The sequence below is a fragment of the Paenibacillus sp. Root444D2 genome, assembly GCF_001426375.1.
Lineage (GTDB): Bacteria > Bacillota > Bacilli > Paenibacillales > NBRC-103111 > Paenibacillus_E.
In genome coordinates, this window is record NZ_LMEO01000045.1 from 1,176,656 (window position 1) to 1,234,326 (window position 57,671).

A 57,671-nucleotide genomic window follows, 5' to 3' on the forward strand; every position below is an offset into this window, starting at 1 on the left:
TCACTAAGTTTAGGCATTTTGTCGGAATTAACAATGGTGCCATCTGGAGCTAGAACCTGTAAAGGCTCAACCTTCTCTGTGGTCACTTCATAATTCGCTTGGCTGACAAGTGGCTTACTCATACCATTTCACCTCTTATATGATTTTGATGCCTGCTAGCTTCACTTCTGTTATAGTATTATTATAAACCTGTTTTTGTGAATTGTACACCAGCATCCCTGTGGTATATGACCTTTTTTCAACAGAGTGAATAGTACAGTTCCCGAAAATATATAATACAGTTAACACAAAATTTACAACTGCTATAATACACATTACCCTCTAAACGACAAGCTTACACTTGCTACATGAAATTAGGTCTAAGAGAAAGTTAAAGGAGCACAACCATGTCGGATGACTCTCGCTTTTATAAAAGAACGATTGTGAAAGATGAACTCACCTCTGTCCTTCTCGGAGAAAATCGCACCCTGCGCATTTATCTCCCTCCCGGATACAACGAACTGCTCTCCTATCCGGTCATTTATTGCCAAGATGGTGAGCAATTCTTTAATTTCGGCCGAATTGCGACTACGATCACACGCTGTATTCTAGATGAAGGCTTAGAGCCCGCCATTGTTGTCGGTGTGGATGTGAATAATAGTAACCGCACTTCGGAATATGCGCCTGAGGGTGAACGCCATGATGTGTACTGCCGTTTTTTCGCAGAGGAACTCCTCCCTTATGTAGAAAGCCGATATCCGATTCGATCCGAACGGAACGAACGCATTGTGGCGGGTGATTCCCTTGGTGGGACCGTGTCCTTGCATCTCGCCTTAGATTATCCTAGCCTTTTTTGCCGTGTTATATCCTTATCGGGCGCATTTTTCGACATTACCAGAGAACGTATCAAGGCAGAGGACGACTTATCGTGGCTGGAGCTGTATATGTTAATTGGCTTGGATGAGACAGATGTAAAAACGGAACGAGGTACTTTTGATTTCGTAAGAGAAAACCGTCTAGCCAAAGCTGAGATGGAAAATAAAAATGTTACCCTTCACTATATCGAGAAGCCTGGGAAACATTTATGGGGATTTTGGCAAGGAGAGTTGGACGCGGCCCTACATTATTTTCTAGCATGATAACGCTAAAAAAAGCGGTCCACTTTCCGTCTCCTGACGCAAGTTGGGCCGCATTTATTTATACTTTAATCGCATAACGCTGCTTCAAAAGCTCCATCATTTCCTGTATCTGATCTTCACTCGGATAGCCCGGGATATCCCTAGGACTCTGTACTTTCACTCCTTTTGTGGCCATCACCTGTACCAAATTGTCTGTGAAACGCGTTGCACTTAACTCTATATGTAAACACTCCGATAAACTCGCCATACTTCCTGGCGCCACTGCCGGATAGTCGTTTGGTGATGCAGAACCCGCCGCGCGCTCGTAAAAGCTTCTTGCCAAAGATGCTTTTGCTTCACCCAAACCTTCCACGATAATGAATGCTTGAACCGATAAGGCATGCTGTTGTCTGCGCTGTGCAATGCCGCAAAACTTACGTCCACCAACACTTAGATCGAATTCCCCCGGACAAAATGAACCCATCACTTCACCCTGATCGATACGGTTGGTTATTGTACTCATGACATCTCTTATCAAAGCTACCATTAAATCGAAATCCTTGCGATGCTCCATGTCACCCGCACTTTTCGGTAACAACAGGGATACATTCACGACGCCCAAATCGAGAGGCACTGCTGCACCTCCAGAGTTTCTTACAGCCGTATCAAAGCCTTGACTTAGCAGCCAATCGTTAGCCTCGGCCGCATTTGGTAGGCGACTATCTCTCAGTCCCATCACAAAGGCTCGTGGGTGCCTCCATACGTGCAGAATCGGCGGTGCTGTTTTACCTATTGCTCGACATAAAAGTTCTTCCAGAGCAAAAGCATATAAAATCGGTTGCGCTGCAGTTTCACCGGATCGATCATGAATAACCAATGAAGAGGGTAGTTCTAAAGTCGTCATTTGCATAATCTCCTGAGCCTACGATTTGTATCCATGTACAGAATTGTAAGCGATACAAGCCTTTGCTGCAATAAAGAGCATGTACAGAAAGAGAAACATTTTTCCTGAAAAATGGATATACAGCAAGTTTCCGTCAGAACTTGTCAAAAAACATCAAAATTTTGGAAAGAAATCAAAGGAATTTTAAGTTTTCTGTCGAAATAAAAATAAACCCAAATTTTTAATTAAGTAGGCGAGATTCTTGAATGTAATTGATGACTTACTACTCAATATACTAGCATTAACACTCCCCATCTTGCTTTGTCATATTTTAGTGTTGGATCGACCCGGTCCCTTCCACTTTAATGTTTCAAATCGAGCATTTATTGGGCTCATTTGTTCATTAGCAGCCATATTCAGCATGTCTCATCCCTTTTTCACAACAACAGGCAACAATTTTGATCTGCGCACAATCCCTATACTGATTGCTTTCCTTTATGGCGGCATACGTTCAGGACTGGTAGTCTCCGCAATTATTCTAGCCTATAGCTACTATGTCGACGGTTCTGATTTTTTATGGATTGTTACGCTGTCCGCTCTGCTTGTACCCTTCATCTTAGCTTTCATTGCACTTAGTAATTGGAAGCACCTTACCCCCAAAGTGATGTTTCCAAGTCTTCTTGCTTTTATTAGCGCTCTAGCAACCTTCTGTATGACGATGCTTTATCGCATAGTTTCGAATGTACCTGTGGATAGAAGCTTTCTACTATATGGCTTAATATTCTGTATGGTTCAAATGCTGACGATGTGGATGTTAACCTATTTAATTGTTCGTATCAGTGAAAATGTAGCGATGCGCCAAGAAGTCCAGCGTTCCGAAAAGCTAAATGTGTTAAGCGAATTAGCTGCTTCTGTCGCCCATGAAATTCGCAACCCCATGACAGTTGCCCGCGGCTTTATGCAAATACTTAGCCAGTCTGAAGTGACAGAAGAGAAGAAACGCATCTATACGACCATGGTTATTGAAGAAATCGACCGAGCACAAAGCATTATAACGGATTACTTATCCTTCGCTAAACCGCAAGCCGAGAAGCTTGAAAAGGTGGATGTGTCCACCTTATCTCTCAAATTAAGCAATCTCATAAATCCTTACGCTTCAATGCGCGGTGTAGAAATTCTTATCGATATGGAGTCTTCTCTTGTGGTAAATGCCAACAGCGAGAAAATGATACAATGCTTAGTTAATTTAACGAAAAACGGCATCGAGGCAATGCCCAGCGGAGGTACTCTGCAAATAACAGGCTTCAAGAAAAACGCTAAGGTTATTTTACAAATTAAAGATAACGGTGTTGGCATGACTCCAGAGCAGGTGAACCGTCTCGGAACACCCTTTTATTCTACGAAAAATAAAGGCACCGGTCTTGGCATGATGGTCTCCTATAGAATCATCAAAACATTTGGCGGACTCATTGAAGTAACAAGCCAGCCAGACCAGGGAACCTGCTTCACGATTTCATTACCTACCGTCTGAATCACTTGCCAAAATATCCATAATCCCTTTGAACAACGGAATGGACTTATTGCTCTCGGTTGGATCCATGTTCTTAATAACAACAGAAACGGCATATTTCGGTGAATCAACAGGTCCATAACCAATAAACCACTGATTCACCTTTTCTTGCTTTCCGGTCTCAATTTGTGCCGTACCGGATTTCCCAGCCAGCTTCCATTTGGCATCCTTTAAGCCTTGTCCTGTTCCTTCGGTTACCACTTCCCTCATCCAGTTTACTAATGTACGACTGGTTGCTGCTGAAACCCGCCCCGCCTCAGAATCTAATAATTGAATTGGAAATTTCTCCATCACACGATCCGTCTGATAACGAATTTCTTGTACTACTCTTGGTGAATAGCCCTTTCCACCATGCAGCAAGGTAACGACCATATTAGACGCCTGCAAAGGGGTCATCCTGACATCTCTTTGGCCAATGGCCGTTTGCATCAGCACTCCCTCATCGTTATGCGGGGTATGGGCTCCAAATAGCTGTCCTTGCTCCTCCGTATCCAATTGATGGAGGATTTGTTCGCTATCCGTCTTCCCCGTCCAGCCCACTTCATCCAATACACCAAGCTTATGTGCATAGCTTTCCAACTCAGCAGGTGTCAACCGCTGCATTACTCTGGCAAAGACAATATTGCAGGATTGCGCATAGCCCTGCTCTAAAGTTAATGGCCCATGTCCGTCTCTTCTCCAGCACGTAAAGCCATATTTCCCAAGAGCGCCTTCACAATTGAAAGTTTCTTTGGGATCAACGATTCCTTTATCCAATGCGGCTGCGGCTACAACTGTTTTGAAAATCGAGCCAGGCGCTGTAGCCTTGAGCGCATAATTGCTCCAGTTATTGCTAGCCAGATCGACTTCTGTCTGATCAAAGTTAGGTCTGCTCGCCATCGCGACGATATCACCTTGTGCCACTTCCTGAACAACAGCTGCACCTTCACGAATATTTAGCTTATCCATTAGGTTTTCAATTCGTTGCTGCACGCTTAAATCCAGTGTTGTCACTAATTTGACTGGATAGAAGGTATTATCAGGTGCAATCATTCGGGCGTCTAGGCCAGCTAGCGGTCTTTTTCCTGCGTCTGTAAAATAAGAGATTGACGTCTCACCAATGCCTCGAAGCCACAGATCGAACGTTTTCTCCAGTCCTGCACCTCCGATTTTCGAGGTTAGCGCAACCTTTCCTTTCTCCAGATCAGCACCGTAGATACTCATCACTCTATCCGGATTTTGCCCAATAAACCCGATCAATTGGCGAGCTGTCATGCCTGACGGATAGCGATCTTCCATCTTCACGACTTTCAAAAAGGGCAAGCCGAGGGCATTAATTTGCTCCTCCTGTTGATCGCTTAACATGACTGGTTTTCCCCCCTCAGCAGTGCGCCACACTTGCGGCTCTTTCAAATCACGAGAGAATGCAAGCCATTGAACCGTATTCGTCCTCAAAATGCTAGCGAGCTGGTTTATTTGCTGAGGATTACCTTGATAGTAGCTATTAATAGGAAACGCCACTAGAGCTTTAATGATTTTCCCCGTCATCGGCTTTAAATCACGGTCTAAGATTTCTCCACGGCCGCTTTCCAGCACAAGGGCCCGCTGCCTTTGTACGACTGAGTTTTTGACCAAATTAACCCCTCGTGAGGAGTAACTTTCCGTCGTGGCAATTTGTATCCAAAAAAGCTTGCCAACGATCCCTATAAACAAGAGTAAGATCGTGAGCAGAACAAGAAAGATTCGGCGTTTCTCTAAAGACGATAATGGTTTAATCCTCATGCTCCTGACTCCTTCTAACTAACGATAACTGCTGTTGCTTTCAGTATCGTCATTCCTGCTCATGGTCAAACTGCCCGCTCCACGTTAATGCTCAATAAAAAAATCCACCCTCCTAAATGGAGAGTGGACAACGTATTCTATGATACTTATACTTCGAATTTGGATAAAGTGTCGTTAAGCGATTTGGACAACTGATCCAGCTTGTCCGATAGTTTGACTAAACCGTCGCTGATGCTAAGCTGTTCTGAGCTCAAAGATGCAACTTCTTCCGATGTAGCTAGAGATTCCTCCGCTACCGCGCTTACATTCGTCATTGCATCGGAAAGTACAACTTGTGATTGCTCCAATGTGGAGATCGAATCACTTACCGTGCTTAGTTGCGTAATGAATCCACCCATGTGGTTCGTTACTTGTTTGAAGATGGTGTCGGCTTCTTTAACAGCTAATATTTGTTCTTGGAAAATTGGTGTAGCCGTCGAAAGCACTTTCACCGTCTCATCGATTTCTTTCGTGATGGTTTCTGTAATTTGACCTACGACATCAATAGATTGTCTGGATTGATCCGCTAGTTTTCGAATCTCATCTGCAACCACCATGAAGCCTTTACCAGCTGCACCGGCGCGTGCGGCCTCAATTGTCGCATTCAAAGACAAAATATTCGTTTGCTTCGTCATATTATTCAGAACATCCAGGATCTTACGAATCGAACGAGTACTGTCTTTCAAATTATCGACTTTATCAACCATCGAGCGGATCATTTCCTCCGTCAGGTTCGTTTTCGAAATAAGTTCAGTCATATACTTCGTTCCTTGCTCGCTGGAGCTTTGAACATCAGCAGCAGCTGTTCCCATCTCGAGGTTCGCTTCGATGACCTGCTTCATTTGCTCGCCAATATGATAAGTCAACTCATTGCCTCTCTCAGACTCCGTCGCCAATCCTCCAGCACCATTGGAAATCTCATCCGTCGCCACTGCAATTTCTCTTGCAGCTGTAGCCGTTACCTTAGAGGAATTCGTTAATTCTTGTGCTGTTTCGAAAACAGCTTGGGCAGAAGTACTTGTTTGTTGAACCAAGGTTGTAATCTGCTGCATCATCAAATCAAAGCTGGCACCTAGTTGTCCAATTTCATCTTGCGTTTTGTAGTTCGCACGCACGGTAAGCTTTCCTTTAGCACCTTGCTGCATCAAATTACGAAGATTAATCAGAGGACGTCCGATCATTCTAGCTACGAATAATCCGATTAGTACAGCAGCAATAGCCGCGAACAAGGCGATTAGAAGTGTATAATTGAAGATTTTCTTAGCATCCTTCACAAGTGAGCTCACAGGTATATCGCCAACTAGATTCCAGCCGGATACAGCTGATTTATAATAAGCAACCAAGTGATCGTCTTTTGTTGTAAAAGAACCGTGTTCTTCATCTAACTGTTCTTTCGTTAATTTGACGGCAGAATCTTTTTCTAATTCCGAGATTTCTTTATTAGCTATGTATTTATTTTCTGCATTCGTAATGACAACCTTACTATCATCACCTAATGACATTCCAGTTAGCTCTTTTGTTAGAAGATCTGTATTAAGCTCAATCAGAAGAATGGCTGATGTGGAATTCGTAAGTGTATTTCTCATCACACGACCAATGGCAAATGTATTGGACGAGCTGCTGGAATACCCTTTGACCCTACTATCTAACCAAGTCACTTTTCCACCGTTCTCAACAATCTTCTTAAACCAATCATTAGTGCTTGAATTGTCGCTAAATGCAGTTCCTCCAGAACCGGTAATGACAATCAGTTTACCATCAGGTTTGTAAAGATGAAGCGTTTTAATTGCTTTGTTCGAGAAAGTCACCACATTCAATTTCTCTGTCAATTGACGAGTAACGTCAAGAGCTTCGTAAGAGGATGGATCTAAGGTAGGAATTGACCCAAGCAAATCCTGCAGTTCCTTGTTAAGCATAATTTGCAGAGATACTTCATCAAAAGTTTGATAAAGGAAATCTAATTTTTGCCCCGCCTGCGTTACGGTTTGAAGACTGGATTCAGACACTTTATTCTTAATCACATTTTTCGATACCGAGTAAGAAATCAGACCCACAGTGATGACGAAAAAAAGAATGCTTACAAAAAACATTAAAAACAGCTTCATACCTACGGATTTTACGGGGTTTTCTACCTTGACTTGTTTCATTTCTTTAAAAGCAATCGAACCCATTTGTTTAGATTTCTTGCTTGCCACGCCAACAATACGCCCCCATGGAACATTACGAATTGCTTGAACTACTTTGTCTAAAATACTTTGAAGTTTCTCTTTCATTTTGTTCACCGCCATTAGTTTCTACTTCCTACGAATACCATACTTTTGAACTAGAATGTAAAGGGTTCACTTTACGTTTTTTAATAATTTCGACATAGTTTACCATTATCCTTCAAAATCCGATCTAAAATAATAAAAAAGAAACTTCCTCCAATATAACTGAGTCTGGAGGAAGTTTCCATGGTACTATTTTCCTGTTTTCTTTCGCATCATATCCCATTTTTTTACAGGTTTGTCCGTTTGTAATTTAACCAATTGAAGCGGATGTCTAGCTGCATCTAATTCTTGGCCATCTTCATTGCGTATAATGCCAACCTTTTGCTTAAAATGCGTACCATCCGGCCCGAAAAATTCAATTTCTTGGCCAGGCTTGAAATGATTTCTTTGTTGTATGAGCGCCGTGCCCGATTCAGCATCATACCCCATAACTAGACCAACAAAATCAAATCCAACGACTTTATCTTCTGGCTCAAAAATATGATCCTCATGCCCAGGCGCCTCATAGAAGAAGCCGGAGTTCAAAGGTCGGTTTGCCGCTTTATATATTTCATCCTGCCATACAGGGTTGACCTCGAAATGCTCCGGATCGGCAAAGTAAGCATCAATCGCTTGGCGGTAAGCATTAACAACCGTAGCCACATAATGAATGCTCTTCATTCTGCCCTCAATCTTGAAGCTGTCTACGCCAGATTCGATCATCTCCGCAATATGTTCCATCATGCTCAGATCCTTCGAACCCATCGTGAAAGCATCATCCTCCTCGCCAAACATAGGCAAATCTGTCGCCAAAGGCGCGGAAAGAGGTTGATCCTTGGCAAATAAATCGTACTTCCAACGACATGATTGCGAGCAGCCGCCACGATTGGAATCTCGGTCTGTGAAATGATTAGAAAGCACGCATCTGCCCGAGTACGAGCTGCACATAGCCCCATGTATGAAGGCTTCAATCTCTACATCGACATGAGCTTTAATCTCATCGATTTCTTCCATGCTGACTTCGCGGGCTAGAACAACTCGCTCAATACCCTGGTCTTTCCAAAACTTCACGGTTTGCCAGTTCATCACAGATTGCTGTGTGCTCACATGAACTTCCAGCTTAGGAGCTACTCTTCTGCATGTCTCCATAATAATTGGATCAGCTGCAATAATAGCAGAAATCCCAACCTCTTGAAGTCCTCTCAAATAATCATCAAGGCCTTCTATATCCTCATTATGAGCGTAAATATTCGTTGCTACGAATACTTTTGCCCCATATTGATTGGCAAACTCTACGGCTTCGCGCATTTCCTCCAGTGAAAAGTTATCCGCGTTTGATCGGAGACCATACTTCTGACCACCGATGTAAACCGCATCCGCTCCGTAATGAATCGCAAATTTTAGCTTCTCTAAATTGCCTGCCGGAGCCAGTAATTCCGGCTTGTTAAGCCTAATACGCTTTCCTCTAGCTCGGGCTTCTATGGCTGTCGTCATCACGATAACGCACCTTCTTTCATCTATCAATATACCTGTTCTTTGTAGAAAAACCCATATGACAATTCACGTTCAGGATCTTGCAGCTTAACGATCGCATCCAACCATTCCTGTTGAAAGCTATATCCCTCAGGATCAGCGGCATAAGCATCGATTACAGCCCGATAGCTTCTCACAACTGTTTCGTTATACAGTGCAGATTTCAAAAGACCTTCGATTTTCAAGCTATCTATTTGACCGTCTATAAGCTCGGGTAAATTTTCCAACATACATATATCTTCGGAACTCATGATGTGCGTGCCATTACTATCTTCGTATACAGGGTAACGCTGATCACGTCGTTCATGTTCAATGAGGAAAAGCCCCCGCTCCAAGGAACGATCCTGATTAGCTGCATCTTTTCCTTGGTGCTCGATATAATTCTTCACTAGCTCACGCTTAGAGTGATAAATATTGGTGATGCCATGTACTTGTACTTCAACAGCCAACTCGGCATGCTCTTTAAAAGCCAAAACCTGCTCCATATTCAGTTCTCTAGCCAGGACCACACGGGTAGCTCCTTGCTTAGCCCAATAGTTCGCAGTCGCGTAATTAGTTGAGGTCATCTCTGCATTCCAGTGCAGCGCTAGCGGCTTAGGTAAGCTACGGGCAGTCATAAGTACCGCGGGATCACCGAAAATGACAGCATCCACACCGTATTCCTGTAATTTAGCTAAATAATCAAACAGCCCTTCAAGGGCATTATTGTCGAAAATATTGTTTACAGCAACATATACTTTAGCCTTCTGTTCATGTGCCCAGGACACAGCTTCCTGCATCTCATCCAGTTTCACTTCTCCCGGCAGACGCATGCCGTAGCGCGCTTCGCCAATAATAACCGCATCTGCGCCTGCTTCGATCAATCTTTTCAGTTCTGCCACATTGCTGCAGCTTACTACTAACTCTGGTTTTTTCAATTGCTTACCCTACCTTCTGTCAGCTTCCTATCATAAGTTCGTACTACTAATTCGCAGCCTTCTTACTTTCTGCAATATTCTTCTTATGCTCTTCAAAAGTTTCTGCGAATAAATGCCCTTTGGTCCCATCCTTCTTTGTTACGTAAAATAAATACTTCGTCTCTTCCGGATAAATAGCAGCTTTCATCGAGGCTAAGCTCGGACTCGCGATCGGTCCCGGCGGTAAACCTGTGTTTAGATACGTATTATAAGGACTTTGTATTTGTAGATCCTTCTCCAGCAATCTTTCTTTGGACTTATCGAATAAATATTGCACGGTTGCATCAATTTGCAGGGGCATATTCTTCTTCAACCGGTTCTGGATAACGCCGGAAACAAGTGCACGCTCTTCGTTTACAACCACTTCACGTTCAATTAAAGAGGCAATCGTCAACATCTGGTGTACGTTAAGTCCGCGCTCCTTCAGCTTGTCCTTCCAGTCTGGTGGAAGTGTCGCCAGCTTCTTATCCAGCTGCTGCAGTGTTCGCTCAATGAAATCTTGTTCCGTGGAGTCCTTCTTAAACTCATACGTTTCTGGGAACAGATACCCTTCGAGACGGTGCTTGATGCTTTTATTATCAGGAATCGTTGCGATCGTATCCCCCTTCAACCCAGCTGGAGCATCCGCCATCTGTAGAAAAACTTCCTTTTTCCAAGGAGTCTGCTCACCTAATTTCGCTGCAATCTGATCAATGGTATAGCCCTCAGGGATCGTAATACGAATGACTTCTTCCTTCACGGTCTCCCCTTTATTCAGCTTATCAATCATTTCTTCGAATGTCATGCCCGGTTTCATACTGTACTCGCCTGCTTGAAGTCTGGAGCCCTGTTTCTTCACCTTTAAATAATACGTAAAAACCGAAGAATTTTTAATAAGTCCCTTCATTTCAAGCTCCTTAGCGATTTGCAAAGAACCAGCGCCTTGCGGGATTGAAACCCTTACTTCTTGCTCTGTAGCAGCTACAGGCTGAAGAGCACTCGCGATATACAATCCGATGCCGCCTGCAGTTCCAATGATAATGAGAAGCAATAATCCAATGACAAGAAGGATGAGCTTAAGCTTACTTCGTCTAGGCTTATTCTGTTCATTCTCTTGTTCAAGCATGTTGTTCACAAAAATCCTCCTAAGAGTTTTGCTTTAGCAAAACTGACTTCGTAAGCATTGGCTTTAGAGTTTTCGTAAGAAAACTGACTTCGTAAGCATTTGTATACCCCAAAGCAAACAAAAACGAGCGGATGCGCTCCGCTCGGTTGTATGCTTCTTACAATTCATCCTGTTCTGGAAATACCATCTCGTCATAGAGCTCTGAAACGGTTTCCCATTCCTCGTCATCCTCGATGGTTTCCAATTCATACTGTCCGTCGCTATCTGTCGTCACTCGGAAAACAGCAACCTCGTCTTCCTTCTTGAGTTCATCGGATTGCAGAACAGCATACGTATAATTTCCATAAACGAATTCTTTAAGAAGATGATACACCGTTGATTCATTTTGCTCATCAAACAAAATAATATCATCCCCGTAAGTTTTGCGCAATACGTCAGAAGGCGTCGTACTCATGCTTCTTCTTCCTCATCGAATTCTGCCATTAAAGTATTGAATGTTTCTTCAACAATATCCCATTCTTCTTCATCATCGATGGTGAACAGCTTTAAATCCTCGCCGTCATCATCCTCTTCATAGCGAAATGCGTACACTTCATCGGATTCTTCATCTCCGCCGTCTGTAGGCACTACCATCATGTACTTCTTGTCAGAACCGTCCACTTCGAATTTCATGATAACCTCGAACTCTTCTTCGTTGCCTTCATCGTCCGGGATGTAAATGATTTCTGGTTGTTCTTCATGCAATTCTTCTTTGGACATATTCGTTCACCTCTTCATATTGGCATCCATGTACCCTTGCAGAATGAGCTGTGCGGCCATTTTATCAATAACCAACTTGCGTTTCTTCCGACTCACATCAGCTTCTAGCAGTGTGCGTGTCGCAGCTACGGTCGTTAACCGCTCATCCCACAAGTGTACAGGTACACTTAGTTTTTGCTCTAATTCTTGCGAAAATGCGATTGCAAGCTCGCCGCGTGGCCCTATTGTATTGTTCATATTCTTGGGTAAGCCTACAATGATTTGAGTAACACCATACTCTTTGACAATGGCCTCCAGCCGAGCGATGTCTTCCCCAGGCTTACGACGATGTATGACTTCAAGCCCTTGAGCCGTCCAACCAAGCTCGTCGCTCATCGCTACACCAATCGTCTTGTCCCCATAATCCAAGCCTATCCATCTCATGCCGGTTCTCTTTTCCTTCTATTTGTGTTGACCCAGATAAGCACGAACTAATTCTTCAATGAGTTCGTCCCGTTCCCGTTTACGAATGAGGCTCCGAGCATTGTTATGCCGTGGAATATAGGCAGGATCTCCGGAAAGCAAGTATCCGACAATCTGATTGATCGGATTATACCCTTTTTCCTGAAGAGCATCGTACACCGCTAATAACACGTCTTTGGGCGATGTCTCTATTTCTTCTGCCTTTACGTTAAACTTCATCGTTTTATCCATGGAACTCATCAGGAGCACCTCACTTTCCTTGTGATACCATTTGTGAAATATTTGAAAATCAATCCATGTATACTGGTTATATTCTCTATGGGTTTAAAAATTCCTGTCCCACAGAAAAATAATTATGAAAATTGGGAAAGAAGTCCTTCAACTCCGGACAATGCAGCTTGCAATTTGGAGGCATCCTTACCGCCTGCTTGCGCCATATCCGGGCGACCGCCTCCGCTACCGCCAACAGCCTGTGCCACTTCTTTAATGATTTTGCCGGCGTGGAAGCCTTTAGCCACAAGATCAGGCGTGACAGCAGCTACCAAATTGACTTTGTCATCAGCAACTGCGCCGAGTACGATAACAGCGGAACCTAGCTTCGTCTTCATCTCATCCACAATATTACGAAGTGAATCCATATCCGCCGCATTGACTTGTGCAGCCAGCACCGAAACTCCTGCTATTTGCTTCACTTGGTCTGTAAGAGAACCCGCTTCGATCCGCCCAAGTTTGCTCCGCAGCGACTCGTTTTCACGCGTCAGTTCCTTCACTTGTTGAAGTGTAGCTTCCACTCGTTTCGGTACATCTTGAACATTTGATTTGAGCAAGCCTGCGGATTCTTTCAGTAAATGTAATTGCTGGTCAAGGTATTCATACGCACTGCGGCCAGACACGGCTTCGATCCGACGAACACCTGAACCGATACCGGACTCGCTAACGATTTTGAATAAGCCAATTTGACCCGTATTCTGAACATGGCAGCCGCCGCACAGCTCTAAGCTGTAATCGCCAACTTGCACAACGCGAACGATATCACCGTACTTCTCACCGAATAAAGCCATTGCTCCCATTGCCTTTGCGTCAGCGATTGCTTTGAGTGAAATATCCACATTCGTGTTGTTCCAAATCTGACGGTTCACACGCTGCTCAACATCCTGCAGCTCTTCGCTGCTAATGCTTCCGAAATGCGAGAAGTCAAACCGCAAACGGTCAGGTTCAACCAAAGACCCCGCTTGGTTAACATGCGTTCCAAGTACTTCCTTAAGCGCTTTGTGCAGCAAATGTGTAGCTGTGTGGTTCTTAATAATGTCTCCACGTTCCGCAGCAGCAACAATAGCTTCTACCGAATCACCTTTGCGAAGAACACCCGACACAACTAGAACTTTGTGAACGTGCTGTCCATGTGGCGCTTTGATAACATCTTCAACCTTCAATGACACTTGGTTACTTCGAATTATACCATAGTCACTTACCTGACCACCGCTTTCAGCGTAGAAAGGAGTCCGATCCAATACGACCTGACAAGTCTCACCAACCCCGACAATGTCAACGAGTTCATTCTCATGAACGATCGCCACGATACTAGCAGTAACTACCAATTCATTATAACCAACAAATTCGCTTTTAATCGTCAATTCAGACAGCGGTCCGCCTTGCACCTTCATGCCGCCTTCTTTATGACTGGCCGCTCTAGCACGGTCACGTTGTTCCTGCATGGAAGCATCAAATCCGGCACGGTCAACCGTTAAACCCTTCTCAGAAGCAAAATCTTCGGTTAAATCGAATGGGAAGCCATACGTATCATACAGCTTAAAAGCATCCGGTCCGCTAATCTGATTCGTACCCGCTTGACGAGTCTTTTCTACCATCTCAGCCAGAATGATCAAGCCGTCGCTTAACGTTTCATGGAAACGCTCCTCTTCGGTTCGGATCACCTTCTCGATAAATTCTCGTTTATCTACAACTTCCGTGTAGTAAACGCCCATTATTTCTCCAACGGTTGGTACGAGCTTATGCAGGAACGGCTTATCAAGTCCAAGCACTTTTCCGTACCGTACTGCGCGGCGCAGCAATCGGCGGATAACATAACCGCGTCCTTCATTAGAAGGCAGAACGCCATCACCAACTGAGAAAGCAACAGTACGGATATGGTCAGCGATGACTTTGAGTGCAACATCGTGTTCTTCGTTCACATGGTATTTCACACCTGTAAGCTCACATGTTTTATCAATAATCGGCTTGAACAAATCCGTGTCAAAGTTTGAGTCCACATCTTGCAAAATCGAAGCAAACCGTTCTAATCCTGCTCCAGTATCAATATTTTTGTTAGGAAGCGGTGTATAGCTGCCGTCCTTATTATGGTTGAATTGCGTAAACACGAGGTTCCAAACTTCTAGGAAACGCTCATTCTCTCCGCCTGGCCAGCATTCCGGATCTGCCAAATCACCGTATTTATCACCGCGATCATAGAAAATCTCTGTACAAGGACCACACGGACCCTCACCGATATCCCAGAAATTGTCTTCTTTGAGCTTATAAATACGCTCTTCGGGAATACCAATTTGTTTGTTCCAAATTTCAAAAGCTTCTTCATCATCTTCATGTACAGTGACAGAAATACGATTCGGATCAAAGCCGATCCACTGCGGATCCGTCAAAAACTCCCAAGCCCAAGGAATGACTTCTTTTTTAAAGTAGTCTCCGATCGAGAAATTCCCCAGCATCTCAAAGAACGTATGATGTCGGCGTGTTTTACCTACATTCTCAATATCGTTGGTACGAATACATTTTTGAGCATTTGTAATTCGCGGATTTTCGGGAATTTCGCGTCCATCTAAATACGGCTTTAAAGGAGCAATCCCTGCATTAATCCACAAGAGTGAGGGGTCATTATGTGGGACGAGTGATGAACTTGGCTCTATCTTATGCCCTTTACTTGCAAAGAACTGTAACCACTTGGAACGAATTTCACTTGCTTTCATCTTTTTCAAGCCTCCATATTTATCAATTGTTCGAAAAACAAACAAAAAACGCCCCTGTAACATACAGGGACGAATAATCGCGGTACCACCCTGGTTATTGTGTTCGGCCAACCCTCGCTTATAGCAAGAGGAAACAAACGCAATCTCCTTGTGCGGATCTGTAACGGGTCCAACCGGTGGAGTTCATCCACACTCCGAAACGAGCTTTGGGCCATCCTAACACCGAAAGGTTCTCTCAGCCACTACTCGCAGTATCACTGCTCTAGCGGAACCTTCTCTCTGACGATGGACTATGGCTTACTTAAGTTTCATCAACGCTTTGAATTCAGATATAGATAAGGCAAATTATAACTATATGCTAGTACCCTGTCAATATTCATGAGCAGCTTTCGGCTTGAATTCCATTCCATGTAACGAATATTAGTGGAACCAAACCTTTAGGGGAATCGTATGTAACGTAAGTTCGTCTCTTTTAGTTGATTCTCGGAGGTGTTTCAATTGGATTTCTCAACCCTCATCCTACTTGGGTTAATCGTACCCATCTTTGTATTAGTTATTTACATCATGACCAAGACGCTCATCAAAAAGGAAATACCCGATAGCCGTTACAATCCTTTTGACTATATAACAGGTCAAACTCGCGTAGAATTTCAAGAACAAAAAGAACAAAAAGAAGAGAAGGACGACCAAGGCGACGACAAGGATAAAAATTTAAAAATCATAGTTGACAATCATTCTCATTGAAAGTATACTGATTTTAATGATAATGATTTTCATTATCGAACCAAGACATATGGTAAGAATTCGTATACTTATTCCGTAGCCCATTCGTTGGTTTACGCATGGCCACACCTTTCATATCCTCAACCCTCGTACAGAACCCCTCTGAACCATGATCCCGCAAGTCATGGCTCAGAGGGGTTCTGTGCGTCCACTTATAATGAAACCTCATGTCGTGGGCTTATGAACATAGTGAAGGAAAACATGTTGAATGATAACCTTCATGACGGCAAAGAAGGGTACAGCCAATATTAACCCCACAATACCCGCGACTTCCCCACCTACAAGTAATGCGAAAATGATAAACAACGGATGCATGTGCAGCGTTCTTCCTACCACCTGAGGAGAGATGACGTTGCCTTCGAGAATTTGTACAGCTAAATTAACGAGTGCGACAAATAACAACATTTTCAAAGAGATTGTTGAAGCCATAATGATTGCAGGCGCTGCTCCAAAAAAAGGCCCCAAGTAAGGAATAATATTAAACACCGCCACAACGCTAGCGAGCAGCAAGGCGTATGGCATGCCAATAAGCCAATACCCTAAATAGGCAAGAACTCCTATAATCACGCAAACTAACAGTTGGCCCCGGATATAATTGCCAAGAGCAGTGTCAATATCAATGAGCAATTTAATTGTTCTCTTACGATGCTCACGCGGCACAATAGCGAGGGCTGTTTTCTCAATAATTTGAAAATCCTTTAAGATATAGAAAGCAACGAACGGTACGATAAAAGCGATGAACAACGTATTGATGGTATTTCCAATCTGATTCATGTAGTTCGAGATAGCCATGGAAATGCTATTTTCCAGCTTCGTAAGTGAATGATTAAATCCATTGCGCACACTGTCGGGCAGCAGTTGGTTTTGATTAAACCCGTCCACAATCGACTGCGCACGCATAGCCATTTGCGGCATATGCTCATTGAGTTCCGCAATTTGGGACACAAACATCGGTGTCATATTCATGATAATAACGGTCAGAGAGGAGAGAAAGACACTATAAATAAGCAGAACAGCAATGGTTCTTGGCACTTTCCGTTGATTAAGAATATTCACGATCGGGTTTAAAATGTACGAAATAATCACAGCTATAAAAAATGGCGTTAAAATGGCTTTGATAAAGGTAAATACACTAAACATTATAGGCTTTATTTGCAGCAGCATATACAAGCTGGCCAGGATAAGTAGGAGGTAAACCAGCCCGACAAACCATTTATTTTTCGAAAAACGTTCCATTCTCTTCACCTCTGTTAATCCTTATAAACATATGCTCATACAGTATATGTACAACTCGTCCAAATTAACCCGTTAAATCATGAGCTAAACAAGAAAAAAACGCTACTCCTTAAGCGCCGCTGCGCTCAAAAAATAACGTTTTGTAACGTGTATTAACGATTAATTGGCATGTTCGTGGACTTGAGGAATTTCTTCCTCAAAAAATAAATCATCCAGAGAACTCAACGTACCATCTTCCTCTACTTGATATACGGACATTTTCTCTCCGTTAACACTGAGTTCGATAAAACAACCCCAGCAGTAGAATTGATGGGAACCGATTTTTCCAATATCTTTGGAATTACAGTTTGGACAACGCATAATGCTCACCCTATTCTTCTTTGGATACGAAGAGTTCTTCTACTTCCTGAGCGCAATGTACAGGCACTATGATGGCATCTTCCCCTTTGGTTGCCGCTGCCGGCATAGGAAGCCATCTACGCCCTTCCTTTAAATCAGAAATAAACCCTTCGGACAATTCATAACCTACTATTTGTTTACCCCAATTCTGGTTTAAATAAACATCTTCTACCACGCCTAATTTGTGCCCTCCCACCGTAATGACGGGAAGACCTTTAATTTTGCGGCTTCCTTCAAGAAAAGCATGGCACTCTTCCACATGCTCAAACTCGCGAATGACACTTTCGTTCGGTATGGTAATGGCATCCTCTCCGGCAGCAACGATTCCCTCCCACGGTATGTAACGTAAGGAGGAGAACCAATTCTTCACTTCGAGCATGATACCTCGTATGTTCCAATCAGGGCCTATCAACAAATCTTTAACTTGACCTATTTGTTTACCGGAATCTACCGTTAGAACGGGAAGTCCGATCAAATCATGCGCTTTGCGCAAGTTTTATTCCTCCTAGAACCACCCGGTACTATGTAGTACGCAACCGTTTGACAATGGTTGCAATTTTCTGGGCAGCTGTTTCGATTTGTTCTTTAGAATTCCCCATTCCAAAGCTAAATCGAACCGCGGAGGCTGTAACATTTTCTGGGAGCTTCATGGCTTGTAATACGTGCGATACTTCAAGTGAACCTGATGTGCATGCAGAACCGCTTGCGGCAGCCACTTCTTCTAAATCAAGATTCATAAGAAGTGTTTCTGTTGAGATACCTGGAAAGCTGATGTTCAGAATATGCGGGATACACTGTTCCTTGTGGCCATTAATTGTGAAGCTGTCAAAGCCTAATTGCTGTTCAAGAATGCTTATCATAAGCCCGCGAAGCTCTATGACTTTGGATTGCATGCTGTCCATCATCGGGAGAATAACTTCCACAGCTTTGGCAAAGCCTGCAATTGCCGCTACATTCTCCGTACCTGCGCGGCGCTTTCTCTCCTGAGAGCCTCCATAGACGTGAGGCGTCAACCTCGTATTCTTCGATACAAATAATGCGCCTGCACCTTTGGGTCCGTATATCTTATGAGCCGAGAAACTCATTAAATCAACAGGAAGTTCACTAACATTCAGCGGCAACTTACCTAAAGCTTGCACCGCATCTACATGAAAAGGAATTTGCCGACTCCGCGCCAGATGACCTACTTGCTCGATCGGTTGAATCGTACCCACTTCATTATTCACATACATCATGGAAATAAGAGCTGTGTCAGGACGAATAGCCGCTTCCACATCTTCTATTTGAATAAGACCGGTCGGACCTACTGGAAGGTAGGTCACCTCGTATCCGAGGCTCTCCAATCGCTCACAGGGATGCAAAACAGCATGATGTTCGATCTCCGTCGTAATAATGTGCTTCTTGCCATCCTTGTTTGCATTCATGATCCCAAAGATTGCCATGTTATTGCTTTCGGTTCCTCCGCTTGTAAAAATAAGCTCAGCAGGTAAACAGCCTAACGATTTCGCCATAGCGTCACGAAACCGATTCAGTGCTGTTCTAGTTGCTCTGCCGAAGCTATGTGTACTCGAAGGATTCCCAAAAAGGGCTGTAAAAAATGGAAGCATTGCTTCCATAACTTCAGGATGCACGGGAGTAGTGGCTGCATGATCAAGATAAATGGGATTCATAGGACACCCTTAAATGTAAAACATGTAGTTGTCGTTCTTGCCTTGGTCTTCGAAAGAAATCAAGTTCGCAAGTGTCGTAGAATCTAACACATCCGCAATGCTATCTCGAATACGAATCCACAGATCACGCTTAGCCGGATCATCTTCCTCGGTAAAATCGACAGGACTAATGGGCCCTTCTAATACACGAATAACCTCGCCTGCTGTTACTAGTTCAGCGGATTTCGAGAGAATATATCCACCGTAAGCACCTCGAATACTTTTGACCAATCCTGCATTGCGAAGCGGAGCTACAAGTTGTTCCAGATAATGCTCAGAAAGCTGATGCTTTTCGGCAATACTTTTGAGTGAAGTCGGTCCTTCACCAAATCGATTGGCCAGCTCCATCATGATCGTTAAACCATAGCGGCCTTTTGTAGAAATTTTCAAAGTTACACCTCATTCAACATTATATGCCATCAAGGAGTCTGATCGATATTGCTAAAACTTCTGTTGCCTACCATCTATTTTATCCACGTTCAGACACTATGGTCTTCCCTATCTTGGTACACAGCGTTTCCATTTTTCGCAAAAACATTCCTAAACATCCGTATATCGTATATATGGTATCATAAATTCCTTCTTCTGTGGGGGAAAAACAATGACATTCTCATGAAATATTTTAATTTTGAACAATAGAGAGGTATAATAGTAAGAGTTTTTAAAAAAAGTCTCACAAGATAGAAAAGAGGTTCACAGCTATGAGTAAAAAAACACGTGTCATATTGGGAATGTCCGGAGGTGTCGATTCTTCGGTTGCCGCGCTGTTGCTTAAGGAACAGGGCTACGAGGTTATTGGCATTTTCATGAAAAATTGGGACGATACCGATGAGTTTGGCCATTGTACCGCAGAAGAAGATGCAGAGGATGTTAGAAGAGTGTGCGATCAGCTCGACATCCCTTTCTATACAGTTAATTTCGAGAAGCAATATTACGACAAAGTTTTCGCCTATTTCTTGGACGAGTATACCAAGGGCCGCACGCCGAATCCGGATGTGATGTGTAACCGAGAAATAAAATTCGGAGAATTGCTTCAGAAGGTCATTGATTTAGGTGGGGATTACATTGCAACAGGTCACTATGCACAAGTAAAAGAGCAAGATGGTGAATATGTGCTTTTGCGTGGTAATGATGCCAACAAAGATCAAACGTACTTCCTTAACGTGCTGAATCAACAGCAGCTGTCCAAAGCCATGTTCCCGATTGGCCACCTACCAAAACCTAAGGTTCGTGAAATTGCTGAAGCAGCAGGTCTAGCGACTGCTAAGAAGAAAGATAGCACGGGAATTTGTTTTATCGGCGAACGAGACTTTAAAGAGTTCCTCAGCCAATACTTGCCCGCTAAACCCGGCAATATGGTCGATATTCGTAACGGTGAAGTCAAAGGCCGTCACGACGGTTTGATGTACTACACCCTTGGCCAAAGACAAGGACTTGGTATTGGCGGATCAGGCTCAGGCGAGCCGTGGTTCGTTGTAGATAAAGATTTGGAAAGTAATCAACTGCTTGTTGTTCAAGGTGAGCAGTATCCAGGACTATATTCTAAGGGCTTAACAGCCACCGATGTGAACTGGATATCATCGAGCAAGCCAGTGGGCGCGTATGCCTGCACAGCCAAATTCCGTTACCGTCAACCAGACCAAGGCGTAGTTCTTACGTTTATGGAGGATGGAACATGTGAAGTAGTCTTCGATAAACCTCAAAAAGCCGTAACGCCGGGGCAATCCGTTGTTTTCTATAATGGAGACGTATGTTTAGGCGGCGGAGTTATTGATAAAGTTCATAAATAAGTTTGATCGGCGGTTATAGAAACGGAAAGGATGATCGTTTTGGTTAAAGTGAATGATGTTGATTGGAAAGCTGCTGCTTATGAGGATGTTACGAAGATCGTGAAAGAGGTCGGTATTCTCCCTCTCTCTTCATTCATACCTAATCATCCTTCACTTGAATCTATAACTGTGCAGGAACAATGGCATACCGGGCTAGAGACAGATCCATGGTTATGGCGAGATCGTCTGCCTGGCAACGGCATTGCCGCTTATGGTCGCTTTTTTGCAAAGAAGCCAATGTTGATTTCTGCTGAGCTCTTTCCATTAATTAAAAATTTGTTAGACGAGCCTTATTCTGTTGAGGAGCGTTATGCCGATGGAGAACTTCCCAAATCAGCTGTCGAGCTTTTTCAAGCGGTTGAAGAGAATGAAGGCATCGATGTTAAGGAGCTCCGCTCCAAAACCGGGATGAAAGCCAAGGAGTCGAAAAATGAATTCGACCGCGCACTGATAGAACTACAAAGTAAGACAGATATCGTCATTGCTGGTATAAGCGAACGTCTGAATGCCAATGGTACCAAGAACGGCTGGAATAGCACCTGCTATATGACCGCTAAGCATTGGATGGAGCTTCATGGGATTAAGGCGAATACACTTCCAACTCCGGAAGCGAAAAACCAACTCAGAACGTTGCTTCAAGAACGGTTTAGTGCTGCCGCGGGTGTTTATTTAGGGAAGGTTTTTAAATTATAAGATGTGTGAGTTTCAGTATCGGAACGCAAAAAACAAATGCATTCATAGGAGCCCTAAAGGCTCCTATTTCTGTTTTTAGCACAGTCGCCAGCAAACCTATAATCTGGCATCTTGTAGAAATTTACCGTTTACCTTTCAAGTATGTAGGCTTAATTCTAAGCACAGGATAATCGCGAAAGGTGTGAGCGAATGGATAGAATCTTAGCCGTACTTCTCATTATTTGGTTTGGTTGGTCTGGAAGTTTGATAGCAAGGGTAGAGGCAAGTGCAGAAGCAAGTGCAGAGACAAGAACAGAGATAAGTACAGAAGAAATTTTCGTAAAATATAAGCCAGTACAAGACCCTGGATATGCCAAGTGGAGCCGACTTGCCTTTCAAGAGGCTGGGAAACTCTACACTTTATTAGATTATAAATATTTAGGACGTTCAACTATTGCGCCGGGTGTTGCACAGCAGCAGTTTCGCTTCTGGGTAAGACATCATGGTGTCGAATTTCCGCTAATTGTTTCGATTCGGTACGATCCTATTACAGAGAAGGTTTTCACAATCGATATGGAGCAAGAAAAAAGAGGGAACCTACCTATTTTATAAATTAGTAGGTGTCCCTCTTCTTTTATGCTGATTGAGCTTCATCTTTTCTTCTGTGCCCTGTTCACTAGCTGCAAAAATGATCTCATTTCGAATATCATCAGGTAAGTACTGCTGCTTCACATAGTGTCCCGGATAATTATGGGGATACATATAGCCTTTATGTCCAAGCTGGTCAGCACCTTTATAGTGCGTATCACGAAGATGAAGCGGTACATTCGCTGATTTCACCTGGTCCATCAACTGTTCCGCACGAGAGATGGCCATCGGTATCGAATTTGATTTTGGACTCTCCACGGCGAATAAAATTGCCTGGGAAATGATGTACTTTGATTCCGGCCAACCAATCTTATGATAGGCGTCCATTGCCGTTACGGACTGCACCATCGCTTGCGGATTGGCAAGGCCGATATCTTCGCTGCAGGCGACGATAAGACGCCGCAGGAACGTCATAGGATCCATGCCGAGCTTCTCGACGGCATATAGGAACCAGAACAGCGCGGCGTCGCTGGAGCCGCGCACGCTCTTGTGAAAAGCGGACAAGACGTCGTATTGCGTCGACTCGTCCGCTTTCACGATGGGGCGGCGGATCGACTCTTCCGCCACCTCAAGCGTAATCTGAACCGTTCCATCCGGTTCGGGTGAAGTCGTCAGCGCTGCAAGCTCCAGCGCGTTAAGGGAACGTCGGATGTCACCATTGGCCATCCGTGCAATATGCTCCAGCGCCTCCTCGTCTACGTGGAGGCGCATGAAGCCGAGCCCCTTCACGGGGTCGGCGATGGCTCTTCGCATGGCGATGAGCGCATGCTCCGCCGTGAGTGGCTCGAGCTGAAACAGCGTCGAGCGCGACAGCAGAGCCCCGTTCACATGGTGAAACGGGTTCTCTGTCGTCGCACCGATGAAGATGAGGATGCCCTGCTCTACGGCAGGAAGCAGCGCATCCTGCCGCGAGGTGTTGAAGCGATGCACCTCGTCCAAGAATAAGGTCGTCTTACGACCGTACATCGCTTTATTGGTTTTCGCTAGCTCGATAATCTCTCGCACATCTTTGACCGAAGCATCTACGGCGTTCAGCTTCATGAACTCACCCTGTGTTCGGTTCGCAATGATGTTGGCCAAAGTTGTTTTGCCTGTGCCCGGTGGGCCATAGAGCAAGATTGAGGTCACTTGATCGGCCTCAATCGCTCTTCTTAACAGCTTTCCTTTTCCGACGATTTGCTCCTGGCCAATGTACTCATCGAGCGATGTTGGCCGCATACGATCAGCTAGCAGCTTTCCTGTTGGTTCTTGTGAAGAAGCATATGTAAACAAGTCCATAAGTAGTTTATCCTTTACTTTGCTTTGAAAGATATAAACTCTATTATAACCCGCATATGAAATCATGTCATGTTTTGTCAGTAAAAGATCCCCCTAATAAGAAATCAGGAGGATCTATCTGATGCATTTATACAGACTGAGGAGTTGCATTATCATTCTGCGGTTCCGGACGCTGGACAGGTACCGTGAAACGAAGGGGCCCTGCTATGAATGTAGCGGCAAGTCCGACAATACCGAACACGATACTTATGATAAAGCCATGGTTAATCGCTGTTCCCAGTGAATCTCGGAGGAAACTCATCGTTTCCTTGGGGAATTCAGCTCCCGCCCGAATCAAATGTTCTGGATTAGCTAAAGTCGATAATTGATTAAGAGGCATGTTGTGCTCGGCTGCACCTTCGTGAATAAGACTGTTGTATCTAGTGTTCACGATAGTCGCCATAGTCGAGGCCCCGAGAACCCCTCCTATATTACGCCAAAACCCAATGATAGAGGAGCTGACTCCGATATATTTGCGATCTACGCTGAGAGCAACGGCATTCTGAGCAACACTCATTAACGGACCAATCGCCCCTACGCCAAGTATAACCATCAGGGTGATCATATACAGATTACTTGCGTCATGACTGACTACACTCAACAAATAGCTAATGACAATCCCCGTAATCATACTGGACGCGATAACCGCTCGGAAGCTAAAGAAACGTTGAAGGAAACCGAACAAAACAGCTCCAACCATTAATGAAAACATCATCGGGGTCAAAAGCACATTTGAATTCGCCCGACCGAGCACGGCAGTTGAGAAAATAGGCAAGTAAGCAATTGCCGAGAACATGATCGCTCCTTGGCAAAGACAAGCTAACATCATGCCGAGAACCATTCGGTTTTTGAATAAGGGTAAAGGCAGCATGGGTTCTTGAGCCCTGCGTTCAACCATAATGAAAAGTAAGCCTACAACAACGGCAATAGCTAACAGACTAATAATTTGCCAAGACCCCCAAGTATAATCTTTACCACCGAACTCTAATGCTAGCATGAGTGAGACAGTAGAGATAACGAGTAACAGTGTCCCTAAATAATCAATTTTCGGACGACGAGTCGATCGAGTTTCCTTAAGAGCAAAAAGCAAAACTAAGAATGAGAGTATACCCAGTGGTAAATTAACATAGAAACACCAGCGCCAACCCCAAGATTCTGCGAGTAATGTACCGATTTGCGGTCCCGCTACAGATGATAGACCGAATATCCCTGCGAATACCCCTGACAGCTTAGCCCCCTGTTTGGGATCTGAAAAAAGGGTATAAATAATGGTGAAACTAATGGGAAAAATAGCTCCTGAACCTATCCCCTGAATCGCTCTATATATAATCAGCTGTGTCATATCCTGGGCTGTACCACAGAGTGCCGAACCGATCAAAAATATAGAAATTCCAATCAAATAAAAGAGCTTTCTGCCAAACATATCCGACAGCTTTCCGAAAACAAGCATCGTGCTCGTAGATGCAAGCATATACGCTGTGAATACCCAACTGATTTTATCAAAACCATTAATGTCGCCTATTATGTGACTTATTGCAGCAGCTGTAATTGTATTATCTAACGCAGACATCAATAACCCTAGAGCCATTGCCAGTATTATAAAACCTGTTTTTTTATTACCCACTATCGTTTTGCCCCTTTTCCATTTTCAAATTACTCAAACGTTCTATTCCGGCCATTAATGTTCGCAGTGTACTTTCCATATTTTCGATTCCAATCTGAATACAAATTTCTTGTGTCTGAGACATTAATGAATTTGACTTACCGTTCTCATACATTTTCCTCAAACGTTCAAGATCATCTTTCGTACTCGATACGCCATATTCCAAATATTCAATAATGACCTCGACCTCAATAAATTCACCAAAAAACAAGCGAGTCATCGCATCAGATTTGAACTCATTGGCTTGCATGGGACTATACATGTAGGCTTTGAAATGCTTTTGGCCTTCCTCCGTTATGGAGTAGACATTCTTATTCGGTCTTCCCTCTTGAATCACACTTTCTTTCGTGATGAGACCTTCCTTCTCCATCTTGCTAAGCGTAGGATAAATCGTGCCAAAACTTGCATTGTAAAAATATGAAAATACCGTCTCAAACATATGCTTGATGTCGTATCCCGATAGACTGCGCTTCATTAAAATACCTAAAATGACATCCTGACTAGTCATGCTGTTAGTCCTCCTTTTTTCTTGATTGTGCTTCTTAATTAACAATTTACCAGATTATATATATCGAGTCAACATATATATAATCGATATATACTTTTCCGATATATAAACGAGTTCATCATGGTTGATTAACCCTCATAAACAAGGACTGTATAAGGTGTGGGTTTCTTACCAACCATCAAGAAGCCTAGAGAAAGGGAAATGCGATGCCTTATTTCCTCTAAAACTGAATATTTCTCGTTATCGCGGAACGTGGATCTTCTATTTCCCAGTTTCGAGGTGCAAAAACCGCCAAAACACCCAAATAGCGCACACACGTTCCACATACTTGCCCAACACTGACATATTAGCCGCAATAGCGAATCCTCGTTCCCCCCAGCCTTTGATTAGCAGCAAATTTTGCCGATTCCACTCCTGTACCTCCTTTTGATTCGTCCGTATTCGTTGGCAGTGCATAAATAGGATGCTCCTACCATTAGGCAAATAAAAAACGGATGCCCGCTTTCCAAGGGGCATCCGTTTTTCCTATTTCTTCTTCAAACCAATTTCCAATAGTTCTTTCACAGCCACACTCACCATAATCAGTCCTGCCACAGGCGGAACGAACGCATTGCTTGCCGGCGGTTGTTTCGCCTTGCGAATTTCAGGTGCGTTCGCGGGAACGATTTGCTGCGTTACGTCCTCGCGGGGTTTCATCGGCTCTTCGGTCGAAAATACAACCTTCACGCCTTTTTTGATCCCTTCCTTACGCAGTTTTTGACGCACCACACGCGCAATAGGATCCATGCTCGTTTTGGAGATATCCGCTACTTTGAACTGTGACGGATCCATTTTGTTGGCTGCGCCCATGCTGGAAACGATGGGGATCTTCCGCTCCAGACACTGCTTGATCAGATGGATTTTATAGGAAATCGTATCACTTGCGTCCAACATATAATCGATCGGATAGGCGAATACTTCCTCATACGTTTCCTCTGTGTAAAACATCCGGAGAGCGATAACATCGCATTCTGGATTAATTAATTTGATTCGATCACGCATCAGATCTGCCTTTGGCTGACCAACCGTTGTCGTGAGCGCATGAATCTGACGGTTAATATTCGTGATGTCGACAACATCTTTGTCGATCAGAATAAGACGTCCAACCCCTGTGCGTGCTAGTGCTTCAGCAGCGATAGAACCTACACCGCCGATGCCTAGTACAGCAACCGTGCTATTCTTCATGATTTCAAGCCCCTCAGGGCCAATCGCTAGTTCAGTTCGTGAAAATTGGTGAAGCATAGAAACACTTCCTCTTCTATGTTCTTAGGCTTTAGCAGCAGGCTGCTTAAGCGCTAAGCGAATCGACAGTTGTTCAAGCTGTTTGTCGTCTACTGTACCCGGTGCATCGGTCAATAAGTCTGTTGCGCTTGCCGTTTTCGGGAATGCAATCGTTTCTCTGAGGTTCGTGCGGCCTGTGATCAGCATCACCAAACGGTCGAAACCAAAAGCGAATCCGCCATGCGGAGGTGTTCCATATTCAAAGGCTTCAAGAAGGAAGCCGAATTTCTCAGCAGCTTCTTCTTTGGAGAAGCCAAGCGCACCAAACATTTTCTCCTGAACTTCACGTTGGTAAATACGCATCGAGCCGCCGCCTACTTCATATCCGTTCAAGACAAGATCGTATGCTTGTGCACGAATTTGACCTGGATCTGTATCGAAGTAATGAACATCCTCTTCATTAGGACGCGTGAACGGATGATGCTCAGCCACATAACGTTTGGCTTCTTCGTCGTACCCAAGAAGTGGGAAGTCCACAACCCAAGCATATTTGAACTTCGAGTCATCGATAAGACCAAGCTGACGGCCGATCTTCAGACGAAGGTTACCAAGTACATCAGCAACAACTTTTTTCTTATCAGCGGAGAATAGAAGCAAATCCCCTTCTTCTGCGCCTAAACGCTCTGTTAATGCAGCGATTTCAGCCTCATTGAAGAATTTCACGATAGGCCCTTTGAATTCGCCGTCTTTCACTTGAATCCAAGCTAAGCCTTTGGCGCCATAACGTGCTGCGAACGGTAAGAGGTCATCGATCTCTTTACGACTCCATGTACCGCAACCTTTAGCGTTCAAAGCTTTTACTTGACCGCCGCCTTTAACGACGTTTGCAAATACTTGAACACCTGAAGTTTCAACGATATCAGAAACATCTTCGAGTTCTAGACCAAAACGAAGATCCGGTTTATCCGAACCATATTTCGCCATGGCATCCGCATACGTAATACGTTGGAATGGGCGCGGGATTTCAACTTGAGCTGTTTCTTGCATTAATTTGACTACGAGTTCTTCCAAGATTTCAAGCAGTTGATCCTGAGAAATGAAAGAAGTCTCAATGTCGACTTGTGTAAATTCAGGCTGACGGTCTGCACGAAGATCCTCATCGCGGAAACAGCGTGCGATTTGGTAGTAACGCTCCAAACCACTAACCATCAACAATTGTTTAAAGATTTGCGGGGACTGCGGAAGCGCAAAAAATTCGCCCGGATGCACGCGGCTTGGCACCAAGTAATCGCGAGCGCCTTCCGGTGTGCTTTTCGTCAAAATCGGTGTTTCAACTTCAACAAATCCTTGATCATCTAAGAAATTACGGAATACTTTGGACGCTTTGGAGCGAAGCATTAATGTTTTTTGCATTTCCGGACGACGCAGGTCCAAATAACGATATTTTAAACGAACGGCTTCATCCACATCTACACCGTCTTCGATGAAGAACGGAGGTGTTTTAGCTGCATTCATGATTTCGATTTCAGTCACCTGAATCTCGATTTCACCCGTTGTAATATTTTTGTTAACCGTTTCGGCATCACGTTCTACAACTTTCCCTTTTACCGCTAGTACGTATTCATTACGAGCACGGTCAGCAATGGCAAGTGCATCCCCTGAGAAGTCTGGGTTAAATACAGTCTGTACAAGCCCGCTGCGATCGCGCAGATCGATGAATAGAACGCCGCCTAAGTCACGTCTTCTTTGCACCCAACCGTTTAGTGTTACTGTCTGTCCTACCTGAGCTTTAGTAAGCTGCCCGCAATGATGTGTTTTGAGCATCATGATTATTTTTTCCTCCTAATATAGGGATCTTTGAGCGAAGCTCAAAGTCTCTCCTTTGTTGGGATCTTTGAGCAGAGCTCAAAGTCTCTCCTTGTTGTCTATCTATTCGAAAAGTGTCTTTGCAGCGTTCGAGGCAAGATCGGCTAAACTCACAGTCAATTGACTGCCTGTATCCATCTTCTTCAAAGTAATTTCGCCACGCACCAATTCGTCATCTCCAAGAATCGCCACATAGGTGGCCTGAAAGCGGTCTGCTGATTTCATTTGAGCTTTCATTTTACGGCCTTGGTAATCCTTCTCCGCCTTCAGCCCTTGAACTCTAAGCTGGTGCAGCAGCTTCGTTACTTCTTTCTCCGCCGCGTCTCCTAGACCGATCAAATATACATCAAGCGGCTCTGGCTTCGGAATTTCGACACCTTGTGCCTGCAATACGAGCAGAATACGCTCAAGGCCAAGCCCCAAACCAACTCCCGGCTGATCGGTGCCACGGCCGCCAATCTGCTCAACTAGACCATTGTACCGTCCGCCTCCGCCAATCGTATCAATCGCACCGATCCCGGCAGCTTTGTACTCGAATGCAGTATGCGTGTAGTAATCAAGACCGCGAACGAGGCGCGGATTAATCCGATACGGGATTTCCATCGCTGCTAAATGCTCTTGAACTAGAGCGAAATGCGATGTACACTCCTCATCCAAGTAATCTAAAATTTCTGGAGCGCCTTCGCCATACTTTTGATCCACTTTGCAATCAAGAATACGCATCGGATTACGATCAAATCGAGACTGACAATCCTTACAAAGCAAATGCTTCACAGGTGCGAAAAACTCCTGCAGTTTCTCACGGTAAACCATTCTAACCGCTGGTGTTCCAACGGAGTTAATTTCAACAGTTACTTCCTTAAGACCAATTTCTTTATAGAACGTATAACCAAGCGCAATCACTTCAGCATCGATGCTTGGATCAACGGACCCGAAAGCTTCAATACCGAATTGATGGAACTGGCGATATCTCCCAGCTTGCGGCTGCTCATAGCGGAACATGGGTCCTACGTAATAAAGCTTCGTTAAATCGGGAATCCCATAAAGCTTATTCTCTACATAAGCCCTAACAACACCGGCTGTGCCTTCGGGACGAAGCGTCATGCTGCGGTCACCTTTGTCGAGAAAGGTGTACATTTCTTTACCCACGATATCTGTCGTTTCACCGACGCCTCTAATGAACAGCTCGGTTTCCTCAAATATCGGCGTACGAATCTCTTTGTAATTAAACCTTTGGCACAAGTCTCTTGCTTTGCTCTCTAGGTACTGCCACTTCTCCACCTCACCGGGAAGAAGATCTTGTGTGCCTTTTGGCTTTTGTATGCTCATGCGCTCAACCTCCTATTATCTGTCGTTCCAGTCAAATAACAACAAAAAAATCTCTCACCCCCGACTGACGTCAGGGACGAGAGATTTGATTAACAAATTCACCCGTGGTACCACCCACATTTCAGAAATGCTGCTATCGTTTGCCAGTGGCAACGAAACAGAATTCTGCTCTTTACGGATAACGCCCGCTACACGCACAGCTGCTACTAGGCAAGTTGACATCAGCCAATATGCATTTCCCAGCCGGTCCTCGGGGAGGTCTTTTCGTTCGCTCATCATAGGAAGCTTGCAGCCTAGACTTCCTTCTCTGCTTATGTGGGGGCGACTTACTTTGTCCCTTCAACGGATCACAAAAGTATCGAATTACATTATTGTTTATTGTAAACATTGGCAGATACAAAGTCAAGAGATAGAAGTACTAATCCTCCTATACCTCCACTATATTAGTTAATGTAAGTCCGCCCATTTTTGCAACTCATCCATAACGGGTTTAAGCCCTTTTCCTTTGGCGGTTAATTCATACTCAATCCGAACCGGTGTTTCTGGGTACACATGACGGATGATGATCTCTGCAGCCTCGAGCTCCTTGAATCTCTCCGAAAGCATGCGATCACTCATACTAGGGATGAGAACTGATATATCTTTAAAGCGCTTCGGTCCAGAAAGCAAGACATGAACAATAAGTCCTGTCCAACGCTTTCCTAGAAGTTCAAAAGCATTCTCGAATTTGGGACACAGTTGATAGTCTTCCATATAAATCATCTCCTTATAAACAATTTTAACATAGTCGCTTGACAAAAGTAAGTGCTTCGTAATAATATACTAACATAAAGTAAGTTATTAAACAAAATATATTAAAAGAGGAGTTGTTAGTAATGGCATTGGGTCTACTTATTATTCGTTTAGTGATCGGTTTATCATTCGCGGCGCACGGTTCACAAAAAGTATTTGGATGGTTCGGTGGTTATGGTCCCAAAGGTACGGGAGGTTTCTTCGATTCTATTGGAATCAAACCAGGTGTGCTCATGGCTGTTCTTGCAGGCTTAGCGGAAATTGTAGGTGGCCTGCTCTTCGCCGCAGGTCTTTGGACACCATTTGGTGCTGCTCTTATTGCACTGATTATGCTTGGTGCTATTATTAAAGTTCATGGCAAAAATGGTTACTGGGTAACTTCCAATGGTTATGAATACAATTTAACGCTGCTCGCTATCGCTGTTGGTGTTGCACTTATCGGAGCCGGTGAATATTCCTTAGATGCTTTGATGTAAAAATGATATTAAGCCGTCCAGCCCAAGCTGAGACGGTTTTTTTGTGTAAAGAAAATAGCCTGCAGCACAAGGGCTGCAGGCCTCAAGTAAATATATTTTAAAGGGGGTCGACTATTATTATATCCGCTCTTGATTAAAGGGATATGAAAAACAAATTACAATTTCATTACAGTATTTTCTCCGTATTTTCAATCATTTTCATTTATTTTCACCGTATATTCAGACCATTTTCACATATACATGTACAACAAGGCAAATGGCCTTGAATTTATCATCAGGAGGCTGTAACAATGACAATACAAAACGAGTTTCAAGAGGAACGGCAAGATCTAGTGGTGCTCTTCTCTGAAGATTCCGAAACCGAAGCCGAAGTTGAAGATGAAGTAGCTGAAGAAACAGCCGAAGAAGAGGCCATTGAAGAGTCGGACGAAGCTGTCGAAGCGGAAGAAGAAGCATCTGATGAGGAAGAAATAGAAGCTGAGGATGTGTCCGAGGAGGATGCCGAAGCGGAAAGCGAAGAATCAGCCGAAGAAGATTCGGAAGATTCTGTGCAAGCTGAAGAGGATGCTGCTGACGCAGACTGATCCAAGCAAGAATGTAAGCGTAGTCACAAAAACTTCCTTAGCTTCGAAAAGTTAAGAGCCTTAATGCCACATCTACAAGCGGCACTAAGGCTCTTATTTGTTGTTCTATGGCTTACCTGTAACGCCAACTTTTAAATCTTTAATAAGCAAATACGTGTCGGCATTCGTTAACTTTTGTTTGTCGGCAATAAGTTTAACGGTCGTTTCTGTGAGCAGCTTATTCTCCAACAATTTGGATTGCGCTTCCGTAGAGGCAGCCTTCAACCCTAACGCTTGAGTGATTGTATAACTGGCCTGTTCTAGTGTCAGCGGTATTTTATCTGCGTTTTGCAGATTCGCAATAGCCTGATTGACATCCCCAACCCAGGCATCAGGTTTCATCTTCTTCGCGCCGCCTACGAGATTAACCATCCGCTTTGGATTAGCCGCGTCATCCAAGTGAAAGTTATTGTCATAAGCACCTGAAGCTAAGCCCAGCATCAGAGCAGATTTGAGACCTTCATATGCTTTATGCTCCATAAAAGGTTCCGGCTTCAGTTCAATCGGTTTAGTCTCCATCCCTTGGGCATTCAACTGCTCCTGCAGCTTCCCAATCGCTTCTTTGGAGGCCGACATTTGACGGAACGTCAGCTTCTCTTGCTGGGCCAGCTTCACCGCTGTGCCTGCCGCCTGGCCTACCGCCATGCCGTTCGGGATCACACGCGCACTTCCATGAGGCAACGTATCATAGCTGGCTGCTTTGCTAGCGATCAGCAGACCATCCACTTTGAGCGGCACGATGCTGCGGAACGGAATTGCATACTGCTTCGGATCGCAGACGACGTTGCCGTTATCAGATGGCGATGTCCGCTGAATGTCTACTGGATACGAGCCAAAGCCGATGCGGTCCCACTGATCGCCATTTGTGCATACATCTACGATATTCAGCCGATATTCCCCTTGAATATGCCGCGTTTCGCGGACATACAATTCAGATGCTGTGCCTCCCAGCTCAATCCCAGCAAACTCGGGGAATGTTTGTTTCATGTAAGCGACTATATTCGGTAGCTCTTTATTCGCAATATCAAAAGCTTCCTGCACCGACTTAGGATCGAACGTATCCACATTAAAAATTTGCAATGAATTGACAAGTGCCGTGTTGTCGTTCTGTCTGCCCATATTCAAACCGCGCATCTTTGCACGTTCTTTGTTAACCGGCGGATAGCTGCTCATCTCTCCGTAACCCCAGACGCTGACTTCGTTTACTCCGGTTCCGTCGGAATTATCGTTGTTAAGGCGCTTCGCCATTTTGTCCCATACTTCAGGCGTAACATTCTTGAGTTTGAAAACCAAGGTCACCGCCATACGCGACTTGGGATCGCCCAGATCCTCGCGACCGAATGTGAAAGGAACGCCTGCAGCTGCGGCAAAATCCGCATCCTGTGTAGCGTCAATCACAGCACCAGCCTTCACGGTCTGTTTGCTGCCGTCAGCAAGTGTCAGAACAGCACCCTGCACGGGCACGTTTCCGTTTGCGGGTGGACCGAGTACAGGCTCAATCTTTTGCGTACGTAAAAGAACGTCTATATTTTTCTCAGCGCTGACTAACTGGTTGAACGCATTCGCTGCCGTGTTTACATCGAAGGAATCTCCTTCAATCCGCTTGTACCATTCAGAGAAAAACCCTCTGTTTAACACTTCCTCCTTGCCAAGCGGATTCGTCTTGAGAGCATAGTTCATGTCAATCGTATTCAGACCACCAAGTGTCATTAACCCACCTAACATCTCCCTATTGCGTCCGTCCACAAGCAGCGTGTTAAGTCCGTTGCGCGCCGCCGATACAGCTGCTGCTAGGCCTTCAGGATCTGTCCCTACTACGATGACATCGTATGCTTCCTTCGCTTTTTTGACGGATTTGACCTCTTCTAGCACCTGTTTCGTGGTGCTATGATTGCCTTTTGAAAGGTGTTTATATTGATAATACAGTGATGCCGCAGCTCCCAAAGCTGCAAGCAGAATCAATATCCCCATTAACCAAATCCAGCCTCGGGATGCGGAACGGTTTCGTTTCGAGTTTGCCATTAGTACAAAAGCACCCACCTTATCTCTGCTTTTCGAATACTCTTTTTACCATTTGATAGTTTACCACATTTTACGTATAGAGAGAAATTGTGCGCATAAGACAAAATAAAGCCGCGCAACGCTGAACAATCAGCAAGCACGGCTTTATCGCTACCGGTATGATTTCTTGGGAATACTCTTCATCGTTTCTTGGACGGATGTGAATTCCGAACTCATTTCCACGTCAGCAAGATTAGGCGTTTGACTCATGCGCTCAGCAAGAGTGGTATGGAGCAATTGCTGCTCCGGTGCCGTCATGGCTCTGTGTTTGATCGATTGACGCATCTGGGTGCTCCTAACCGCTAGTATATACACATTAAGTATTACCAGTCAGATAGCTTATTATCCTTCGGAGCAACTTATTTGCTGTCAATAACCAACGTAACAGGTCCCCAATTCGTCAAAGATACATCCATCATTTCTCCAAAAGCACCCGTTTCCACGTGTATGCCTTGAGACCTAAGCAGCTCATTAAACTTATCATATAGTGGCTCTGCAAGCTCTGGTCTTGCCGCTGACATGAAATTGGGCCGCTTCCCTTTCCGGCAATCGCCATACAAAGTAAACTGCGAAACGGATAAAATTTGTCCTCCCGTATCTAGTACGGAAAGATTCATTTTGCCGGTTTCATCTTCAAATATACGCAGCCCAGCCACTTTATCCGCCAAATACTTCGCATCCTGCTCGGTATCGTCATGGGTAATCCCGACTAGAAGCATCAAGCCCTGTTCAATACGACCAATCGTTGTATCATTAACAGTTACTTCGGCACGTTTACAACGTTGAACAACTACTCTCATTGCCTTTGAATCTCCTTAACTTTATAACATCGCCTAACTTTGCATAATACGCTGAACGGAATAGACATCTTTGACACGTTTAATTTTCTCAACAACGGACTGCAGATGGTCTATATTTTTGATTAAAATGGTCATATGAATCGTAGCCATCTTGTTCTTATCTGATCGCCCAGATACGGCGGAAATCATCGTTTTGCTTTCGGAAACAGCTTGGAGTACTTCGTTTAAGAATCCACGGCGGTCATGACCTGTGATTTCAATCTCTACATTGAAATTGGATTCAACAGCTTCGGCCCAATCGACCTCAATGACCCGTTCCTCTTCGCCCATACTCGAAGGAATGTTCGTACAATCAGAACGATGCACGGAAACGCCGCGTCCTCTCGTGATGTACCCAATGATCAAATCGCCAGGTACTGGATTACAGCAGCGAGCGAAGCGGACAAGCAGATTATCAACACCTTTGACACGGACACCGTTGGTTGGCCGGCTTTTGCGCTCGGATGAAGTCGGAGCTTTGACCTCCTTGACCTCACTAGTAAGCTTCAGCACTTGCGCTTCTTCAGCTTCCTTACGCAGCTTCTCCGTTAACTTCGTGCATATTTGTGCAGCTGTAATACCGCCAAATCCAACGGCTGACAGCATATCTTCAATATCGCTAAAATTAAACTTCTTCGCGGCTTCAAGCATTTTATCGTCGCTCATCAATGTCGGAGGATCAATGGCCAATCGTTTGAGCTCGCGCTCAATCATGTCTTTCCCTTTTTCGACATTCTCTTCGCGCTTCTCTTTCTTGAACCACTGCTTAATTTTACTGCGAGCGTGAGAGGATTGTGCGATTTTAATCCAATCCTGACTAGGTCCGTAAGAATGCTTTGAAGTCAGAATTTCAATAATATCCCCTGTTTTCAACTTGTGGTCCAAGGGAACGATCCGGGAATTTACTTTAGCACCAATTGTTCGATTACCGACTTCAGTATGAATCCGATAAGCAAAATCCAGAGGTACTGAACCAGCAGGAAGCTCGATAACCTCCCCTTTTGGCGTAAAGACGAAAACAAGGTCTGAGAAGAAATCCATCTTCATGGATTCCATAAATTCGGAGGCGTCATTGGTCTCGTGCTGCAGCTCCAAAATTTCACGGAACCAGCTCATTTTGTCCTCGAAAGTGCCCGAAGGTACAACAGAACCGCCTTCTTTATAGGCCCAATGCGCAGCGATACCAAACTCTGACGTCCTATGCATTTCCCATGTGCGAATCTGTACTTCTAACGGCTCTCCTTTAGGACCAATCACCGTTGTGTGCAAAGACTGATACATATTCGGCTTCGGCATCGCAATATAATCTTTGAAACGTCCAGGCATTGGTTTCCACAAGGTATGAATAATGCCTAAAGAAGCGTAGCAATCCTTGATCCCGTCGACAATAACACGAAGTGCCATGAGATCGTAAATCTCATTAAATTGCTTGCCGCGGGAGCTCATTTTTTTATAAATACTGTAAAGATGCTTAGGTCTTCCGGAAATATCTCCCTGAATGCCCATCTCTTCCAGCTTTTCTTTAATGCTGTGAATAACGTCCTCAATATATTGCTCACGCTCAGTACGCTTCTTCTGCATGAGGTTAACGATCCGGTAATACTGCTGCGGATTCAAATAACGGAGAGCAATATCCTCCATTTCCCACTTAATCGTGGAAATACCGAGTCGATGCGCAATCGGACAGAAGATCTCCAGCGTTTCCTCCGCAATACGGCGCTGGCTCTCTTCGGATTGGTACTTTAATGTCCGCATATTATGCAAACGGTCCGCTAATTTAATGAGAATAACGCGAATATCCTGCGCCATAGCAACAAACATTTTGCGGTAGTTCTCGTTCTGCTGCTCTTCTTTGGACTTGAACTTGATCCGTTCCAGCTTCGTCAAGCCATCCACTAGCATCGCACAAGTTTTCCCGAATTTATCTAGAACAGTTTCCAGAGAAACTGTTGTATCTTCAACGACATCGTGCAGAAGCGCAGCAATGATGGATGTGACATCCATCTGCATGTTCACCAATATATCTGCAACAGCGAGTGGATGCAGAATATAGGGCTCACCCGATTTGCGTACTTGGCCATGATGGGCTTCATCCGCGAATTCATAGGCCTCCCGAATCCTCTGCAAATCATTCTCTTTCAGATAGGTGGCGGCCTTCTCCATCAGCAGCTCTATACCCATGCATCTACCCATTCCCTTTAATCGATTTTTATTCATTATGCCTGCAAGGCAGGCCCCACGTCAACTGTTCGCACCATGCATTCGACAAAAAGCAGCATTTTCTCGCAAATCACTGAACGTATTCCTGAAATATTAGCTTTCATTGTATAAAAAAGAATCGAACACTAGCATTCGATTCTCAGCTTTAATTTTAATATTGAACTAAGGAAACCACGTCAATCCCATTAAACTTACTTCTACCGTCTAAGTAGGATAATTCGATTAAGAATGCAGCACCTACAACTTCCCCACCAAGCTGATTAATCAAGTCGATCGATGTTTGAATCGTTCCGCCTGTTGCAAGTAAATCATCCGCAATCAGTACCTTTTGACCTGGTTTAATAGCATCTTTATGCATGGCTAATTTATCCTTGCCATATTCAAGAGCGTAGTCAGCCTCTATCGTCTCGCCAGGCAATTTGCCACTTTTGCGAATTGGAATAAAGCCTATTCCAAGTGAATAAGCGAGCGGAGCGCCAATTACAAAGCCACGAGCTTCAGGACCCGCAATTACATCGATTTGTTTCTCTTTAATTAATGCTTTCATCTGATCGATAGCTTCTCTATAAACCGGCCCATTTTGCAATAACGTTGTGATGTCTTTGAAACGAATGCCTGGTTGTGGAAAGTCCGGGATGACGCGAATGTGCTCTTTGAAATTCATATAATTTCCTCCAAAATGTGATTTTCTTTTTTTATTTGATCGGCAATCCATTCCTCCAGCTCTTTGGCTGAGGAGTACATGACAATGGATTCAACTTCCTGGCGATGCAATCTATGCTGATACAAGCGGGATGCTGTGAGATCTCTCTTTGCCGGTGACGCATGAAGTTTAACGAAGCCGCCTTGTCTTTCAACAAAACCAAGCTCCTCAAAAACGGATAAAATAAATTGAATCATTGCCGGAGAAAGCCCCGATCGTTTACTAAACGAGGTCATTAATCGCACATCCTGGACATTCAGCGATCCTTCTTTTTGCAAAGTGCCATACAGCATTTTAAACATGTCTCGAGATGGCAGCGTGCTGCCGCTGTCAGGCCCTAGCTCTGCAAATACTGGATAACAGCGCATCATTCCACTGGCTTGATGAAGCACACTCTGCAGGCTAGCAACGCTGCGTGGGATCGTGTACAAGATAATATCCTGCATGTTAGCAAATTCCAATTGTCGGGCTGTTTCGTTACCAGGCCGTAATTGTTCGCTATCTTGAACAATCCAGTAGGGCACAGAGCCGCCTAACTGAAACGCTGTTGAAGTAAACAAGGCTGCATCTGATTCGTCAAACAGAACGATAGCTGGAGTTAGTGTGAGGTTACCATTCCCCGCAGCAATCGTGTTCTGAAGCACGCTAAGCTTTGAGCTTAATTGTCCCGCTCCCCGCCAATCAAACAGCTGCATATGCGTTATACGAAGATCCTGCATCATGATTTGCGGCTTCCGCACACCGTTCCATTCGTTGATTGAAAGCTCTCCTAGCACATCTACCTTTGCGGCAGGCGCGATCAGACCAGCCAAGCTTCCTTTGCCGAAACCGACGGCTTCCACTGAGCAGCTTACTTCTTCCTTCATTTCGGAGAGGGCTAGCTTGAGATGCTGTTTCTCCTTGCCCATCGTCCGGATATCGCCGAGAGATAAATCGGTGAACATGAACCTCGGCGCAGGATTACCCATACCGAAGGGCGCGAGCTTCTCTAACTGCTCAATACTTGCAATCGGAACATCTGACAAGCTGCACGCCGCATCGGCTTTCAGAAGAGGAATGAAATCCTGTTCCGTAAGTGCTGCTGCGGCTAGTTCGTTCAACTTCTGAGTGAATGCCTCCACATGGCTGCTGTTCAGACTCATACCCGCAGCCGCTTGATGGCCGCCGTAGTGGTCGAGCATCTCATCACAAGCAGTTAGAGCTTTGTGTAAATCAAAGCCGGTAATCGAGCGCGCAGAACCTTTGGCCATACCTGTTTGTGGATCTATGCTTAGCACTAAGGTCGGTCGGTAAAATTTCTCTACGATCTTGGATGCAACAATACCGACAACACCGACGTTCCATTGTTCCTTAGCGACAACAATCACTTTATCTAAACCTTTGGCTTGCTGCTGTTCGGCTAGAACAAAAGCTTCTTGCACCATGTCTTCTACGATAAGTTGACGTTCTTTATTCAGCATATCCAGTTCAAAGGCAATTTGCTCCGCTTCTTTCTCATCCGATGTTGTGAGCAGCTTCACGGCAATATCTGCAGCTTCCAGTCGGCCGCTTGCGTTAATTCTGGGTGCTAGCGAGAAGCCAATGTGAGTTGCGGTCACTTCCTTGTTTTCAATACCGGATACACCAATGAGTGAACGAAATCCTGCGTAAGTAGAATCCTGCATACGCTGCAGCCCCTGCTTGACGATTAAGCGATTCTCCCCCGTAAGAGGCATTAAGTCAGCAACCGTTCCGAGTGCTGCAAACTCCAAAAGTTCTTCAGGCAGTCGATCAAGTATGGCATGGGCTAACTTAAAAGCAACACCAACCCCTGCAAGATGTTTATAAGGGTATGGGCAACCTGGCTTCTTCGGATTAATGACGGCTAAAGCTTGAGGCAGTATTTCAGGAGGCTCATGATGATCCGTTACGATAACATCTAGGCCTAATTCCTGACAATAGGCTACTTCTTGAACGGCACTAATGCCTGTATCAACGGTGATTAATAGCGTGACGCCTTGCGCTTTGGCTAATTCGATCGCCGAACGATTCAGCCCATAGCCTTCTCGAATGCGATGAGGGATATACGTATCGAAACGAGCTCCTAGCCCTTTCAACAAGTGAGCCATCAATGAGGTGCTGCTTACGCCATCTGCATCGTAATCACCATAGACACGTATTAATTCATCGTTCTGAAGAGCCTTTCGGATGCGTTCTACAGCTGGGAGCATCCCGTCAAGCAGAAACGGGTCATTATAATAGTGGACTCCGCCATGCAAGAATTGTTCAGCATCTGGCACGGTGCGTATATCTCGAAGAACAAGCAACTTGGCAACGAGCGGGTCTATCTGCAGCTCGCGCGCAAATGTTTCAACGAGCATTTCATCCGCATTTCCTATGCTCCATCTTGCCTTCGGTGCTAGCACTCGGTGTGTCCTCCTTAGAGTTTTGCTGTGCAAAACTTTCTTCGTAAGCTTAGTTTTTAACGCTTATTTAGTGAATAACGGATGGAAACTCACTTAACTCGGTATCCGTATTATTTTTGTAAGGATATCCTGCATCGTAGGGGTTTACCTGAACAAAAACATCGGAAACATGATGGAATCGTTTCATCAACTGTTGTTTGATCTTTTTGGAGACTTCATGTCCTTCCCCTACAGAGACCCTTGGATTCACGCTAATTTTGATATCGACAACGACATAATGGCCATGTTCCCTTGCCTGCAAGTCATCAACGGTTATTACACCTTTTATCATCTGTACGGCAGCAATCAGTTCAGCGGCATCTTCCTGCAGCAGGACGTAATCCATTTTCGTATGTAAGGTTTCCTTAAGTAACGAATACCCCATCTTCAACACCATTAGAGATATTAGTAATCCCGCAAGTGAATCCAAATAATAAAGAAAAGATAGGTTTAGGTAATTGCCCATTAAAGCTCCTAACACACCAATGAGAGCTACAATAGAAGAGTATATATCGGAACGGTGTCCCCAGCTATTAGCAATTAATTCCTGAGATCCTAAACGCTTCCCCATCCGGTATGTATATTGAAACATGATCTCTTTAATTAAGAGCGAAATTCCAATTGCCACAAGCGCATACACCTTAGGAGCATGCTCTACGTCAACCCATATGGATTTAAAGGTAGAGATACCTAATTCAACACCTAAGACTAGAATAACAATCGACAACAGAATGGATGTGATGGAAACCTTCTTTTCTTGACGACTGGGGTAAGCATCTTGAGGCACCGCTTCTGCAGTTCTTAGTTTAATTAATGCATCAATAGAACTCACTGCCTCAGATACGGAATGTACCGCGTCAGCGAGAAGTGCTTTACTTTGCGACATAAACCCAACAATTACCTTAAGACAGGCAAGTGCAACATTCCCGGCAATAGCTACCCAGACAGTGACTTCTGTCTTTTGAAAACGCTCGTCATTCACGTGGACACTCCCCCTGAACGGATACAAAGGCCGCGCAACATTCACGCGGCCGGTTATTATGGTTATTACGCTGCAGCTTTCTTTTTAGAACTACGTAAAGTTTTTCTTTTCAATAAGTACCACAGTGAACATGCAATGAAAATAGACGAATAAGCTCCGCTTGTTAAACCGATTAACTTCGCAAGTGCGAAAAGTTTAATGGACTCACTACCGAAAATATACAAACATCCTGCGGCTAACAATACCACTAGTACAGTATTGATATTACGCGCCATCGTCTGCCAGATACTATCGTTGACCAATGCAACAAGATCCTCGTCCGTTTTGAGTTTAGCAAATCGCAGATTTTCACGAATACGGTCAAAAATAACAATTTTATCATTGATGGAATAACCGATTGTGGTCAAAACTGCCGCTAGAAACGGTAAGTTCACTTCAAAGCGGAAAATCGCAAACATAGCGATAACCATAAAAGCATCATGAAGTATGGCAATAATCGCTGCTACGGCAAAGCGCCACTCGAAACGAATACTTACATACAAACAAATCAACACACTGGAAATGGCGACGGCATATACCGCCTTAAGCAACAATTCCTTCGCTAATTGTGGATCAACTGTGTTGATTTCTTTGGAAACCTCAGTGCCATATGCGGTTGCAAATGCTTTTTGGATCTTATTAACCGCATCATCATTCAACACATCATCGAATCGGATGGAGACACGATCACTGTTATTACCGCCGATTGTTGGATCCGCAAAGTTCGATTTTATATCGCCATTCGTTGTAAGAGTATGCAAGATCTCTTCAACCTTGGCCTTGTCTAGTTGTTTGCCAACGACAAGATCAATATTCGTACCTGCCTTGAAATCGACACCGAAATTCATGCCAGAAAACAGCATAACGGACAGACCAATAACAAGAAGAGCTATCGAAATAATGAAAAACTTATTGCGATTTTTTACAAAATCATATTTTTTCTTAAAGCCCACGGATATCTGCCTCCTTCACACCGAAATAACTTGGCTTTTTCAGCAAGTTGCCCCGTATGATAAGATGCAGCAGCCATCTGGAGAACAATACGTTCGTTAAGATACTGATAATAATACTCATCATCGTAATAACCGCGAATCCGCGAATAGCGCCGTTTCCGACGTAGTACAGAACAATACCAGCAATCAAATTCGTAACGTTAGCATCCATAATTGTACGGAAAGAATGTTTGGAGCCTGATTTCAAAGATGAAAGAATGCTCTTGCCGGCACGTATTTCCTCACGGATTCTTTCATAAGTAATAATGTTCGCATCGACCGCCATACCTGCTCCTAAGACGAGGGCCGCAATACCTGGCAGTGTAAGTGTTGCATTCATAAAGTCGAATATGGCCAACAATACCCATACATAAGTTATCAGTGTAAAGGCAGCCACAAGACCCGGTGCGCGGTAGTATAGTACCATGAAGATAAAGATTAAGATCGAAGCAATCAAACCAGCTCTAGCTGTTTGGTGCAGCGATGCTTTACCTAAAGTGGCATCCACGCGCTGAATATATTTCTCTGTTAATTTTAACGGCATGGCGCCCAAGTTAATCATTTTTGCTACATTAGTTGCTCCCGTAACACTTGTTTGAGTAATGATAGCGGAGTCACTATCGATCGGAAAATTCACAGAGGCGGAAGATTCCAGGTTTTCATCCAAATAAATGGATAATGTACTACCAGTAAGCTTGGTCGTAACTTCTTTAAACTTCTCTCTGCTCTTCATCTTGATTTCAACAATCGGTTGATTCGTTTTCGGATCGTAGCTAACTTTAGCTGCGTTCTCGACAAAATCAGTCCCGTCCATATAGACCGTTCCATCCGGACCCCTAAAGGTAAGAACAGCAGGTTTAGACAACACGCTTCTGACTTCTTCCTCATTTTCCACACCCGCAAGACGTACACGAATGCGATCGTTTCCTTCGGGATAAACCTCTGGTTCAGCGACACCAAGTCGATCGGCGCGCTTAGCCAAACTTTCTGCTCCCTCTGTAAGCGTTGCCTTTGTTAGCTGTTGACCGGCAGTCAATGGCTCTGCGGTGTACAAAATTTCAAACCCACCTTTTAAATCCAATCCAAGCTTAATTCGTTCTACAAGACTAGGGCTTGTTGCTCCGATCGCTCCGAGAACAATAACTACCGTTAGAAAAAAGAACGATATTCTTTTCCAATCCACCATCTCTTGCTTGTCTCCCTTCCATACTCAATATGCCTATTATACTCAGGTCTGAAAATCGAGTCAATTTAAGTCGTTTCATGAAAAATAAGCCCATTCTTAGAATTGGGCTCCTTTATACATACTAATCGTCATCCAGTTCATGAACGCCGTTGATTTGAGCGACAAAATGTCATTTACGATTTGATGAAGCGAAGGGACACCCGTTTTACGATACTTGTCGCTAACGCAATCCCAAATATCTTTACCACTCACATGTTCGTAGCCAAGCATAACAAATTCTTCAACTTTGCTTAAACATAAGCTTTCGATAAGCTCATTAAGTTCTATATCAGTAAGGGAAACCTCTTCTTCTTCCTCTGTATCTATGAATGCTGGTTCGCTAGCCTCTGCCTGTTCATTCTTATTGTCCTCAGGATGATGAGGTACTTGATCGTTATCTTCTCCGTTCATTGGGAGAACCTCCTAAGGTGTGATTTACCTTTACTCATTAGAATAATTCGCTGTTCATCCACCATTTTCCTGCCAAACTGTGACCTGTCCATAAAATGTTAGCATGAGCTTGGCCAGCCCTCGCATAGTCATAGGATATGACACGTATCGGAAGAGGGAATGGCAGTGACCAAGCAGTCGTTTATTAGAGGCACGATGATCCTGTTAGCCGCAGGCATTTTGAACCGTATTCTTGGCTTCATACCTAGAATTACTTTACCGCGTGTCATCGGTGCTGAAGGTATCGGTATTTATCATATGGGTTGGCCATTCTTGTCCGTCATCTTAACCATAATAACAGGCGGGATACCTGTCGCGATTGCCAAGTTGATAGCAGAAGCAGAGGCTGAACACAACGAAACGAGAATCCGCAGCATTCTAAAAATTTCGTTAGCCATTACTCTCTCTCTCAGTGTCGTATTTACGATCGCTTGTGTTGTAGGAGCTTCGTGGATTACATCTCATTTATTAACCGACTCACGAGTTTACTACACATTCCTGTGTATGAGTCCAATGATCCCGATCATCGGAATCTCCGCCGTGTATCGCGGCTATTTTCAAGGAAGACAGAATATGATCCCTACCGCCACTTCTCAAATTATGGAGACACTCATCCGTATTGTCATGGTTCTCGTTTGTTCGTATGTAATGATCCCCTATGGGATCGAATATGCAGCAGCCGGGGCAATGATGGGTGTCCTAGCAGGAGAAATTGGCGGCCTAGTCGTCTTAGCCATCCATTTCAAGTACGACAAGAAAGCATCTCCAAAAGCCCCTATTGCTCAAATTGGTACGAATAAAACGAATGGCAGACTTTCTAATTTTCGTAGGATTATGCGAATTGCGATCCCCATAACAGGCAGTAAATTGATTGGGGCAAGTTCCTACCTGTTCGAATCCATTCTGATTGCACAAAGTCTGGCGATAGCGGGCATTTCAACATCATTGGCTACAGCCCAATACGGCGCCTTACAAGGGATGATTATCCCCATCATACTTCTGCCTAGCGCTCTTACAATGTCATTATCGGTCTCACTCGTTCCCTCATTAAGCGAAGCCCTTGCCCGCAAAGATATCAAAACGATTCACATGCGACTGCATCAATCCTTGAAGCTGGCTTTAGTAACCGGCGCTCCATTCGCAGTCCTCATGTTCGTTCTTGCTGAACCGATCTGTACGTACATGTACAATCAACCCGATGTAGGGGTCATGCTGAAAATGATGGCTCCGATCGCTATATTTATTTATTTTCAAGCTCCGTTACAGTCCGCTTTACAAGCTTTAAACAAGCCAGGAGCCGCTTTAATCAACACCTTGATTGGCTCATCGGTTAAGCTTATTCTCATATATTGGCTGGCCAGCAAGCCGGAAATGGGTATTCACGGAGCTATTTTCGCCATCAATGTGAACATCGTCTTAGTAACGCTGCTGCATTGGAATAGTGTTGTACGCTTGTTGAAATTCCGCATGGAAGGCAGTGATTTCGGTAAAATTGGGGCGGCTATGGCGCTTTCCGGGCTTTGTAGTTACATCGTCATGTATACATCTTGGACTTCAACTGATTGGCTTCGTTTTGTAGCCTCTTTTCTAATAGGGTTTATTGTGTACTTATTGTTTATCACTGTATTTCGTCTAATTAGCTTAAAGGACATAAGCCGGCTTATGAACATGGGCAAAAAAATCATACGCTGATGAGCAGCTTATCTTTTACGATCCAGAAACATTCGGCCTCTATGATCAATGGAGCAGTAAAACACTTCTTTAAAATCACGTGCTCCTTTAGCTTGGAGCTGATTTTTCAGCCAAAATCTAGTTTTTCCTATTTTATTCAAATTGTCATCCTGTACTTTACCATCCATAATGAGAGGCAGCGGAAGTCCTTCATAGCGAATCATCCCCTTTATTCCATCATTGACTTTAGCTGTCTCTGTCTCTGTCTCTGTCTCTGCCTCTTTCTCTGTCTCTTTCACTTTTCTCTCCACTACACTTAACTTCCCCGAAGGTTCTAACACTGCGAACTCCACATCTGCCACATTTATAATCTTATTTTGTCTTAGTTGCTGCATCAAATCATCTAAATTATATCGATGCTTCTTCATTTCTTCTCGATTAATCAATCCCTTGTTGATTAAGACGCTCGGCTTTCCGTCAAAGAGAACTCGAACCGCTCTACTTTTTAACGTAATAAACGCAATCAAGATTTGGATGAGTACTAGCGTTGCCATCGGGACAAGCCCATCCATCAGTGGTTTGTCAGAATCCTCAATAACAAAAACCGCAATTTCTGCAATCATGATCGAGATTACAAGATCAAACAGCGAAAGTTTACCAATTTCACGTTTCCCCATGATCCTTAACATGAGAAAAACAACAAAGTAGATCAGCACGGTACGTAAAAAAATGGTCAGAATATCCATCGTTAGCCTCCCCTGATCTAAGCTCTTGCTTGCCGGAGTTCAATGGTATTCTGACCGCACATGCACTTCGTCATGCAGAATTTACGTATTCAATTGTTGGCAATTCCTACAGAAATAACTTGAAATAAATTGTAGCTGCTATGAATAAAAGCAGGGAAATCGGAGCGGCCACAATCATATATCCACGATGTGTTAGCCCTCCTCCCTCCTTATCAGAAAGAGCGGCCGCGTACATGCTAGTCATTGAACTCAGAAGAGTTACTCCGCTGCCAATGGCAGTTCCTACGATTAAGGACCACCATAATGAGGAAACTGTTGAGATTCCGGCTGCACTTTGCAGCGTACTGCCTATATGATCTACGACTGGAATCATAGCAGCTGTATAAGGAATGTAGTCCATCATGGCAGAGCCAAAGCCAGTAAGCCATAACAGAAGAATGGATAAGAAGGGGATGTTTCCTTGACTGATTTCTAAACCTCTCACAGCAATAAATCCGGTAATCCCGGCATACGTTAAGCCGCCGATCATGATGAATAATCCAAAGAAAAATAGCAATTGTGTTTCTTTCAAGCCTTGCCATATGGAAAGATAGTCTCTTCGTTTAACCAGTTGGACTAATTCTTTATAGTTTAATGCTAATAGAGCCACCGCCCCACACGCAGCAATATACGAAGCATTCCATCCAAGAACGCCTTGAAGCAACAAAACTATCAGAGTAAGTAGAGTGATTAAACAACTCCCAGCAAAAAATCCTCGATCTGAAACCAAGTAGGAGGAGGGTTGTAACGTAAGCAGCTCTCTTTTATACGTTTCTGCGACAATCATCTTCTTCCCGTAAATCAACCATATCACGAGATATACGAGAGCTAGCAGTATGATTACAAGTGGGCCGAGCTTTAGCAGCATCTCCCCAGCGGATATGTTCTCTGCAGCCCCAATCATTCGGTTAGGCATGTTCCCTATGAGCGTTGCAGCTCCACCAATATTCACGGATAAGAGAATACTAATCAGAAAAGGAACTGGAGATAATTTCATCAATTTCGTCGTCTTCAGCAGGATCGGCACCAGTACAGCTATTGCTAGCAAACCATCCAAAAGCGCTGATATTATCGCTGAAAGGACTGACAAACTAAGTAGAATCGTAATTGGCTGTATTCGAAACTTTCGAAGGATATAAGTTGCCGAATAGGCGATAATTCCTGTTTTCTGAAAAACGCCAGAAATAACAAATAAGCTAATGATAAGTAAAAGAACATGCCAGTTCGCGTAACTTGTAACTGCCTTGCTAAGCGGAACAATCCCCATAATGATCATAAGAAGGGCTCCACCTAATGCTGTATACATCCGATCCCATTTCTCAATCAAGATACATACATAAGCCGCGGCAAAAATGATCAAGGCAGCGATAGCTTGCCATAAAGCAGGACCTTGAGAAAATTCTGTCATAATTATCCCCTTCCCTTTGAACAGTCTGTACTAATTCTATGTGCTTGGCCATACAATGATGTTAATGAAACGAACGAATATACGAAAGGATTGGTGGCCTGTGAACCCTATGAAAACGGTCAGTCAGGTTCGAATAACGTCTCCTTTATTTTCTGGACTTGTTTATTCATTAAGTATGATGACAATTGGAACAATAATGACGTCATTATTTCTTCTTTTAACCAGCACACAAGAAAGCTCTCTGCATATGTTAACTACGATTATTCATGCTGTTTCCCTATTTATTGGCGGCTGGGTTTCAGGCAAAAGAGCTGGAAACCGCGGCTGGTATCACGGGGGAATTGTAGGCTTTGTCTATTTTATCCTCATTTTTTTGGTTGGTTTTCTTGCTTTCGATGCAGGTTTGAATCTTCGATCCCTTCAATTACTTAGCATTCTATTCGTGTCAGGAGCATTGGGCGGAATACTTGGCGTTAACACGCAAAAATAAGACGTTTCCGTGAAGATATCACTTTCCCCCTTAGATTGTGGTATAATATCATAGTTATTGCCGCAAATAATTTCCAATATTAGGGGGAAAACACCATGAGCCCTTTTCATTCAATGACGCATGCAACGGTCTATATAGTTATCACTGTTTTAATTTTTCTGATCGCTGCGACACGTAAAAGTCCATTTAATATTGCCGGAAGCTTTGTTCAAGAAATATTTACTTCTCGTAAGTATCTCCTTCACTTTGCTGCACTGATTACCATCCTATTTTTTAATAAAGTTGAGATGTGGGTTGAAAAAGGGATCGATATCAGAACCGATTTCACCAAGTCGATCTATGGCATTGAAGGCAACTTTGTTTCATCCATTCAGCATTTTTTCCATAATGATACATTGACTTTAGTTAGCAGTTATTTTTATGTGGTCGTATTTCCTGCTGTAATGATAACATCGATTGCGCTTTATACGTACCAGAAAAATTATAGACTCTTTTACGCCATTTGCTACGCACTCATGTTCAACTATATGATCGCTATTCCATTCTATTTGTTTTTCCCAGTGAACGAAGTTTGGTCGTTTCATCCTAATGTTAAGCTTCTGATACTGGATGTGTTCCCAACCTTTGAACAAGATTATCGACCACTTTCCGGACTTGACAATTGTTTTCCAAGCTTACACACATCGATCTCAGTTTCGATGGCTGTAATTGCAGTGAAAAGCCGAAGTACGTTTTGGAAAATATTCGTGCCTTGCTCTTCCGCTTTCATCATCTTCACGATTTTTTATCTGGGCATCCACTGGTTATCTGACATGTGTGCCGGTGTTGTGCTTGGTGTCGTAGCAGCCAGAGTGGGCTTACGTATATCCGATGGCCGTCTTGTTCTTGGCGAGCAAGCTTTGCTAAAACGCTTAAAGAATAATGAACTATAATAACTTTTATATCTTTTAGAAAACGAAATAAAAAGCGAGAACCTGATTGAAGGATCTCGCTTTTTTATTTTATTCTTTTGCTGTAGTTTGAGAAACAGCATTGATCGCAGAACGATCAAATGTCATTTTCGTCGCATCGTTGACACGAAGTACACAAATGTCATCTGTGATCTCCATAATTGTTCCGTGAAGCCCGCCAATCGTAACGACCTTATCCCCTTTTTTCAATCCTCCAAGCATTTGATTACGTGTTTTCTGTCTTTTCTGCTGTGGACGAATAAGTAAGAAGTAAAGAACGACAAACATGAGCACTAAAGGTCCGTATGTATACAAATACCCAACTGCACCTGTATTCGCAGTGTCTGCTGATAGTAACATAGGTATCCTCCTTTCTTAAAATCCTCTTTCATTATCATTCAGCCCATAAGCGGCAAAGAATTCATCACGGAAATCAAGTAACCGATCTTCCTGGATGGCTCCTCTTACATCACGCATGAGCTGTAGTAGAAAGTGAAGGTTATGAATCGTAGTCAATCTGATTCCGAAGGTCTCATCTGCTTTAATTAAATGACGAATATAAGCCCGGCTATAGTTTGTACAGGTATAACAGGTACATTTGGGATCCAGCGGACCAAAGTCGGTCGCATGCTTAGCATTACGAATAACAAGCCGGCCTTCACTAGTCATACATGTCCCATTCCTGGCTATCCTTGTTGGCAGTACGCAATCGAACATATCGATACCTCGGATAGAGCCTTCAATTAGGGCATCAGGTGAACCTACGCCCATCAAATAGCGAGGTTTGTTCGCAGGCATAAGAGGTGTTGTGTAATCAAGTACTTCATACATCAAATGCTTAGGTTCTCCAACACTCAGTCCACCAATAGCATACCCCGGGAAATCCATGGAAGTCAACTGCTCGGCACTCAACCTCCGTAGATCTTCGTGCATGCCTCCTTGAATAATGGCGAACAATCCTTGATCATTTGGTCTGCTATGACTTTGCAAACAGCGCTCAGCCCAGCGCGTCGTACGCTCCAGTGATTTCTTCACATAATCGTACTCTGCCGGGAAAGGCGGACATTCGTCAAAAGCCATCATAATATCAGAACCAAGCGCATTCTGAATCTCCATTGCCTTCTCTGGGGAGAGAAACAGCTTGTCCCCATTCAAGTGGGATTTAAACTGTACGCCTTCTTCTGTAATCTTACGCATGTTACTTAGACTGAATACTTGAAACCCACCGCTGTCTGTTAAAATAGGTCGGTCCCAATTCATGAATTTGTGCAAACCGCCAGCGGCTTTCACTATATCATGACCCGGCCTGATGAAGAGATGATAAGTATTACTTAAAATAATATGAGCATCCATCGTTTTTAATTCTTCAGGGCTCATCGTCTTCACAGTCGCTTGTGTGCCAACTGGCATAAAGGCAGGTGTCTCAATGACACCGTGAGGGGTGTGAACGCGTCCAAGACGTGCTCCGGATTGTTTACATGTTTTGATTGGTTCGTAAGTAACTGCTGCTGCCAATACATCCACTTCCTATTCTAAGCGTCTTTCTGAGTACTGATCTTAGTAAATTAACATAGCATCTCCAAAACTAAAAAAGCGATATTGCTCTCGAACAGCTTCTTCATAAGCTTGCAACACATTCGTTCGCCCAGCCATTGCGCTTATGAGCATAAGCAGGGTTGACTTAGGTAAGTGGAAATTGGTTAACAAGGAATCCACCACACCAAACGTATACCCCGGATAAATAAAAATTGAAGTCCAGCCCTGTGAAGGCTGAATTACTAATTTTTCGTTAGCGTCGTCATCTGCATGCTTACGGCTCAAGCCCGCTGCCGTTTCTAACGTACGTGCAGATGTAGTCCCCACAGCAATCACACGCTTACCATTCATTTTGGTTTCGTTAATTAGTGCTGCCGTTTCAGCTGACAGCATGTAATACTCCTCGTGCATTTGGTGTTCTTCAATGGTGTCCACAGATACAGGACGGAATGTCCCAAGCCCGACATGTAAGGTGACAAATGCAAGACGAACACCCTTAGCTTGCAGTTTATCTAAGTAGGCTTCAGTAAAGTGCAGCCCTGCCGTTGGTGCTGCAGCTGAGCCTTCATGCTTTGCATATACGGTTTGATAGCGTTCCCGCTCTGACAACTGCTCCTTAATATAAGGAGGAAGCGGCATCTCGCCCAATCGGTCTAGAATCTCATTGAAAATGCCTGTATAACTAAATTGGAGCACACGACCACCCATATCTCCAACTTCCACAACCTCTGCCGTCAACAAAGGTTGTTCACCACTGGTTGAGTTGGCGTTCACACCGAAAACTGCCACGGCACCTATTTGCATGCGTTTCCCTGGCTTTACCAAGGCCTCCCAACGATCCTCACCCAGGGGCTTCAGGAGCAAAATCTCCACTTTGGCGCCGGTGTCTTTCTTCGCACCAAAAAGCCGTGCTGGAATGACTCGTGTGTCATTCATTACGAGTAAATCCCCGGCTTCTACATAATCAATTAGCTGTTCAAAAGTCCGGTGATGTATCTCACCTGATTCTTTGTTCAGCGTAAGCAGTCTAGACGCCGTGCGATCAAGCAGCGGCGTCTGGGCAATCAATGATTCAGGTAGTTCAAAATCGAAAGCTTGTACATCCATGTTGTGTATTCATTCCTTAGTTATGTTGACTCCAGCATAATAAGACTGAAGTATTTTCTTATAATCGTAACCTAATTCGGCATAGCCTCTTGCACCCCATTGAGACATGCCAAGTCCGTGTCCAAAGCCTGTTCCACGGAAAATGAACTGATTGCCTTGACCTGATGTTTGTGGATTAGAAGGAGTCACAGGGGTTACTTGCGAAGACGTCGGTTTCGACTGTCCCGCTGTGCCTAGAGCAGTTAAATCGGTTATCTTCAAGGCTGTAGGCTGTGATTGACCACCCGACAGCACATAGACCGAATCAGAGCCAGCGTTACTTGTCTCACTACTTCCTGCACCAGCAATCGCTAGGCCAATAGGATTTGGGGTATTACCAGTATAACTTCCTGCTTGTACAATTTCAAACCGGGTACTGGGTAATCCTCCGAGTGCCGCACGTAATGCATCGGGATAAGGCACCTTCACCACAACTCCGTTCGCTTTAAGTTCGGTCACCCTCCCCGAAGGTCCTCGCTTCGATATTTCAAGTGATTGCAGATCTCCGCTTACAACTACATTGGCAGCCGCTAATTTACTTTTGATCTCATTACTTGTGTAAGGACCTCTAATCCAAGAATAGGCATTCGATTCTTTTTCTTGGCCCAACACTAACACTTTCTCTTTATTGGAAAGCTGAGCGATCGAAGGATTAGCTGTATTATCTACATAAGGTGCTGTCCGGACATTTACACCTTGTTCCGTGGCCTCGTAGTAGGAAGCGCCCTCTTTACCCTTCTGACCAGTGTCTTTTAGATACATGCTGTGTACGTAGCCCATTCGACCATCGGTTAACTGAATGCGATACCAAATGGCCTTCCCTTTTTCAGCACCATCATCTGGACTTGGTACACTACGCAAATAAGCTAATGGATTCCCCCACACTTCAGAGGGATCCGCAGTCATCCCGCCTGAATTCGAAGAAAATACTGGTGAAATCAGTCCATTTTTATCTGATAATACTTCGTCTTTCGTCGCATCAACAGCTTGTATTCCCGCAGCAAATTCCTTTTGTATCCCAAAGTAAACCTGATCTAACGTTGTATCCGTAACTTGTGCTATCTCATACTTATTTCCCTGTTTGATTGCAAACGTACGGGCAGCTACAGCTTGTGCCTTCAACGCTTCAGTTGGCCAACCGGAACTAAGCTCAGAGCCTACGACAGCATATAAATATTGCTCCATCGGCACTTCATTCACCAAGGCTAACTTACCATGATATGTACTTATTTCCATGTCTCCGCGGTAACTGAGGTTAGCACGCTCCTTGATTGCAATTCCCTGACTCTTTGGATGGATTACCGTCTTTTGATCACCAGCTGCCGCGGCATAATGAAGCACCGAAGCGGAGCCATTCGAGGAAGCCGTCACATCCGACCTGCGAAGTAAATAGGATGATTTCGTATTCGCGGGTTGTAAAGGCAAGTTGGGAGCTGCGCGTAACGCCGCTTGTTTTACTGCTTCTAACTGTCCTGTAGTAGCTTCATTACCTACCCATACGCTATAGGTTAGTTTACCTGCTGCATCTTCTTGCAGCGCAATATCGGCCTCGAGTCCCGCTTGGTTAAACACAAGCAACTGCTGCAAAGCAGAAGCCTCATCAGCAAACGTACCCACATTCCAATGCAGTGGACCTTTAAATACAGGAAGAGCCGATTTCGTTAACGCCGAAACCGTTGTATCTTTAAGCGCCTGCGCCGCAGCGCCCTCGGCTTCTTCCTTAGAAGGGAAGCTGCCGTAATAAACTTGGTACACCGTTCTGCCTTGTTTCACTCTACTTAACACATAGCTATCTTCGGGCATCGCAGCTAATTTAGCATATAAGGCTTTGGCTGCTGTGTAGTCCACCGTTTCGAGCATAATTACGCTATACTGATCAATTGACAGTCGAATCGAAGCATCCGGAATCGAAGCCCACGGCTTAGCAGCAGTACCGGCTGAAGTACGTACAGCAATATCCAGTCCTCCAGATGCAGTAAGGGTAACTACAGGTTCTACTTTCTTATATTTGCTTGAATCTATCAAAAGTGCAACACGAATCTGATCCAAATGTTTGATCCCCTCAGCATTTGCATGGGGCACCAGCGCAGGGTATGTTCCAAAGGTCAAAGCGGCCGTCGTTATCAAAGCTATTCTCCTAGGGGTAAGCAGCTTATTTCTCCAATTCATTCGACACAATTTCCTTTCTTTCGCAGCATTCTACTAAATTAGACTCTAGAAATTGGAAGAAGTTTTGGTAGATAGAATATTTACATAGTCAAAAAAACATCATACATTCATTGCTGCATCACGTGTAACATTGCAAAATTAACAATAATTTCTCTAGTAAATTGTTTATTGATGCTGCTAAAGAGCCCATCCCTCGATACACCAGTGCTCTAAAAAGTTGATCTTGAGTCAATTTCATAAACCAAACTATCTTATGTATTTAAACTCCTATGTGAAAAAATCCTTCATCTAAAGCCTTAAAGGACTTCGGCTGTTGCAGAAAGTACAACATTGCTATCGAATTTCCCCCACTCTCATCCTCATGTTGCAAAACATACAACAATTTCTACTGAGAAGACTAAATGAACAGGTGCGGCCTTAGACTGTTGTACTTAGTACAACAATCGCTGAGTAAAACCATGTAAAGCACCGAAATTGTTGCAGAATGTACAATATAGCTATAATTTGCGCTCGGGCTTCAGAGACTCCTCTACACCTTCAACTTTGTAGAAGCAATCATGACGTCTATGACGGCACCCCCAAGAATGAAAATAATATGCTCCTCCGATGCAATGTCGTATAAAAGTGCAAAAAGCTTTCTTGTACAAGCAAAGGTCGACTAAAACAAAAAACATCTTGTACCGCTAAGCCCAACAGAAAAAAATACTTTCTAGCAGCGAACAACTTGACGGAAAACAAAAAAATCCTTTGCCCGCCTTCCGGCAGCGGCAAAAGATCATGAATTACCGTTGTTCCGGCACCGGTAAACCTAGATGATGATAGGCCTGAGGCGTTACCATCCGGCCTCTAGGGGTACGCTGCAAGAATCCAATTTGCAGCAAATAAGGCTCGTAGACGTCTTCGATCGTCTGACTCTCTTCGCCGATAGTGGCGGCAATCGTTTCGAGCCCTACCGGGCCGCCCTGGAAGCTCTGAATGATGGCGCGCAGCATCTTATGATCAATCTCATCAAGCCCAAGGTCATCGACCTGTAGGAGCTTGAGTGCCTCTCTGGCGATGTCCAGCATGATAATGCCATCGCCCTTCACTTGCGCGAAGTCGCGCACCCGCTTCAGCAAGCGGTTCGCGATTCGCGGTGTTCCCCGCGAGCGCATGCCGATCTCGCGCGCAGCTTCACCGACGATGCCGACCTGTAGGATGTCGGCCGTTCGGCTGACGATGTAGGTGAGCTCCTCCACCGTATAAAATTCCAGCCGACTGACGACCCCGAAACGGTCGCGCAGCGGCGCAGAAAGCAATCCGACGCGTGTCGTCGCGCCGATCAAGGTAAACGCCGGCAAGTCTAGACGCACCGAGCGTGCGCTCGGCCCCTTGCCGATGATAATATCAAGGGCAAAGTCCTCCATCGCCGGATACAACACCTCTTCCACCGTACGGTGGAGGCGGTGAATTTCGTCGATGAAGAGCACATCGCCCTCCTGCAAATTCGTCAGGATGGCAGCTAAATCGCCCGGCCGCTCGATCGCAGGGCCGGAGGTCGTTCTTATATTCACGCCAAGTTCGTTGGCGATGATGTTGGACAGTGTCGTTTTGCCGAGCCCAGGCGGCCCATACAGCAGCACATGATCTAGCGCTTCCTTACGCATCTTGGCAGCTTCAATATAGATCTTGAGGTTTTCCTTCGCCTGCTTCTGGCCGATATATTCGGCCAAATAACGAGGACGTAGGCTGTACTCAATCGTGTTGTCCTCCATCATTAAATTAGCCGATATAATCCGGTCATTGTCCATGTTGATCCTCCTAAGAGTTTTGCTTTTGCAAAACTAACTTCGTAAGCATTCACTGAGTTTTGCTTTAGCAAAACTAACTTCGTAAGCACTGGCTAAGTCATGCCCAATCCTCTTCAACTACATCGTATACAAAGCTTGCAGCGCAAGCTTCATCAGCACATCAACAGAATCCGACGGATTCGCTTTCGGCTTTACTTGCAACCATGCACGATCAGCTTCTGCTTCCGTGTAGCCAAGCGTCATCAACGCTTCCTTCGCTTCGCTCCAGGCATGACCGCCATCGGTCAGCTGCGCCGATCCGACCACGCTTAAAGCAACCGCAGCTTCCGGACTTGAGAAGCTTACCGAACCCAATTTGTCCTTCAGATCCAATATAATCCGCTGTGCTGTCTTCTTTCCGATGCCAGGGAGTTTTGTCAAGAACGCTAGATTCTCCTGGCTAATTGCTAGAATCACAGCTTCTGGTCTTCCGCCTGCAGCAAGAATGCCCAGTGCAACCTTTGGTCCAATACCCGTTACATCAAGCAATAAGCGGAACAAGGACTGCTCATCCCGTGACATAAAGCCGAATAGCAAATGAGCATCTTCACGCACATGATAATGAATGAACATCGTGACAGCTTCATCTTCCTTATGCGGCAGCGCATAGGGATTCGGACAAAATACACGATAACCCACCCCGTTTACATCCAGCACCGCATAGTCGCTCTCGCGTGCAGCAACTTTCCCTCTTAAGAAATCTATCATCTTTTCCTGACCTCATTTATCCTAGATTGCAAAGCAGAAGAATGGGCATGGCAAATAGCAATAGCAAGCGCGTCGGCCACATCATCAGGCTTAGGCACTTGGGACAGTTTTAGTAATATTTTGACCATTTCCTGTACTTGGTGTTTCTCCGCTTTCCCGTAGCCAACAACGGATTGTTTGACTTGAAGTGGAGTATATTCAGCAATCGACAACCCAGCCTGAACACCCGCAAGAATCATAACACCCCGCGCTTGTCCTACAGTAAATGCCGTCGTTACATTCCGATTAAAGAACAATTTCTCTATCGACATCGCGTCCGGTTTATATTTCTCTATTAATTGCGTCGTAGCATCATAGACATCTTTCAGCCTGATCCCAGGGTCCGTATGTGCTTCGGTCTGAATTGAACCATACTGCACAGGAATGAGCTTACTCCCGATCTTATCAATAAAGCCAAAACCAACAATCGCGATCCCCGGATCAATACCCAGAATACGCACTGCAATTCTCTCCCATCTT

Annotated in this window: 55 protein-coding genes (1 of these 55 cut by a window edge); 11 read left to right on the forward strand and 44 right to left on the reverse strand. The window is 44.4% G+C overall.

Features of this window, described 5'->3' with window-relative positions:
- Positions 1-122 carry the start of a pyruvate dehydrogenase (acetyl-transferring) E1 component subunit alpha gene (pdhA, locus tag ASD40_RS26405; protein WP_057306093.1) on the reverse strand. 961 nt of this gene lie to the left of the window's left edge, so the window shows 122 of its 1,083 coding nt (coding positions 1-122); it begins with the start codon at positions 120-122; its stop codon lies off the left edge, out of view.
- A 264-nt stretch (positions 123-386) separates the two neighbouring features.
- Between pdhA and ASD40_RS26410 the strand changes: the two genes are divergently transcribed.
- Positions 387-1,118, forward strand: coding sequence for an alpha/beta hydrolase (locus ASD40_RS26410; RefSeq protein WP_057306094.1), 732 nt, complete (start codon positions 387-389; stop codon positions 1,116-1,118).
- A gap of 58 nt (positions 1,119-1,176) precedes the next feature.
- Here ASD40_RS26410 and ASD40_RS26415 read toward each other — a convergent pair whose 3' ends face one another.
- Positions 1,177-2,001 (reverse strand): lipoate--protein ligase family protein, encoded by an 825-nt coding sequence (locus ASD40_RS26415; RefSeq protein WP_063870834.1) that lies wholly within the window; start codon positions 1,999-2,001, stop codon positions 1,177-1,179.
- A 313-nt stretch (positions 2,002-2,314) separates the two neighbouring features.
- Here ASD40_RS26415 and ASD40_RS26420 point away from each other — a divergent pair, with 313 nt between their 5' ends.
- The gene (locus ASD40_RS26420; protein ID WP_268795929.1) at positions 2,315-3,511 is read left to right on the forward strand and encodes an ATP-binding protein; all 1,197 of its coding nucleotides are present in this window, start codon (positions 2,315-2,317) and stop codon (positions 3,509-3,511) included.
- Here the strand turns inward: ASD40_RS26420 and ASD40_RS26425 are convergent.
- From ASD40_RS26425 to alaS, 10 genes are all read right to left on the reverse strand, one after another.
- A complete protein-coding gene (locus ASD40_RS26425) occupies positions 3,497-5,311 on the reverse strand; it encodes a peptidoglycan D,D-transpeptidase FtsI family protein (protein ID WP_057306097.1) in 1,815 nt (604 codons plus the stop codon). The genes ASD40_RS26420 and ASD40_RS26425 overlap by 15 nt on opposite strands.
- A gap of 146 nt (positions 5,312-5,457) precedes the next feature.
- Positions 5,458-7,638, reverse strand: a complete 2,181-nt coding sequence (locus ASD40_RS26430) for a methyl-accepting chemotaxis protein (RefSeq protein ID WP_235549390.1) — start codon at positions 7,636-7,638, stop codon at positions 5,458-5,460.
- Positions 7,639-7,809: 171 nt separating this feature from the next.
- Positions 7,810-9,093: a peptidase U32 family protein gene (locus ASD40_RS26435; protein ID WP_057306098.1), complete on the reverse strand. Its 1,284-nt coding sequence runs from the start codon at positions 9,091-9,093 to the stop codon at positions 7,810-7,812.
- Positions 9,094-9,119: 26 nt separating this feature from the next.
- Positions 9,120-10,049 (reverse strand): peptidase U32 family protein, encoded by a 930-nt coding sequence (locus ASD40_RS26440; RefSeq protein WP_057306099.1) that lies wholly within the window; start codon positions 10,047-10,049, stop codon positions 9,120-9,122.
- A 46-nt stretch (positions 10,050-10,095) separates the two neighbouring features.
- On the reverse strand, positions 10,096-11,193 hold the full coding sequence (mltG, locus tag ASD40_RS26445) for an endolytic transglycosylase MltG (protein WP_057306331.1): 1,098 nt from the start codon (positions 11,191-11,193) through the stop codon (positions 10,096-10,098).
- 157 nt (positions 11,194-11,350) lie between these two features.
- A complete protein-coding gene (locus ASD40_RS26450) occupies positions 11,351-11,647 on the reverse strand; it encodes a DUF1292 domain-containing protein (RefSeq protein WP_057306100.1) in 297 nt (98 codons plus the stop codon).
- Positions 11,644-11,952, reverse strand: a complete 309-nt coding sequence (locus ASD40_RS26455; protein WP_057306101.1) for a DUF1292 domain-containing protein — start codon at positions 11,950-11,952, stop codon at positions 11,644-11,646. Before ASD40_RS26455 ends, ASD40_RS26450 begins: the two co-directional genes overlap by 4 nt.
- Before the next feature lie 6 nt (positions 11,953-11,958).
- Entirely contained in the window at positions 11,959-12,375 is a 417-nt protein-coding gene (ruvX, locus tag ASD40_RS26460) for a Holliday junction resolvase RuvX (RefSeq protein ID WP_057306102.1), read from the reverse strand.
- 18 nt (positions 12,376-12,393) lie between these two features.
- Positions 12,394-12,654 (reverse strand): IreB family regulatory phosphoprotein, encoded by a 261-nt coding sequence (locus ASD40_RS26465; RefSeq protein ID WP_028555746.1) that lies wholly within the window; start codon positions 12,652-12,654, stop codon positions 12,394-12,396.
- A gap of 113 nt (positions 12,655-12,767) precedes the next feature.
- Positions 12,768-15,395 carry an alanine--tRNA ligase gene (alaS, locus tag ASD40_RS26470; protein WP_057306103.1) on the reverse strand — a complete coding sequence of 876 codons (2,628 nt, stop codon included), beginning with the start codon at positions 15,393-15,395 and terminating at the stop codon, positions 12,768-12,770.
- A gap of 498 nt (positions 15,396-15,893) precedes the next feature.
- Here alaS and ASD40_RS26475 point away from each other — a divergent pair, with 498 nt between their 5' ends.
- Entirely contained in the window at positions 15,894-16,139 is a 246-nt protein-coding gene (locus tag ASD40_RS26475; protein WP_057306104.1) for a DUF3951 domain-containing protein, read from the forward strand.
- Between the two features lie 204 nt (positions 16,140-16,343).
- Here the strand turns inward: ASD40_RS26475 and ASD40_RS26480 are convergent, their stop codons facing one another.
- The 5 genes from ASD40_RS26480 to cymR form a co-directional block, all read right to left on the reverse strand.
- Positions 16,344-17,414 carry an AI-2E family transporter gene (locus tag ASD40_RS26480; protein ID WP_057306105.1) on the reverse strand — a complete coding sequence of 357 codons (1,071 nt, stop codon included), beginning with the start codon at positions 17,412-17,414 and terminating at the stop codon, positions 16,344-16,346.
- A 159-nt stretch (positions 17,415-17,573) separates the two neighbouring features.
- Entirely contained in the window at positions 17,574-17,774 is a 201-nt protein-coding gene (locus tag ASD40_RS26485) for a hypothetical protein (RefSeq protein WP_200957476.1), read from the reverse strand.
- A 10-nt stretch (positions 17,775-17,784) separates the two neighbouring features.
- Complete coding sequence (locus tag ASD40_RS26490; protein WP_057306106.1) at positions 17,785-18,306, reverse strand: PRC-barrel domain-containing protein; 522 nt, start codon at positions 18,304-18,306, stop codon at positions 17,785-17,787.
- Positions 18,307-18,334: 28 nt separating this feature from the next.
- On the reverse strand, positions 18,335-19,483 hold the full coding sequence (locus tag ASD40_RS26495; protein WP_057306107.1) for a cysteine desulfurase family protein: 1,149 nt from the start codon (positions 19,481-19,483) through the stop codon (positions 18,335-18,337).
- A 9-nt stretch (positions 19,484-19,492) separates the two neighbouring features.
- The gene (gene cymR / locus ASD40_RS26500) at positions 19,493-19,912 is read right to left on the reverse strand and encodes a cysteine metabolism transcriptional regulator CymR (protein ID WP_029196904.1); all 420 of its coding nucleotides are present in this window, start codon (positions 19,910-19,912) and stop codon (positions 19,493-19,495) included.
- A 311-nt stretch (positions 19,913-20,223) separates the two neighbouring features.
- Here cymR and mnmA point away from each other — a divergent pair, with 311 nt between their 5' ends.
- The 3 genes from mnmA to ASD40_RS26520 all read left to right on the forward strand — a co-directional run bounded on the left by mnmA (position 20,224) and on the right by ASD40_RS26520 (position 22,635).
- The gene (gene mnmA, locus ASD40_RS26510; protein WP_057306109.1) at positions 20,224-21,312 is read left to right on the forward strand and encodes a tRNA 2-thiouridine(34) synthase MnmA; all 1,089 of its coding nucleotides are present in this window, start codon (positions 20,224-20,226) and stop codon (positions 21,310-21,312) included.
- A 48-nt stretch (positions 21,313-21,360) separates the two neighbouring features.
- Positions 21,361-22,044, forward strand: a complete 684-nt coding sequence (locus ASD40_RS26515; protein ID WP_162251318.1) for an AlkZ-related protein — start codon at positions 21,361-21,363, stop codon at positions 22,042-22,044.
- A gap of 189 nt (positions 22,045-22,233) precedes the next feature.
- Positions 22,234-22,635 (forward strand): DUF3889 domain-containing protein, encoded by a 402-nt coding sequence (locus tag ASD40_RS26520; RefSeq protein ID WP_057306111.1) that lies wholly within the window; start codon positions 22,234-22,236, stop codon positions 22,633-22,635.
- On the opposite strand, the gene ASD40_RS26525 is transcribed toward ASD40_RS26520, so the two are convergent.
- The 8 genes from ASD40_RS26525 to ASD40_RS26560 all read right to left on the reverse strand — a co-directional run bounded on the left by ASD40_RS26525 (position 22,630) and on the right by ASD40_RS26560 (position 31,367).
- On the reverse strand, positions 22,630-23,949 hold the full coding sequence (locus ASD40_RS26525; RefSeq protein WP_057306333.1) for a replication-associated recombination protein A: 1,320 nt from the start codon (positions 23,947-23,949) through the stop codon (positions 22,630-22,632). The two genes, ASD40_RS26520 and ASD40_RS26525, sit on opposite strands and share 6 nt — an antisense overlap.
- Before the next feature lie 127 nt (positions 23,950-24,076).
- On the reverse strand, positions 24,077-25,612 hold the full coding sequence (locus ASD40_RS26530; RefSeq protein ID WP_063870837.1) for an MFS transporter: 1,536 nt from the start codon (positions 25,610-25,612) through the stop codon (positions 24,077-24,079).
- Entirely contained in the window at positions 25,605-26,159 is a 555-nt protein-coding gene (locus tag ASD40_RS26535; protein WP_057306112.1) for a PadR family transcriptional regulator, read from the reverse strand. Before ASD40_RS26535 ends, ASD40_RS26530 begins: the two co-directional genes overlap by 8 nt.
- A 261-nt stretch (positions 26,160-26,420) precedes the next feature.
- Positions 26,421-26,615, reverse strand: a complete 195-nt coding sequence (locus tag ASD40_RS26540; RefSeq protein ID WP_057306113.1) for a hypothetical protein — start codon at positions 26,613-26,615, stop codon at positions 26,421-26,423.
- A gap of 69 nt (positions 26,616-26,684) precedes the next feature.
- Entirely contained in the window at positions 26,685-27,440 is a 756-nt protein-coding gene (locus ASD40_RS26545; RefSeq protein ID WP_057306114.1) for a tRNA threonylcarbamoyladenosine dehydratase, read from the reverse strand.
- Positions 27,441-27,464: 24 nt separating this feature from the next.
- Positions 27,465-29,246 (reverse strand): aspartate--tRNA ligase, encoded by a 1,782-nt coding sequence (aspS, locus tag ASD40_RS26550; protein WP_057306115.1) that lies wholly within the window; start codon positions 29,244-29,246, stop codon positions 27,465-27,467.
- 102 nt (positions 29,247-29,348) lie between these two features.
- Positions 29,349-30,614, reverse strand: coding sequence for a histidine--tRNA ligase (hisS, locus tag ASD40_RS26555; protein ID WP_057306116.1), 1,266 nt, complete (start codon positions 30,612-30,614; stop codon positions 29,349-29,351).
- Positions 30,615-31,061: 447 nt separating this feature from the next.
- The gene (locus ASD40_RS26560) at positions 31,062-31,367 is read right to left on the reverse strand and encodes a winged helix-turn-helix transcriptional regulator (RefSeq protein WP_056836252.1); all 306 of its coding nucleotides are present in this window, start codon (positions 31,365-31,367) and stop codon (positions 31,062-31,064) included.
- Positions 31,368-31,489: 122 nt separating this feature from the next.
- On the opposite strand from ASD40_RS26560, the gene ASD40_RS26565 reads away from it, so the two are divergent.
- Positions 31,490-31,882 carry a DoxX family protein gene (locus tag ASD40_RS26565; protein ID WP_057306117.1) on the forward strand — a complete coding sequence of 131 codons (393 nt, stop codon included), beginning with the start codon at positions 31,490-31,492 and terminating at the stop codon, positions 31,880-31,882.
- A gap of 290 nt (positions 31,883-32,172) precedes the next feature.
- Positions 32,173-32,466 (forward strand): hypothetical protein, encoded by a 294-nt coding sequence (locus ASD40_RS26570; protein ID WP_057306118.1) that lies wholly within the window; start codon positions 32,173-32,175, stop codon positions 32,464-32,466.
- A gap of 105 nt (positions 32,467-32,571) precedes the next feature.
- Here the strand turns inward: ASD40_RS26570 and ASD40_RS26575 are convergent, their stop codons facing one another.
- The 10 genes from ASD40_RS26575 to ASD40_RS26615 form a co-directional block, all read right to left on the reverse strand.
- Positions 32,572-34,527: an FAD-dependent oxidoreductase gene (locus ASD40_RS26575; protein WP_057306119.1), complete on the reverse strand. Its 1,956-nt coding sequence runs from the start codon at positions 34,525-34,527 to the stop codon at positions 32,572-32,574.
- Positions 34,528-34,677: 150 nt separating this feature from the next.
- Complete coding sequence (locus tag ASD40_RS37490; RefSeq protein ID WP_156390194.1) at positions 34,678-34,851, reverse strand: hypothetical protein; 174 nt, start codon at positions 34,849-34,851, stop codon at positions 34,678-34,680.
- Between the two features lie 74 nt (positions 34,852-34,925).
- Entirely contained in the window at positions 34,926-35,366 is a 441-nt protein-coding gene (gene dtd / locus ASD40_RS26580; RefSeq protein WP_057306120.1) for a D-aminoacyl-tRNA deacylase, read from the reverse strand.
- A 33-nt stretch (positions 35,367-35,399) separates the two neighbouring features.
- The gene (locus tag ASD40_RS26585) at positions 35,400-37,586 is read right to left on the reverse strand and encodes a RelA/SpoT family protein (RefSeq protein ID WP_057306121.1); all 2,187 of its coding nucleotides are present in this window, start codon (positions 37,584-37,586) and stop codon (positions 35,400-35,402) included.
- Positions 37,587-37,776: 190 nt separating this feature from the next.
- Positions 37,777-38,289: an adenine phosphoribosyltransferase gene (locus ASD40_RS26590; RefSeq protein ID WP_057306122.1), complete on the reverse strand. Its 513-nt coding sequence runs from the start codon at positions 38,287-38,289 to the stop codon at positions 37,777-37,779.
- Positions 38,286-40,733 carry a single-stranded-DNA-specific exonuclease RecJ gene (recJ, locus tag ASD40_RS26595; protein ID WP_057306123.1) on the reverse strand — a complete coding sequence of 816 codons (2,448 nt, stop codon included), beginning with the start codon at positions 40,731-40,733 and terminating at the stop codon, positions 38,286-38,288. The genes ASD40_RS26590 and recJ overlap by 4 nt, the downstream gene beginning before the upstream one ends.
- A 67-nt stretch (positions 40,734-40,800) precedes the next feature.
- Positions 40,801-41,754 carry a cation diffusion facilitator family transporter gene (locus tag ASD40_RS26600; RefSeq protein ID WP_057306124.1) on the reverse strand — a complete coding sequence of 318 codons (954 nt, stop codon included), beginning with the start codon at positions 41,752-41,754 and terminating at the stop codon, positions 40,801-40,803.
- A 65-nt stretch (positions 41,755-41,819) separates the two neighbouring features.
- Positions 41,820-42,746: a protein translocase subunit SecF gene (secF, locus tag ASD40_RS36685; RefSeq protein WP_057306125.1), complete on the reverse strand. Its 927-nt coding sequence runs from the start codon at positions 42,744-42,746 to the stop codon at positions 41,820-41,822.
- The gene (secD, locus tag ASD40_RS36690) at positions 42,736-43,968 is read right to left on the reverse strand and encodes a protein translocase subunit SecD (protein WP_082562499.1); all 1,233 of its coding nucleotides are present in this window, start codon (positions 43,966-43,968) and stop codon (positions 42,736-42,738) included. The genes secF and secD overlap by 11 nt, the downstream gene beginning before the upstream one ends.
- A gap of 99 nt (positions 43,969-44,067) precedes the next feature.
- Positions 44,068-44,421 carry a post-transcriptional regulator gene (locus ASD40_RS26615; RefSeq protein WP_082562462.1) on the reverse strand — a complete coding sequence of 118 codons (354 nt, stop codon included), beginning with the start codon at positions 44,419-44,421 and terminating at the stop codon, positions 44,068-44,070.
- Between the two features lie 165 nt (positions 44,422-44,586).
- On the opposite strand from ASD40_RS26615, the gene spoVB reads away from it, so the two are divergent.
- Complete coding sequence (spoVB, locus tag ASD40_RS26620; protein WP_057306127.1) at positions 44,587-46,152, forward strand: stage V sporulation protein B; 1,566 nt, start codon at positions 44,587-44,589, stop codon at positions 46,150-46,152.
- An 8-nt stretch (positions 46,153-46,160) separates the two neighbouring features.
- Here spoVB and ASD40_RS26625 read toward each other — a convergent pair whose 3' ends face one another.
- Together ASD40_RS26625 and ASD40_RS26630 are read right to left on the reverse strand one after the other, a co-directional pair.
- On the reverse strand, positions 46,161-46,877 hold the full coding sequence (locus ASD40_RS26625) for a DUF421 domain-containing protein (RefSeq protein ID WP_057306128.1): 717 nt from the start codon (positions 46,875-46,877) through the stop codon (positions 46,161-46,163).
- Positions 46,878-46,983: 106 nt separating this feature from the next.
- The gene (locus ASD40_RS26630) at positions 46,984-48,324 is read right to left on the reverse strand and encodes an SLC13 family permease (RefSeq protein WP_057306129.1); all 1,341 of its coding nucleotides are present in this window, start codon (positions 48,322-48,324) and stop codon (positions 46,984-46,986) included.
- A 109-nt stretch (positions 48,325-48,433) separates the two neighbouring features.
- On the opposite strand from ASD40_RS26630, the gene ASD40_RS26635 reads away from it, so the two are divergent.
- Positions 48,434-48,814, forward strand: coding sequence for a TIGR04086 family membrane protein (locus ASD40_RS26635; RefSeq protein ID WP_235549418.1), 381 nt, complete (start codon positions 48,434-48,436; stop codon positions 48,812-48,814).
- Between the two features lie 95 nt (positions 48,815-48,909).
- Positions 48,910-49,746 (forward strand): phosphatase PAP2 family protein, encoded by an 837-nt coding sequence (locus ASD40_RS26640; protein ID WP_057306131.1) that lies wholly within the window; start codon positions 48,910-48,912, stop codon positions 49,744-49,746.
- Positions 49,747-49,815: 69 nt separating this feature from the next.
- Here the strand turns inward: ASD40_RS26640 and yajC are convergent, their stop codons facing one another.
- From yajC to ruvC, 7 genes are all read right to left on the reverse strand, one after another.
- The gene (gene yajC, locus ASD40_RS26645) at positions 49,816-50,124 is read right to left on the reverse strand and encodes a preprotein translocase subunit YajC (protein WP_029196927.1); all 309 of its coding nucleotides are present in this window, start codon (positions 50,122-50,124) and stop codon (positions 49,816-49,818) included.
- A 15-nt stretch (positions 50,125-50,139) separates the two neighbouring features.
- The gene (gene tgt / locus ASD40_RS26650; protein ID WP_057306132.1) at positions 50,140-51,279 is read right to left on the reverse strand and encodes a tRNA guanosine(34) transglycosylase Tgt; all 1,140 of its coding nucleotides are present in this window, start codon (positions 51,277-51,279) and stop codon (positions 50,140-50,142) included.
- Between the two features lie 42 nt (positions 51,280-51,321).
- Positions 51,322-52,407 carry a tRNA preQ1(34) S-adenosylmethionine ribosyltransferase-isomerase QueA gene (gene queA / locus ASD40_RS26655; RefSeq protein WP_057306133.1) on the reverse strand — a complete coding sequence of 362 codons (1,086 nt, stop codon included), beginning with the start codon at positions 52,405-52,407 and terminating at the stop codon, positions 51,322-51,324.
- A gap of 9 nt (positions 52,408-52,416) precedes the next feature.
- The gene (locus ASD40_RS26660) at positions 52,417-54,615 is read right to left on the reverse strand and encodes a SpoIID/LytB domain-containing protein (RefSeq protein WP_063870838.1); all 2,199 of its coding nucleotides are present in this window, start codon (positions 54,613-54,615) and stop codon (positions 52,417-52,419) included.
- A 782-nt stretch (positions 54,616-55,397) separates the two neighbouring features.
- The gene (gene ruvB, locus ASD40_RS26665; protein ID WP_057306135.1) at positions 55,398-56,405 is read right to left on the reverse strand and encodes a Holliday junction branch migration DNA helicase RuvB; all 1,008 of its coding nucleotides are present in this window, start codon (positions 56,403-56,405) and stop codon (positions 55,398-55,400) included.
- 117 nt (positions 56,406-56,522) lie between these two features.
- Positions 56,523-57,152 (reverse strand): Holliday junction branch migration protein RuvA, encoded by a 630-nt coding sequence (ruvA, locus tag ASD40_RS26670; RefSeq protein WP_057306136.1) that lies wholly within the window; start codon positions 57,150-57,152, stop codon positions 56,523-56,525.
- Positions 57,149-57,652 (reverse strand): crossover junction endodeoxyribonuclease RuvC, encoded by a 504-nt coding sequence (gene ruvC, locus ASD40_RS26675; protein ID WP_057306137.1) that lies wholly within the window; start codon positions 57,650-57,652, stop codon positions 57,149-57,151. Before ruvC ends, ruvA begins: the two co-directional genes overlap by 4 nt.
- Between the last annotated feature and the right edge of the window lie 19 nt (positions 57,653-57,671).

Bases quoted from the DNA above. Each gene is read 5' to 3' on its own strand.
- ASD40_RS26585 (WP_057306121.1), bottom strand. From the start codon at position 37,586: ATGGGTATAGAGCTGCTGATGGAGAAGGCCGCCACCTATCTGAAAGAG.
- ASD40_RS26415 (WP_063870834.1), bottom strand. From the start codon at position 2,001: ATGACGACTTTAGAACTACCCTCTTCATTGGTTATTCATGATCGATCC.
- ASD40_RS26430 (WP_235549390.1), bottom strand. From the start codon at position 7,638: ATGGCGGTGAACAAAATGAAAGAGAAACTTCAAAGTATTTTAGACAAA.
- ruvX (WP_057306102.1), bottom strand. From the start codon at position 12,375: ATGAGATGGATAGGCTTGGATTATGGGGACAAGACGATTGGTGTAGCG.
- ASD40_RS26410 (WP_057306094.1), top strand. From the start codon at position 387: ATGTCGGATGACTCTCGCTTTTATAAAAGAACGATTGTGAAAGATGAA.
- ASD40_RS26455 (WP_057306101.1), bottom strand. From the start codon at position 11,952: ATGTCCAAAGAAGAATTGCATGAAGAACAACCAGAAATCATTTACATC.
- ASD40_RS26435 (WP_057306098.1), bottom strand. From the start codon at position 9,093: ATGACGACAGCCATAGAAGCCCGAGCTAGAGGAAAGCGTATTAGGCTT.
- ASD40_RS26660 (WP_063870838.1), bottom strand. From the start codon at position 54,615: ATGAATTGGAGAAATAAGCTGCTTACCCCTAGGAGAATAGCTTTGATA.
- ASD40_RS26545 (WP_057306114.1), bottom strand. From the start codon at position 27,440: ATGCTTCACCAATTTTCACGAACTGAACTAGCGATTGGCCCTGAGGGG.
- ASD40_RS26570 (WP_057306118.1), top strand. From the start codon at position 32,173: ATGACAATACAAAACGAGTTTCAAGAGGAACGGCAAGATCTAGTGGTG.
- alaS (WP_057306103.1), bottom strand. From the start codon at position 15,395: ATGAAAGCAAGTGAAATTCGTTCCAAGTGGTTACAGTTCTTTGCAAGT.
- ASD40_RS26635 (WP_235549418.1), top strand. From the start codon at position 48,434: ATGAAAACGGTCAGTCAGGTTCGAATAACGTCTCCTTTATTTTCTGGA.
- aspS (WP_057306115.1), bottom strand. From the start codon at position 29,246: ATGATGCTCAAAACACATCATTGCGGGCAGCTTACTAAAGCTCAGGTA.
- ASD40_RS26590 (WP_057306122.1), bottom strand. From the start codon at position 38,289: ATGAATTTCAAAGAGCACATTCGCGTCATCCCGGACTTTCCACAACCA.
- ASD40_RS26565 (WP_057306117.1), top strand. From the start codon at position 31,490: ATGGCATTGGGTCTACTTATTATTCGTTTAGTGATCGGTTTATCATTC.
- hisS (WP_057306116.1), bottom strand. From the start codon at position 30,614: ATGAGCATACAAAAGCCAAAAGGCACACAAGATCTTCTTCCCGGTGAG.
- dtd (WP_057306120.1), bottom strand. From the start codon at position 35,366: ATGAGAGTAGTTGTTCAACGTTGTAAACGTGCCGAAGTAACTGTTAAT.
- ASD40_RS26615 (WP_082562462.1), bottom strand. From the start codon at position 44,421: ATGAACGGAGAAGATAACGATCAAGTACCTCATCATCCTGAGGACAAT.
- ASD40_RS26525 (WP_057306333.1), bottom strand. From the start codon at position 23,949: ATGGACTTGTTTACATATGCTTCTTCACAAGAACCAACAGGAAAGCTG.
- ASD40_RS26535 (WP_057306112.1), bottom strand. From the start codon at position 26,159: ATGACTAGTCAGGATGTCATTTTAGGTATTTTAATGAAGCGCAGTCTA.
- ASD40_RS26465 (WP_028555746.1), bottom strand. From the start codon at position 12,654: ATGAGTTCCATGGATAAAACGATGAAGTTTAACGTAAAGGCAGAAGAA.
- ASD40_RS26625 (WP_057306128.1), bottom strand. From the start codon at position 46,877: ATGGATATTCTGACCATTTTTTTACGTACCGTGCTGATCTACTTTGTT.
- ASD40_RS26425 (WP_057306097.1), bottom strand. From the start codon at position 5,311: ATGAGGATTAAACCATTATCGTCTTTAGAGAAACGCCGAATCTTTCTT.
- ASD40_RS26640 (WP_057306131.1), top strand. From the start codon at position 48,910: ATGAGCCCTTTTCATTCAATGACGCATGCAACGGTCTATATAGTTATC.
- mnmA (WP_057306109.1), top strand. From the start codon at position 20,224: ATGAGTAAAAAAACACGTGTCATATTGGGAATGTCCGGAGGTGTCGAT.
- ASD40_RS37490 (WP_156390194.1), bottom strand. From the start codon at position 34,851: ATGCGTCAATCGATCAAACACAGAGCCATGACGGCACCGGAGCAGCAA.
- ASD40_RS26575 (WP_057306119.1), bottom strand. From the start codon at position 34,527: ATGGCAAACTCGAAACGAAACCGTTCCGCATCCCGAGGCTGGATTTGG.
- ASD40_RS26480 (WP_057306105.1), bottom strand. From the start codon at position 17,414: ATGGAACGTTTTTCGAAAAATAAATGGTTTGTCGGGCTGGTTTACCTC.
- ASD40_RS26485 (WP_200957476.1), bottom strand. From the start codon at position 17,774: ATGCGTTGTCCAAACTGTAATTCCAAAGATATTGGAAAAATCGGTTCC.
- ASD40_RS26540 (WP_057306113.1), bottom strand. From the start codon at position 26,615: ATGCACTGCCAACGAATACGGACGAATCAAAAGGAGGTACAGGAGTGG.
- ASD40_RS26630 (WP_057306129.1), bottom strand. From the start codon at position 48,324: ATGACAGAATTTTCTCAAGGTCCTGCTTTATGGCAAGCTATCGCTGCC.
- ruvA (WP_057306136.1), bottom strand. From the start codon at position 57,152: ATGATAGATTTCTTAAGAGGGAAAGTTGCTGCACGCGAGAGCGACTAT.
- ASD40_RS26495 (WP_057306107.1), bottom strand. From the start codon at position 19,483: ATGAATCCCATTTATCTTGATCATGCAGCCACTACTCCCGTGCATCCT.
- ASD40_RS26450 (WP_057306100.1), bottom strand. From the start codon at position 11,647: ATGAGTACGACGCCTTCTGACGTATTGCGCAAAACTTACGGGGATGAT.
- queA (WP_057306133.1), bottom strand. From the start codon at position 52,407: ATGGATGTACAAGCTTTCGATTTTGAACTACCTGAATCATTGATTGCC.
- yajC (WP_029196927.1), bottom strand. From the start codon at position 50,124: ATGTTACTATCAGCAGACACTGCGAATACAGGTGCAGTTGGGTATTTG.
- ASD40_RS26520 (WP_057306111.1), top strand. From the start codon at position 22,234: ATGGATAGAATCTTAGCCGTACTTCTCATTATTTGGTTTGGTTGGTCT.
- mltG (WP_057306331.1), bottom strand. From the start codon at position 11,193: ATGCTTGAACAAGAGAATGAACAGAATAAGCCTAGACGAAGTAAGCTT.
- ASD40_RS26560 (WP_056836252.1), bottom strand. From the start codon at position 31,367: ATGGAAGACTATCAACTGTGTCCCAAATTCGAGAATGCTTTTGAACTT.
- ruvB (WP_057306135.1), bottom strand. From the start codon at position 56,405: ATGGACAATGACCGGATTATATCGGCTAATTTAATGATGGAGGACAAC.